The 57671-nt window shown below is 43.3% G+C and carries 58 protein-coding genes (2 of these 58 cut by a window edge); 27 read left to right on the top strand and 31 right to left on the bottom strand.

What is annotated here, in order from left to right; translation table 11 throughout:
* Both GS399_RS03260 and GS399_RS03255 read left to right on the top strand, forming a co-directional pair.
* Nucleotides 1–144, top strand: the 3' portion of a protein-coding gene (locus GS399_RS03260) for a sulfite exporter TauE/SafE family protein (protein WP_160843135.1). The gene continues 690 nt to the left of window position 1, outside the view; 144 of the gene's 834 nt are visible here — the last part of the coding sequence; its start codon lies off the left edge, out of view; it ends in the stop codon at nt 142–144.
* On the top strand, nt 141–530 hold the full coding sequence (locus GS399_RS03255; protein ID WP_160843134.1) for a DUF1634 domain-containing protein: 390 nt from the start codon (nt 141–143) through the stop codon (nt 528–530). Before GS399_RS03260 ends, GS399_RS03255 begins: the two co-directional genes overlap by 4 nt.
* Nucleotides 531–592: 62 nt before the next feature.
* Here the strand turns inward: GS399_RS03255 and GS399_RS03250 are convergent, their stop codons facing one another.
* Together GS399_RS03250 and GS399_RS03245 are read right to left on the bottom strand one after the other, a co-directional pair.
* Nucleotides 593–1894 carry an amidohydrolase family protein gene (locus tag GS399_RS03250; RefSeq protein WP_160843133.1) on the bottom strand — a complete coding sequence of 434 codons (1302 nt, stop codon included), beginning with the start codon at nt 1892–1894 and terminating at the stop codon, nt 593–595.
* 11 nt (nt 1895–1905) lie between these two features.
* Complete coding sequence (locus tag GS399_RS03245) at nt 1906–4929, bottom strand: amidohydrolase family protein (protein WP_160843132.1); 3024 nt, start codon at nt 4927–4929, stop codon at nt 1906–1908.
* Nucleotides 4930–5714: 785 nt separating this feature from the next.
* Here GS399_RS03245 and GS399_RS03240 point away from each other — a divergent pair.
* The 4 genes from GS399_RS03240 (at nt 5715) to GS399_RS03225 (ending at nt 9120) form a co-directional block, all read left to right on the top strand.
* Nucleotides 5715–6278, top strand: a complete 564-nt coding sequence (locus GS399_RS03240) for an RNA polymerase sigma factor (protein WP_160843131.1) — start codon at nt 5715–5717, stop codon at nt 6276–6278.
* A gap of 15 nt (nt 6279–6293) precedes the next feature.
* Nucleotides 6294–6848, top strand: a complete 555-nt coding sequence (locus GS399_RS03235) for an ATP-binding cassette domain-containing protein (protein WP_160843130.1) — start codon at nt 6294–6296, stop codon at nt 6846–6848.
* Nucleotides 6829–8241 (top strand): hypothetical protein, encoded by a 1413-nt coding sequence (locus tag GS399_RS03230; RefSeq protein WP_160843129.1) that lies wholly within the window; start codon nt 6829–6831, stop codon nt 8239–8241. The genes GS399_RS03235 and GS399_RS03230 overlap by 20 nt, the downstream gene beginning before the upstream one ends.
* Nucleotides 8242–8337: 96 nt before the next feature.
* Nucleotides 8338–9120: a TerC family protein gene (locus GS399_RS03225; protein WP_160843128.1), complete on the top strand. Its 783-nt coding sequence runs from the start codon at nt 8338–8340 to the stop codon at nt 9118–9120.
* Between the two features lie 170 nt (nt 9121–9290).
* Here the strand turns inward: GS399_RS03225 and GS399_RS03220 are convergent, their stop codons facing one another.
* Nucleotides 9291–11162, bottom strand: coding sequence for a M1 family metallopeptidase (locus GS399_RS03220; protein WP_237487845.1), 1872 nt, complete (start codon nt 11160–11162; stop codon nt 9291–9293).
* Between the two features lie 368 nt (nt 11163–11530).
* Between GS399_RS03220 and GS399_RS03215 the strand changes: the two genes are divergently transcribed.
* Both GS399_RS03215 and prfA read left to right on the top strand, forming a co-directional pair.
* Complete coding sequence (locus GS399_RS03215) at nt 11531–12325, top strand: UDP-2,3-diacylglucosamine diphosphatase (protein WP_160843257.1); 795 nt, start codon at nt 11531–11533, stop codon at nt 12323–12325.
* 107 nt (nt 12326–12432) lie between these two features.
* On the top strand, nt 12433–13506 hold the full coding sequence (gene prfA, locus GS399_RS03210; protein ID WP_160843256.1) for a peptide chain release factor 1: 1074 nt from the start codon (nt 12433–12435) through the stop codon (nt 13504–13506).
* Between the two features lie 77 nt (nt 13507–13583).
* Here prfA and GS399_RS03205 read toward each other — a convergent pair whose 3' ends face one another.
* A complete protein-coding gene (locus tag GS399_RS03205) occupies nt 13584–13757 on the bottom strand; it encodes a hypothetical protein (RefSeq protein WP_160843127.1) in 174 nt (57 codons plus the stop codon).
* 52 nt (nt 13758–13809) lie between these two features.
* Nucleotides 13810–14448, bottom strand: a complete 639-nt coding sequence (locus GS399_RS03200) for a DUF6266 family protein (protein ID WP_160843126.1) — start codon at nt 14446–14448, stop codon at nt 13810–13812.
* Between the two features lie 715 nt (nt 14449–15163).
* Here GS399_RS03200 and GS399_RS20925 point away from each other — a divergent pair.
* Nucleotides 15164–15295, top strand: a complete 132-nt coding sequence (locus GS399_RS20925) for a hypothetical protein (RefSeq protein ID WP_255491532.1) — start codon at nt 15164–15166, stop codon at nt 15293–15295.
* Between the two features lie 392 nt (nt 15296–15687).
* On the opposite strand, the gene GS399_RS03195 is transcribed toward GS399_RS20925, so the two are convergent.
* The 5 genes from GS399_RS03195 to GS399_RS03175 form a co-directional block, all read right to left on the bottom strand.
* Nucleotides 15688–16584 carry a DNA adenine methylase gene (locus GS399_RS03195; protein WP_160843125.1) on the bottom strand — a complete coding sequence of 299 codons (897 nt, stop codon included), beginning with the start codon at nt 16582–16584 and terminating at the stop codon, nt 15688–15690.
* Nucleotides 16585–16596: 12 nt separating this feature from the next.
* A complete protein-coding gene (locus tag GS399_RS03190; protein WP_160843124.1) occupies nt 16597–18087 on the bottom strand; it encodes a hypothetical protein in 1491 nt (496 codons plus the stop codon).
* A 258-nt stretch (nt 18088–18345) separates the two neighbouring features.
* Entirely contained in the window at nt 18346–18732 is a 387-nt protein-coding gene (locus tag GS399_RS03185; protein ID WP_160843123.1) for a helix-turn-helix domain-containing protein, read from the bottom strand.
* Nucleotides 18733–18866: 134 nt separating this feature from the next.
* Nucleotides 18867–19067 (bottom strand): hypothetical protein, encoded by a 201-nt coding sequence (locus GS399_RS03180; RefSeq protein WP_160843122.1) that lies wholly within the window; start codon nt 19065–19067, stop codon nt 18867–18869.
* A 249-nt stretch (nt 19068–19316) separates the two neighbouring features.
* Complete coding sequence (locus GS399_RS03175; protein ID WP_160843121.1) at nt 19317–19604, bottom strand: helix-turn-helix domain-containing protein; 288 nt, start codon at nt 19602–19604, stop codon at nt 19317–19319.
* Between the two features lie 171 nt (nt 19605–19775).
* On the opposite strand from GS399_RS03175, the gene GS399_RS03170 reads away from it, so the two are divergent.
* From GS399_RS03170 to GS399_RS03160, 3 genes are all read left to right on the top strand, one after another.
* The gene (locus GS399_RS03170) at nt 19776–19970 is read left to right on the top strand and encodes a helix-turn-helix domain-containing protein (RefSeq protein WP_160843120.1); all 195 of its coding nucleotides are present in this window, start codon (nt 19776–19778) and stop codon (nt 19968–19970) included.
* A gap of 279 nt (nt 19971–20249) precedes the next feature.
* Nucleotides 20250–21443, top strand: coding sequence for a hypothetical protein (locus GS399_RS03165; protein WP_160843119.1), 1194 nt, complete (start codon nt 20250–20252; stop codon nt 21441–21443).
* A gap of 14 nt (nt 21444–21457) precedes the next feature.
* Entirely contained in the window at nt 21458–21991 is a 534-nt protein-coding gene (locus tag GS399_RS03160; RefSeq protein ID WP_160843118.1) for a hypothetical protein, read from the top strand.
* A gap of 103 nt (nt 21992–22094) precedes the next feature.
* Here GS399_RS03160 and GS399_RS03155 read toward each other — a convergent pair whose 3' ends face one another.
* Complete coding sequence (locus GS399_RS03155) at nt 22095–22544, bottom strand: hypothetical protein (protein ID WP_160843117.1); 450 nt, start codon at nt 22542–22544, stop codon at nt 22095–22097.
* Between the two features lie 149 nt (nt 22545–22693).
* On the opposite strand from GS399_RS03155, the gene GS399_RS03150 reads away from it, so the two are divergent.
* On the top strand, nt 22694–23176 hold the full coding sequence (locus GS399_RS03150) for an Lrp/AsnC family transcriptional regulator (protein ID WP_160843116.1): 483 nt from the start codon (nt 22694–22696) through the stop codon (nt 23174–23176).
* 56 nt (nt 23177–23232) lie between these two features.
* Here the strand turns inward: GS399_RS03150 and pckA are convergent, their stop codons facing one another.
* Both pckA and GS399_RS03140 read right to left on the bottom strand, forming a co-directional pair.
* A complete protein-coding gene (gene pckA / locus GS399_RS03145) occupies nt 23233–24783 on the bottom strand; it encodes a phosphoenolpyruvate carboxykinase (ATP) (protein ID WP_160843115.1) in 1551 nt (516 codons plus the stop codon).
* Complete coding sequence (locus tag GS399_RS03140) at nt 24780–25820, bottom strand: class 1 fructose-bisphosphatase (protein ID WP_160843114.1); 1041 nt, start codon at nt 25818–25820, stop codon at nt 24780–24782. The genes pckA and GS399_RS03140 overlap by 4 nt, the downstream gene beginning before the upstream one ends.
* A 290-nt stretch (nt 25821–26110) precedes the next feature.
* Between GS399_RS03140 and GS399_RS03135 the strand changes: the two genes are divergently transcribed.
* On the top strand, nt 26111–26968 hold the full coding sequence (locus tag GS399_RS03135) for a sigma-70 family RNA polymerase sigma factor (protein ID WP_160843113.1): 858 nt from the start codon (nt 26111–26113) through the stop codon (nt 26966–26968).
* A gap of 280 nt (nt 26969–27248) precedes the next feature.
* A complete protein-coding gene (locus GS399_RS03130) occupies nt 27249–28154 on the top strand; it encodes a YEATS-associated helix-containing protein (protein ID WP_160843112.1) in 906 nt (301 codons plus the stop codon).
* 128 nt (nt 28155–28282) lie between these two features.
* Here the strand turns inward: GS399_RS03130 and GS399_RS03125 are convergent, their stop codons facing one another.
* From GS399_RS03125 to GS399_RS03105, 5 genes are all read right to left on the bottom strand, one after another.
* Nucleotides 28283–28879 carry a hypothetical protein gene (locus tag GS399_RS03125; RefSeq protein ID WP_160843111.1) on the bottom strand — a complete coding sequence of 199 codons (597 nt, stop codon included), beginning with the start codon at nt 28877–28879 and terminating at the stop codon, nt 28283–28285.
* Nucleotides 28880–29060: 181 nt separating this feature from the next.
* Nucleotides 29061–29624, bottom strand: a complete 564-nt coding sequence (locus GS399_RS03120; RefSeq protein ID WP_160843110.1) for a hypothetical protein — start codon at nt 29622–29624, stop codon at nt 29061–29063.
* Between the two features lie 25 nt (nt 29625–29649).
* A complete protein-coding gene (locus GS399_RS03115) occupies nt 29650–30681 on the bottom strand; it encodes a hypothetical protein (RefSeq protein ID WP_160843109.1) in 1032 nt (343 codons plus the stop codon).
* A gap of 10 nt (nt 30682–30691) precedes the next feature.
* Nucleotides 30692–32218 carry a hypothetical protein gene (locus tag GS399_RS03110; protein ID WP_160843108.1) on the bottom strand — a complete coding sequence of 509 codons (1527 nt, stop codon included), beginning with the start codon at nt 32216–32218 and terminating at the stop codon, nt 30692–30694.
* A 337-nt stretch (nt 32219–32555) separates the two neighbouring features.
* Nucleotides 32556–33005: a YybH family protein gene (locus tag GS399_RS03105; protein ID WP_202409362.1), complete on the bottom strand. Its 450-nt coding sequence runs from the start codon at nt 33003–33005 to the stop codon at nt 32556–32558.
* A 420-nt stretch (nt 33006–33425) separates the two neighbouring features.
* On the opposite strand from GS399_RS03105, the gene GS399_RS03100 reads away from it, so the two are divergent.
* Nucleotides 33426–34496, top strand: coding sequence for a type I restriction endonuclease (locus GS399_RS03100; protein WP_160843107.1), 1071 nt, complete (start codon nt 33426–33428; stop codon nt 34494–34496).
* Between the two features lie 132 nt (nt 34497–34628).
* On the opposite strand, the gene GS399_RS03095 is transcribed toward GS399_RS03100, so the two are convergent.
* Entirely contained in the window at nt 34629–35024 is a 396-nt protein-coding gene (locus tag GS399_RS03095) for a helix-turn-helix domain-containing protein (RefSeq protein ID WP_160843106.1), read from the bottom strand.
* Nucleotides 35025–35415: 391 nt separating this feature from the next.
* Between GS399_RS03095 and GS399_RS03090 the strand changes: the two genes are divergently transcribed.
* The 4 genes from GS399_RS03090 to GS399_RS03075 all read left to right on the top strand — a co-directional run bounded on the left by GS399_RS03090 (nt 35416) and on the right by GS399_RS03075 (nt 41892).
* Nucleotides 35416–35661 (top strand): hypothetical protein, encoded by a 246-nt coding sequence (locus GS399_RS03090; protein ID WP_160843105.1) that lies wholly within the window; start codon nt 35416–35418, stop codon nt 35659–35661.
* Between the two features lie 136 nt (nt 35662–35797).
* Nucleotides 35798–39133: a SusC/RagA family TonB-linked outer membrane protein gene (locus tag GS399_RS03085; RefSeq protein ID WP_160843104.1), complete on the top strand. Its 3336-nt coding sequence runs from the start codon at nt 35798–35800 to the stop codon at nt 39131–39133.
* Nucleotides 39134–39140: 7 nt separating this feature from the next.
* Complete coding sequence (locus GS399_RS03080) at nt 39141–40538, top strand: RagB/SusD family nutrient uptake outer membrane protein (RefSeq protein ID WP_160843103.1); 1398 nt, start codon at nt 39141–39143, stop codon at nt 40536–40538.
* 34 nt (nt 40539–40572) lie between these two features.
* Complete coding sequence (locus tag GS399_RS03075; RefSeq protein WP_160843102.1) at nt 40573–41892, top strand: TlpA family protein disulfide reductase; 1320 nt, start codon at nt 40573–40575, stop codon at nt 41890–41892.
* A gap of 16 nt (nt 41893–41908) precedes the next feature.
* Here GS399_RS03075 and GS399_RS03070 read toward each other — a convergent pair whose 3' ends face one another.
* From GS399_RS03070 to GS399_RS03055, 4 genes are all read right to left on the bottom strand, one after another.
* A complete protein-coding gene (locus tag GS399_RS03070; RefSeq protein ID WP_160843101.1) occupies nt 41909–42178 on the bottom strand; it encodes a hypothetical protein in 270 nt (89 codons plus the stop codon).
* A gap of 107 nt (nt 42179–42285) precedes the next feature.
* On the bottom strand, nt 42286–42717 hold the full coding sequence (locus tag GS399_RS03065; protein WP_160843100.1) for a MauE/DoxX family redox-associated membrane protein: 432 nt from the start codon (nt 42715–42717) through the stop codon (nt 42286–42288).
* Nucleotides 42718–42836: 119 nt separating this feature from the next.
* Nucleotides 42837–43124 (bottom strand): helix-turn-helix domain-containing protein, encoded by a 288-nt coding sequence (locus GS399_RS03060; protein ID WP_160843099.1) that lies wholly within the window; start codon nt 43122–43124, stop codon nt 42837–42839.
* 55 nt (nt 43125–43179) lie between these two features.
* Nucleotides 43180–44058 carry a rhomboid family intramembrane serine protease gene (locus GS399_RS03055; protein ID WP_160843098.1) on the bottom strand — a complete coding sequence of 293 codons (879 nt, stop codon included), beginning with the start codon at nt 44056–44058 and terminating at the stop codon, nt 43180–43182.
* A gap of 108 nt (nt 44059–44166) precedes the next feature.
* Between GS399_RS03055 and GS399_RS03050 the strand changes: the two genes are divergently transcribed.
* Both GS399_RS03050 and GS399_RS03045 read left to right on the top strand, forming a co-directional pair.
* Nucleotides 44167–44796, top strand: coding sequence for a hypothetical protein (locus GS399_RS03050; RefSeq protein ID WP_160843097.1), 630 nt, complete (start codon nt 44167–44169; stop codon nt 44794–44796).
* A gap of 11 nt (nt 44797–44807) precedes the next feature.
* Nucleotides 44808–46169, top strand: coding sequence for a cysteine peptidase family C39 domain-containing protein (locus GS399_RS03045; RefSeq protein WP_160843096.1), 1362 nt, complete (start codon nt 44808–44810; stop codon nt 46167–46169).
* Between the two features lie 63 nt (nt 46170–46232).
* Here the strand turns inward: GS399_RS03045 and GS399_RS03040 are convergent, their stop codons facing one another.
* Nucleotides 46233–46391 carry a hypothetical protein gene (locus tag GS399_RS03040; protein ID WP_160843095.1) on the bottom strand — a complete coding sequence of 53 codons (159 nt, stop codon included), beginning with the start codon at nt 46389–46391 and terminating at the stop codon, nt 46233–46235.
* A gap of 171 nt (nt 46392–46562) precedes the next feature.
* Between GS399_RS03040 and GS399_RS03035 the strand changes: the two genes are divergently transcribed.
* From GS399_RS03035 to GS399_RS03025, 3 genes are read left to right on the top strand one after another with little or no spacing between them, the layout of a single operon-like run.
* On the top strand, nt 46563–48527 hold the full coding sequence (locus GS399_RS03035) for a M1 family metallopeptidase (protein WP_160843094.1): 1965 nt from the start codon (nt 46563–46565) through the stop codon (nt 48525–48527).
* A gap of 28 nt (nt 48528–48555) precedes the next feature.
* On the top strand, nt 48556–49083 hold the full coding sequence (locus GS399_RS03030; RefSeq protein WP_160843093.1) for an RBBP9/YdeN family alpha/beta hydrolase: 528 nt from the start codon (nt 48556–48558) through the stop codon (nt 49081–49083).
* A 4-nt stretch (nt 49084–49087) separates the two neighbouring features.
* The gene (locus GS399_RS03025; RefSeq protein WP_160843092.1) at nt 49088–49651 is read left to right on the top strand and encodes a sugar O-acetyltransferase; all 564 of its coding nucleotides are present in this window, start codon (nt 49088–49090) and stop codon (nt 49649–49651) included.
* A gap of 56 nt (nt 49652–49707) precedes the next feature.
* Here GS399_RS03025 and pafA read toward each other — a convergent pair whose 3' ends face one another.
* The 6 genes from pafA to hflX all read right to left on the bottom strand — a co-directional run bounded on the left by pafA (nt 49708) and on the right by hflX (nt 55323).
* The gene (gene pafA / locus GS399_RS03020) at nt 49708–51357 is read right to left on the bottom strand and encodes an alkaline phosphatase PafA (RefSeq protein ID WP_160843091.1); all 1650 of its coding nucleotides are present in this window, start codon (nt 51355–51357) and stop codon (nt 49708–49710) included.
* 89 nt (nt 51358–51446) lie between these two features.
* Nucleotides 51447–51833 carry a hypothetical protein gene (locus tag GS399_RS03015; RefSeq protein ID WP_160843090.1) on the bottom strand — a complete coding sequence of 129 codons (387 nt, stop codon included), beginning with the start codon at nt 51831–51833 and terminating at the stop codon, nt 51447–51449.
* Between the two features lie 4 nt (nt 51834–51837).
* Complete coding sequence (locus GS399_RS03010; RefSeq protein ID WP_160843089.1) at nt 51838–52494, bottom strand: TonB family protein; 657 nt, start codon at nt 52492–52494, stop codon at nt 51838–51840.
* Nucleotides 52495–52519: 25 nt separating this feature from the next.
* Complete coding sequence (locus GS399_RS03005; RefSeq protein ID WP_160843088.1) at nt 52520–53215, bottom strand: peptidoglycan DD-metalloendopeptidase family protein; 696 nt, start codon at nt 53213–53215, stop codon at nt 52520–52522.
* Nucleotides 53215–53595, bottom strand: coding sequence for a 30S ribosome-binding factor RbfA (rbfA, locus tag GS399_RS03000; RefSeq protein WP_160843087.1), 381 nt, complete (start codon nt 53593–53595; stop codon nt 53215–53217). Before rbfA ends, GS399_RS03005 begins: the two co-directional genes overlap by 1 nt.
* A 543-nt stretch (nt 53596–54138) precedes the next feature.
* Entirely contained in the window at nt 54139–55323 is a 1185-nt protein-coding gene (gene hflX, locus GS399_RS02995; protein ID WP_160843086.1) for a GTPase HflX, read from the bottom strand.
* Between the two features lie 151 nt (nt 55324–55474).
* Here hflX and GS399_RS02990 point away from each other — a divergent pair, with 151 nt between their 5' ends.
* On the top strand, nt 55475–55705 hold the full coding sequence (locus tag GS399_RS02990) for a hypothetical protein (RefSeq protein WP_160843085.1): 231 nt from the start codon (nt 55475–55477) through the stop codon (nt 55703–55705).
* Between the two features lie 168 nt (nt 55706–55873).
* Nucleotides 55874–57619, top strand: a complete 1746-nt coding sequence (locus GS399_RS02985) for a glycoside hydrolase family 3 protein (RefSeq protein ID WP_160843084.1) — start codon at nt 55874–55876, stop codon at nt 57617–57619.
* A 17-nt stretch (nt 57620–57636) separates the two neighbouring features.
* On the opposite strand, the gene GS399_RS02980 is transcribed toward GS399_RS02985, so the two are convergent.
* Nucleotides 57637–57671: the 3' portion of a C40 family peptidase gene (locus GS399_RS02980; RefSeq protein ID WP_160843083.1), read on the bottom strand. The gene runs 679 nt beyond the window's last position; 35 of the gene's 714 nt are visible here — the last part of the coding sequence; its start codon lies beyond the right edge, outside the window; it ends in the stop codon at nt 57637–57639.

Here is a 57671-nt window from a genome sequence, read left to right as displayed (position 1 = left end):
ATGCTGGGCGTTTTGGCCGGTGCATTTGCCGGATCTAAAATTTTGGTGAAAGCGCAGACGAAATCGCTTCGTGTTGTATTTGCCATCGTGATTACTTTTTTGGCAATTCAGATGATATACAACGGGTTAAACGGGAAAATATGAAGCAAGGTCAGCATGTTAAAGATTCCGACCTGGAAACGATAATGGGTTCACTCCTTCGGATCGGGGTTTTGATAGCTGCAACTGTCGTGCTCATTGGCGGCATTTTATATCTATTTCAACATGGCAGGGCCGAACCTCATTATCATACTTTCTCCGGAGAGCCAAAAGACCTCAAAAATATTAAGTCGATTTTTACGGAGGTTTTTAAATTACAAAGCACGGCAATTATTCAGCTGGGAGTGCTGGTGCTGATTGCAACTCCAATCGCAAGAATTATTTTTTCTATCGTCGGCTTTGTTCTTGAAAAGGATTACCTATATGTTGTTATAACATTTATCGTCCTTGGTATTATTGCATTTAGTATGTTAAGCGGGCTTGCCGGATAAGACACTAAGCAAAAACGGCATGATAAATAACCATGCCGTTTTCCTTTTATCGAAATTTAAGTTTATTCTGCTTTAACTCCGTACTTGTCAGCGTATCGTTTATAAAGCTGTTTGTGAAGATTGTCAAGATTGATCTTTCTACCCTGAATAAAAGCCTCTTCAACGTTTAATGTAAGCATATCCAGCGCATCGCCTTTAGAAATAAAAAGAGTTGCATCTTTTCCAACTTCCAGGCTTCCCGTAGTTTTATCGATACCCAGGATTTTCGCGTTATTTAAGGTGATCATCGAAAGAGCTTGCTCTTTTGTCAACCCATAAGGAACGGCGTTGCCGGCTTCGAAAGGAAGATTACGTTGCCGCCAGAAACCAATTCCGGTTAAACCATAAGTAACACCCGCTTTTTGTAATAAGCCAGGAAGTTTGTATGGAAGGTAGACGTCGTCATCCTCTTTATCCGGCAACGTTTGCGTCTCACGTAAAATAACGGGAATGTTATTATCTTTTAGTGCATCGGCAACCAGGTATGACTCGGCGCCGCCTGTGATCACAGCTTTAACATTGTATTTTTTTGAAAAATTTATTGCCTGTAGAATGTCTTTCGCCTTGTTTGCTTCAATAAACAGTTTTTTATTTCCATCAAACAGGCCTTTCATAGCCTCAAAACGGGTGTTAATAACTGCCGGTTTGGCCAGCTCGCTGTAACCTTTTGCCTGGGAAAACAACTCGTTCAATACATCGATCGATTTTTGAATGCGATCTTTTTGCAATTCTAAAAACTGGGGACCTGAAGTCTGCCCGAATCTTTGCTGTGCTATCACCGGCCAGTTTACATGCATGGCAATGTCTGTTTTGTAAGCTGCGTCCTGCCAGTTCCAGGCATCCAAGACTACAACAGATGATTGCCCCGAAATCAGACCGCCTTCAGGTGTGATTTGCGCCATCAAAACGCCGTTTGATCGTACGGTTGGAATAACTTTCGAATCTGTATTGTAGGCTACGATCGAACGGACATGTGTATTTAAATCTCCTGTTTCTTCATTGTCGACACTGGCTTTTACAGCTTCAAATTCCACCAGGCCAAGGTCAGTCAGGGGGCAAATAAAACCCGGATAAACGTGTTTTCCCTGTGCGTTGATTATTTCAGCGCCGGTTGTAACAGGAGCACTGCCCTCACCCATAGCTGTTATTTTCCCTTGAGCAAGAATTAAATATCCGTTATTGATTACCTGGTTATTACCGGTATGTATAGTCGCTCCGTTGATAATGACAGGAGCCGTTTGTGACTTTGCGGGTACGATATTCGCCTGTCCGAACGCTAATGCCGGAAGTAAGGCAGACAAAAAGTTAACTATAATTTTTTTCATGTTGGTTCGGGTTACTTAGTGAAATCCTTAAAAGCATCTTCTTCCAATGTTTCACATTCATATAATCTCGGTCGTTGAAATGCCGGACGCTGAGCCGCGGATCCGTTGCCTTTGGCTTCGAGCATGCGCTGAATGATCCGGCCTTCTTCGGCCTTCATATCCTTTTCTCTTATTGCATTTTCATCAATGTCCCAGTATGCGATTCCATCTACGAAAGTTTTTTCGGCTTTTGCATAGATGGATAGAGGATTGTCTGACCAGAGAACAAGGTCGGCGTCTTTTCCTGCTTTGATACTTCCAATCCGGTTGTCTACGTGCAGCATTTTTGCCGGGTTCAATGTTACCAGCTTCAGCGCGTCTTCCTGTGAAAGGTTTCCGTAAGTAACTGCTTTTGCGGCTTCCTGGTTAAGACGCCGCGCCATCTCGGCATCATCTGAATTAAATCCGGTTAATACGCCAACTTCATGCATTAGCTTTCCATTATAAGGAATTGCTTCGGCGACCTCCATTTTGTAAGCCCACCAATCGGAAAATGTTGATCCCGCTATATGGTGTTCTTTCATCTTATCGGCCAGCTTATAGCCTTCCAAAATGTGAGTAAATGTGTTGATTTTGAAACCCATCGAATCGGCAACATGCATCAGCATATTGATTTCAGACTGTACGTAAGAATGGCAGGTTATGAATCGTTTTTTGTCCAGAATCTCGGCGATTGCATCAAGTTCCAGGTCTCTTCTTACCGTATTTCCTTTTACAGAACGCGCGGCTTTATACTCTTTGGCCCGGGTAAATTCATCGATGTAAACTTGCTCCACGCCCATACGTGTTTGCGGGAAACGCATTGGTCCGGTAATGAAAGCACCGGAATTGCTTTGCTTCACATTTTCGCCCAAAGCGAATTTGATAAAACCATCGCTTCCTTCAAATTTTAACTGTTCAGGTGTTTTGCCCCATCTAAGTTTGATCAGTTGCGTTTGGCCTCCAATAGGGTTAGCGGAGCCATGCAGAATGTGTGAAGTAGTAACTCCTCCTGCAAGTTGCCGGTAAATATTAATGTCATCCGAATTCAGAACATCTGCTATCCGAACTTCAGCTGAGACGGCCTGGGTTCCTTCGTTGATGCCTCCGGTTGCCGCAATGTGCGAGTGTTCATCCACGATCCCCGGTGATAAGTGCTTGCCGGTTGCGTCGATCACCTTCGCGTTTCCGGCAGAAAGGTTCTTGCCTACGGCTTTGATTTTTCCGCCTTCGATCAATACGTCGGCATTTTGCAGAATTCCATCCTTTTCATTAGTCCACACCGTGGCATTTTTGAAAAGGATGGCCTCTTGCTTAGGAGCAGCGCTGTAACCGTTAGCGGTAAACGGATAAATAACAGGTCCGTGAGTAACGCTGGCCTTGGCAAGCTCCGGTTTTGCGGACTCGCTGATAGCCTGCTTAAATATTGCCGCCCATTTGCCGGAACTGCCATCAGCGAAAACAGCATCGCCTTTAATCGTAACCGGATTTAATGATGTAATGGCTCCGCTTAAACGAACTGAAACAGGCGGGGTCTTTTTCAGATCGAAGTTCATGCTCACCATATCGCCGCTGCGTGAGAAGTTTGCTTTGGCCTTCGCGCTATCGGCAGCCCGTTCAACCGTAACTTCATAACTTGACGCTGATCCTGCAATTTTTAACGTTAGGTTAGATGTGCCGTCAATATTGAGCGCATAGTTGCCACGTAAGTCGCGGACATCCATTTTGTTCGCGACATACTGCTTACCATCGATCCAGTTCTCATAAATAATCGTTTCTTTTTTAAACAGATTGCCTGAGGTTATAATGAAATCGGCATTTTTTCCTTTTGCCAGGCTACCGGTTTTAGATGATATTCCGAGGAGTTCGGCCGGCGTTTCTGTGAGTGATTTCAGCGCTTGTTTCTCGCTCAGCCCGTTTTCGATCGCCGTACGTATGTTCGTCCAAAAATCTGCGGGTTTGTCCAATCCATAGGAAGTGATAGCGAATTTTACGCCTGCCTTTTCCAATACCGCCGGGTTGGTCGGGGCCAGATCCCAATCTTTTAACTGGCTATAACTAATATCCCGTGCATCATAAGGATCTTCGACGTCGTAAGGCTTTGGAAAGCTTACAGGGATGATAAAACTACCGCCCGTTGCCTTAACAGCGTCAATGCGCTGATATTCTTTTCCATCCGTTTTGAAAACATATTGTTTGGCAAACTCATCGCCAATTTTATCTGCGCGTAAAACATTCAGTACGTCCCCGGTTTCGAAAAACTGCGGCAGATTTTGGAGACGATTAAATTCTGCAAGCGAGATATTGTATTCCTTGTTCTGCGATTTATACCATTGAGCATCATAATAGGTTTGGCGTAACAAAGCGATCGACCCCATAAGTGATGAGGGATAATTTGTCGCCGCGGTGCCTTTGCTGAATGAGTACTGAGCTCCGGCCTCATCTTTTAAAACTACTTTCTGTGCTGCATCATCAACAAGTGAAACTACCATCGAACTGCCGCGTGCAATCCCGTCCCTGATCAACGTTTGCACTATACCAAAACCGTTCTTCTTGAAATCTTCAGCAGACTTTTGGTTCACGCTGAAAACGGCTTTAGCGTTCATTTCCGGCCTGATGGCTTCATTCCATGCGTAAGCGCCGGGTTTTGTAGTTGTGAAAACCTGCTGACGCACGGTGCGGCCGCCTCCGGCGTTGAAAGCTTGCCGTGGCGCTTCGGGCATGCCGTAGGTGCTGAACGCGTCAATCAACGAGGGGTAAATATATTTACCTTTTAAGTCGACCGAAACATAACCTTTCGGTACAGTAACCTGCGTTCCTACCGATTCAATAACGCCGTCTTTAATTAATAAAGTGCCGTTTTGAATAGTTTGATCGGCGTTAATTACGATCGTTGCATTAGTAAATGCAAATAATCCGGGACGGATATCGTATGATCCGTTAACGGGAAATGTTTCCTGGGCATGGTTTTCCAGAAAACACCCTGACAAAAACAAGATGAGTAACAGTTTTTTCATTCGCTAATTATAAAAGATTAAATATAGAGCGATTTTTCGTTGGGAAAATCCGGTAACGAGAATTTTATAAACTTTTGCAGTGAAAATGCGGGGTGAAAAAACGAAAAGCCTGCATTTTTTATAGTTACTTAAATAGACCTGGAATCATATACTCCTGCAAGATATGATTATCAGCATGAATCATCTATGAACCGTTAACCAACGAACGTCAACCTTTTGAAAACGAACAGATGCTGTTGCTATTTGCCGCCGGTCCGGCTATCAACTTATACGCCTCCGGGCATTGCGCACCAGGCCGGTATCCCAATGTCATTAAGTAAAGAGAATACCCAATAAAAATGTCACATTGAGGCACTCGAAATGCGACATTTTTTAAAACGAAGCAAGCAAATTACAGGACTTCGAGCACCTAAGCCCGACCGTAATTTGCTTTACTTAATGACATTGGCCGGTAGCCGTTTTTATCGGTTTTCGATGAACGGACGTCTCACGGAAACCGCCGCCAATTGGTTCGGCCCGCGTTAGGGATTGCAGTGAAAATCCTTTTTCGTCCCGGAGGGCGGAAAAGATTGCAACGAAAAGCCCGGGCCGCAGGCAACGCCCAAAACAACCTGGAAAATTTATTAAGTTAAGACAGGTACATTGTAGCTAATAGCCTGAAATATGCAAACGAAACTATCAACTCTACGCAGTTCCACTGCTTACCGTATCCGTTATTTCAAGTATTTTTATGGCGGTGCAACGTTGTGAAAAACGCTGCGTCTGATGAATGAAAGCTTAAAAATTTGGAAGCCGTTTTTGTAGATCAGCATTACAACCTGGTGGTTGAATGCAAGCATGGAAGCCGTAAGGCACAATACGAACTGTACAAGCTGTATTCAAAGGCTATGTACAACGTTGCTATGCGAATTGTAAATGATACGGCTGAAGCTGCAGATGTATTGCAGGATGCTTTCGTAGACGCTTTCGGCCGGATTTTGGATTTCCGGCAGGAAACGACATTCGGATTGTGGATGAAGCAGATTGTAATTAATAAATCAATCAGCCAGCTGCGAAAGAGGAAAATGGAATTGGTTGCCCTGGATGAAACGAACGTAGAAGATGTTGCAGATGAAGAACAGTCGGACGATACGGAAATACAGTACCAGGTTCAGCAAGTGAAAAAGGCAATACAAATGCTGCCGGATGGTTACAGGGTCGTGCTTTCGTTGTATTTACTGGAGGGATATGATCATGAAGAAATCGCTCATATTTTAAAGATCAGCGAGAACACATCACGAACCCAGTTTATGCGGGCCAAACGTAAATTAATAGAAATGCTCAAGCATTATGGTATCAGTTATAATTAATAAAGGAAAAGGATTATGAGCGACAGATTAGAAAGTTTTATTAAGAAAAATCGACGGGAACTCGACGAATTTGAGCCGCCTGCTGATTTGTGGAACAAAATTGAAAAGAAGCTTGACGAACAAAAAGCCTCTGCAAAAAAAAATAAAGTAGTCCGCTTAAGTTTTGTTTTGAGCATTGCCGCTTCCCTGCTTATTGCGATAACCGCGGGAATCCTGTTTTTCAATTATCAGAAAAAAGAAGCTGCAGATATCAGCAATATTAGTCCCGGCCTGGCAAAGCAACAGGTTCATTACGCATCGATGATTGAAACCAAGCGAAATGAGCTAAAGCAGATCGAAAAAGAAAATCCGCAGCTGTACAGCGAATTCTCGTCGGAGATTAAAAAGATGGAATTGAATTATCAACGCCTTAAAAGTGATTTACCAACCAGTCCCAACCAGGAAGAAACAGTGAAAGCAATGATCCGGAACTTGCAATCACAAATTCAGGTGTTAAATCAGCAGTTATCCATTATACAACAAATAAATCAGATTAAACAAGAACAAAAAAATGATACGCACAGTATATAAAACGCTCGCCTTTTTACTGGCTTTTAACGCTGCAAATGCGCAGGTTAAAGTACAGCCTGCACCTCCGGCTCCACCGGTAGCGCCTGATGCTACGGTTATAGCGCCCGAGCCTCCGGAAAAATTCATTGACGACAAGGAACTGCAAAAAGTGCTGAATGATGCAAATCTAAAAGCGCAGGATGCACTGAAAATATCAAAAGAGCAGCTGAAAATCTCGCAAAAACAACTCGAGTATATTAACAGCAAAGAGTTCAAACTGAAGATAAAAGATGTCAGCGACAAAGCCGCGCTTGCTTCGAAAAAGGCACTGTCGCAGCTTAATGTTTCTCAAAAGAGTCTTGATCTTGTAAATTCAAAGCTGGCTGCTATTGATTGGAATAAAATCAATAATAATATCAACGTAGATCTTCAGGATTTAAAGGTTGAAAATTTTGGTAAAAGCTTTGAAGGGTTAGATCCCGATTACAAAGGAATCGAAAAATCAAAAACGATCAGCAAGTCATACTCGGTAGATAAAAACGATAAATTATCAATCGATAACCAGTACGGAAAAGTTGTCATTAACACCTGGGCGAAAAACGAAGTCCGTGTTGATGTAGACATCAAGGCCTACGACAGTTCTGACAGCCGCGCCCAAGAAATGCTCGACGGCGTAGTTATTAACGAATCTAAAACCAGCAACCTTATTAGTTTTAAAACAGCTATTACCAAAAGTAACAATGGCTGGTGGGGCGTTCGCCGGAGTAACGGAAACGAAGAGCGACGTGGCGTCTGGATCAATTATACCGTTTACATGCCTGCAAAAAATCCACTGGACGTGACAAACAGATACGGCAGTACAGAAGTTCCAGATTTTGAAGGTCCTCTTAACATAGTTTCAGGTTATGGAAGTTTTAGCGGCAAGACGTTGAGCAATGCAGCCAATAATATTAAAGTTTCTTATGGATCTGCGAATATTGAAAGCCTACGTTCTGGCAGCTTGAGTGTGAAATATGGCAGTTTAAACCTTGGCGCAGCTGAAAAACTGAATGCCGATGTGAGCTATTCTTCAGCTAAGATCGGGAAGTTAAGCGGAGATGGCGATATCACATTGCGTTATACCGGTGGGTTTAAAGTTGGTGAGATCGACAGGAATGTTAAAAACCTGAATGTTGATGCTTCATACTCTTCAGTATCACTGGGCTTTGACACTTCATCAAGCTTTAATTTTGACGTAACCGTTAATTACGCAGGGTTTAAATATGACGACGGTAAAGTGAACATTGTTAGCAAAACGCCTGATGACAGCGCCAAAGGTTTTAGCCCAAGTAAAAATTACAAGGGTACTTACGGAAAAGGATCAGATTCCAGGGTTATTATCCGCTCGAACTACGGCTCAGTTAACTTCTTATAGATCAACTATTATTAACCATACACAAAAACCTTCTCCGGAAGGTTTTTTTATTCGAATGCTTCCCCTATTTTCGGGAACTATACGTAACCGGAAATTATGGAATGGCTTAGTCAACCCGAAGCGTGGATATCGCTTATCACTTTAACGGTGCTCGAAATTGTTTTGGGTATCGACAACATCATTTTTATTTCGATCCTTTCGGGAAAACTTCCTCAAAACCAACAGAAGAAATCGCGCCAGCTTGGCCTGGGTTTGGCGATGATCACACGCGTATTGCTATTATTATCGCTAAGCTGGATCATGACACTTACTACGCCGTTATTTAACATGGGCGAATGGGTGGGAGTTACAAACCCTGAAATCCTGGAAAAGGCAGCTATCTCGGGGCGTGATCTAATTTTACTTATCGGGGGGTTATTCCTGATTTATAAAAGTACTGCCGAGATTCATGATAAATTAGAAGGGGAAGATCACGAAAATACTGCCAAGGCGCCGATGTCTTTCTGGGGAACGATAACCCAAATTTTGCTACTCGACATTGTTTTCTCGCTCGACTCGGTAATTACAGCCGTGGGTATGGCGCAGCATATTGAGGTGATGATCGCAGCTGTTATTATCGCGGTAATTATTATGATGTTCTCGGCCGGAGGCATAAGCAACTTCGTTAACAATCATCCGACTGTGAAGATGCTGGCGCTGTCGTTCCTGTTGCTGATCGGTGTTTCCTTACTTGCCGAAGCATTTGAGCAGCATATCCCGAAGGGATACATTTACTTCGCTATGGCGTTCTCGGTACTGGTCGAAATGCTCAACCTTAAAATGAAATCGAAAAGCGAAAAGCCGGTGCATTTGCATAATGAGCCGTTGGAAGAGAAATAAGATATTCTTTATTGCGTCACTGCGAGGTACGAAGCAGTCTTAAAACGTTTTTTAAACCGAGTGTTTGAAAGCGGTCATTGTTACATACGTCGAAGAAAAAGGACGCGTCCTTTTTCTTAATTGGCCGCGTCCTCTTTAGTAAAACGACGTGTCGTTTTTTATGAGCCCTGTTAATTTGCCTTCCAGCTGTTATCCGCCGGCTTCGCATCCATAAATATTTCACCATCCAAAACCACTGAAGCGATCTTTTTCGACGACTTTAAAGTGACCGTTGCTGCTTTTTCATTAGCCTTCCAAACTGCCGGAGTTTGATGGAATGTTTCCTTGCTGCCGTCGGCGTACTCCACATTTACGTTAAAAGGAACAGCAAAACCTCCAATGTTTTTTACAACGACGGTGTTTCCGTTTACCTTTTCAACTGCAAGATCGATATAGTTGTTACTGAAGAACCAATTTTGGAAAAACCAATTAAGATTTTGCCCAGATCCGCTGTTCATGGAGTTGAAATAATCCCATGGAATCGGGTGTTTGCCGTTCCAGTTATCCATGTATGTGTGAAGCGCTTTTTTGAACAAGTCATCGCCAAGCATATCTTTCAACGCAAGGTATGATAACGACGCTTTAACATAGGCGTTATTCCCATATCCGGCACCCGATAATTGCGTAGACATAGCGATAACAGGCTGATCTTCTTCCGTTGAAGGGTCATTAATCCAGCGATTTACGCGGAATGCTTTGTAAGCTTTAACAGCAGCATCTTTGCCGATCTGGTCGATACCAATCAGGTATTCCAGTGTTGTCGCCCAGCCTTCGTCCATGTACGCGTAGCGGGTTTCATTGATACCCATGTAAAACGGAAAATAGGTGTGGGCGATCTCGTGGTTCTGCACAAATTGCGAGAATTTTGGATCCGGGGTCGACGAGTCATTTACCATCATTGGGTATTCCATATCTGCAAATCCCTGGAAAGCGGTCATCTTTGAAAACGGGTACGCTACTCCGGGCCAGTTTGTTGAAAACCATGCCAGGGCTTTATTGCTCCAGTCAACGGAACCAGGAAAATCGGCCGCTTTCTCATCATAAGCAGCTTGTGTACTTGTACGACGGTTGGCTTTACTGTCGACTATCACACTTGAAGCGTCCCAAACGTAGTGATTGCTTAGCCCGAAACATACATCAGAAATGTTATTTACCGAGAACTTCCAGGTATTCCATTCATTTTGTTTGGTAACCTTTCCGCTGCGCATTTCTTCAGCGTTCGCTACGTGGATAATTTCGCCTGATTTGTATGATTTTTTTAAACGATCCGCGAAAGTCGGCTGCAAAACTTCATCAGGATTCAGGAAATCGCCCGTTCCGTAAACAACGTAATTCTTTGGCGCCTTAACCGAATAGACATAATCATTAAAATCATTATAAAACTCCTGCCTGTCGGTGTGCGGAAGACGATCCCAACCGTTATAGTCGTCGTACACCGAAACACGCGGGTATGAATAAGCTACATAAAACGTTGTGCTGTCAATCTGCCCTTCACGGCCGCTTTCTTTTGATAAAGGGTAGTTCCAGTCGATTTTAACAGTAGCTGATGTTTTTGGAAGCAGCGCTTTTTTTAAACGGACATCGCCTGTTGTTCCCCAGTTTTTGGCATCAACGTTATACGTTTCACCGTTTACCGAGAATGAAGTTATTTCAAGGCCCCTTGTTAAAAAATCCTGGCTGGCCTGGCCGCCGCGTGGCGATTCAGGTTTATGTAAATTATTTACAAAGCGGATAACCAAACCCTTCAACGTATCCTGGCTGTTATTGGTGTATTGAATTGTTTCCGATCCGCTAACCATCTTCGTTTTCGCGTCGACGGTAATCGCCATATCGTACTTGCCGTGGTTCTGCCAGTAATTTTTCCCTGGCTTTCCATCAGCCGAGCGGGTGTTCTTTTGATAGGCCGCTTTAATATTTCGCGGCATATAGAGTTCCTGCGCTTTTAAAAGAGGCGACGCCGCGCAGAGCATCAGCAAGCTTAAAGTAACATGTTTTCTCATCATCAGTTTGATCTTAATCAGCGAATATAAACGAAAATTATACGGCTGTCTAAACAAGACGAAAAACCAGTCAGAATGTTACTGGATTCTTGTATAAGTAAGCGGATCAAACCAGGCTATTTACGAAGTATAAGTAACCCGACCTTCATTTTATAAGATTTTGAAAAGCAGGTTTCTGTACCAATCGGCCGCGATAGTCCCGTCAATGCTGCAAGCTTAATTGATCGGTGGCAACGATCGAGCGGCGGTACAGCTTTAAGGCTTTACGCGAATGCCGGGTTTACTACCGGAAGGATATTGCTGCCATTAACGTAAACCCTGCTCAAACTCCACCGTCAAAACTCATCCAAACTTTCCTTACTTTTGCAGGCATGCCTGGAAAGCAAAACATTTACTTCGCTTCTGATTTTCATTTGGGTGCGCCTTCCTATGCGTCAAGCCGCGAACGCGAAGACAGGATCGTACGCTGGCTGGATATGATAAGCCGCGACGCCGCCGAGATTTACCTGCTTGGCGATATCTTCGATTTCTGGTTTGAATATAAGCACGCCATCCCGAAAGGTTATATACGTTTCCTAGGCAAGCTTGCCGAGCTTGCCGACTCCGGCATTAAAATCGTTTTATTCCGTGGAAATCACGACATGTGGATGTTCGATTACTTTACGAAAGAACTGGGTGTAGAGATCTGTTCCGATGAACTGGTGATCGAGCTTAACGGCCGAAAATTTTTCCTGCACCATGGCGATGGCCTTGGCCCGGGAGACGCCAAGTATAAATTCCTGAAAAAGTTTTTCCGGAGCCGCGTATGTCAATGGCTCTTCGCCCGTGTTCATCCGAACCTGGGAATCGGTATAGCCAACTATTGGTCGCTCAACAGCCGCATCGCAGGAAAAAAGCGGCCCCATGAATTTAAAAGTGATGAACAGGAGTGGCTGGTGATATACTGCAGGGAAATATTGCAAAAGACATTTTACGACTATATGATTTTCGGGCATCGCCATATCCCGCTTGATATCCCCATCGGCAACAGCCGTTACCTAAACCTGGGCGAGTGGGTGAACTATACTTCCTATGCCGTTTTTAACGGGAAGGATCTTGAGTTAAAATACTTCGAAGAGGATTCGGCGATGGAAATGTCAAAACCAGCTCTCAGCGCTGAAAATTAGGCTGAAATACTGTATTTTTGTGCGTTTTTAGCAATGCTCCAACTATGGGTTGCGATGTAAAGCAGGACTGTTATGATAGTACTGCCATTGCTTTTAAAAATGATATCATGTTAGAAAAATTAGAAGCAATAAAGGAACGCTGGGAAGAGGTAGAACGTGAACTGAGCAATCCCGAAACGATGAGCGATATGAAGCGGTTCGCCAAGCTCAATAAGGAGTATAAGGACCTTGGTAAGATCGTCGACGAATATAAGATCTACGCCAACGTGGTAAGCAATATCGACGCGAACCGTGAAATCCTGGCCGAAGAAAGTGATGCCGAGCTGCGCGAAATGGCAAAGGCAGACCTTGACGAACTTTTAGAGAAAAAGGACAAGATGGAAGCCGACATCCGCCTGATGCTGATTCCGAAGGATCCGGAGGATGCCAAAAACGCCATGTTCGAGATTCGTGGCGGTACCGGCGGTGATGAGGCTGCGCTTTTTGCCGGCGACCTGTACCGCATGTATACCCGCTACTTCGAAACCCGTGGCTGGAAAGTCGAAGTGATCGATGTGACCGAAGGCACAGCCGGCGGCTATAAGGAGGTGATCCTGAAAGTAAGCGGCGAAGATGTTTACGGCACCTTAAAATATGAATCGGGTGTTCACCGTGTACAGCGTGTACCCGACACCGAAACCCAGGGTCGTGTGCACACTTCTGCAGCCTCGGTAGCGGTATTGCCCGAAGCGGAGGAGGTAGACGTGTACCTGAATCCTGCCGATATCGACCTGCAGACATCCCGCTCAGGCGGCGCCGGCGGTCAGAACGTGAACAAGGTGGAAACAAAAGTGCAGCTTACCCACCGCCCATCAGGTATCGTAGTGGTATGCCAGATCGAACGCTCCCAGCTGGGTAACCGCGAACGTGCTATGGAAATGCTGCGTAACAAATTGTACGACCTGGAACTGCAGAAGCATAACGGCGATATCGCCGCCAAGCGTAAAACCATGGTTTCTACCGGCGACCGTTCAGCAAAGATCCGTACCTATAACTACCCCCAGGGCCGTGTTACCGAACATCGCATCGGCTTAACGCTGTATAACCTGCCGGCGATCATGGATGGCGACATACAGGAAATCATCGATGCCCTGCAATTTGCGGAAAACGCGGAGAAGATGAAAGAAGGATCGATAGCGTAGATAAAATTTTATAGTGCATATTATAAAGAAAGCCGTTCCAGTGGAGCGGCTTTTATGTTTTATAAATGGCAGTGCAGTCACTTTTCGAATTTTCGGGTAAGCTGTCGCATGATAAGCGTTACAAAAAAACTTACCAACGCGCCGATACCGGCAAATATGGCTGTTTTGATAGCATCTGCCACACTAAAGTTAACCAGTGTGCTTACCAAGGTGCCGCAGGCTACACTCGCAATAAAATCTTTGTTTCTCATTACTGAAATTTAAAAAGCAGCAGGCGTGCCCACCTGCCGCTTTGGTTTAAAATTAATTAATGGTTACTGTTCCGGCGTAAACGCTTGTTGAAAGTGTTTTGCCGTCCTGTGAGATGAAGGCCAGCCAGACATGAGCAACAGCGCCCATGAAAGCCGGTACATCCAGCACTTGCCCGCCACTACCGCGTGTACCCCCATTGGTTTCTGTCTGGTATTTGCGCTGCTCCGGATTAAAGATCATGACCAGCGCTTTATCGGTCCCGGCTGCAATACCTGCGGCAGAGTTATCGGCCCAGGTAAGCTGCAGCTTTCCGCTTTCCGGAGAACTTAACTGCACACCGGCTGGAATGCTCAGCGGACCGCGACTGATCAGAACGTTGCCATAATCGACTTCCAGGTCCGGGTAAACACCGGTAATGGAATTTTTCAGAAAAAGCGAGGTCGCTACGTTGTAGGGTGTCTGCTTGCTGGCATCGTTCTTAAAGCCGATGGTCAGCAATGCGCTTACAGGTTTTAAAAATGTTGAGGCTAAGGCGAACTTCGCCCGCTGAATGATCTGATCATTCGATGCCGTGCGTGAGCCCGGCTTGGCGAGGCTACGCATGTAATCGATACCTTTCCAGCTCGCGCCGATAACGGTACCTACTTTTCCGCTAAAGGATCCCAGGATCCCTTTGTTGTATTTTCCCATTTTCTGAGATTTTTAAATGTTAATGAATCTGTTAATTATGGCGGCTCGTTTGTACCGGTACGATGCTGCTGCCGGAACGAATGTAAAGCGGGTTTTGTGATAATTTTCATTTTTGGGAGGCCGTGACAGCGTTTGACCGGGTTTGACGTTGTTTGACGGCGTTTGACGTTTCCCTCTTTTTGACGACAGGAGAAATCTGCATTGATACAACCGTCAGCCTGAGCGGAGTCGAAGGCTTCATCCTGGCATAAAGTACATCGCCGGTTTTCTATTCGGCTTAAGCTAACGATTCAGTATGCGCCGGTCTTAAATAAGCCTTTCCAATAGTGAGTCGAAAGTACAAGCGGCATCTGCCAACAGCACTGCATTATAAAATCACCGGTGGTTTGAATTTTTGCACTATTCGGTTCCTCCTTTGAGGGAGGTTAGGTGGGTGATTGGGAATTACCCGTCTGACGGCTCAGGCAGCTTGCAGATTTGCCGTCTGACGGGTTGTGCCGTCTGGAAAAGTTTACACATTTTTTAATAATCCTGTTATAAATTTACAGGTTCAATTACCGGCATCAGCACCAGTCGATACGCACTGCCTTACTATTCATTGTCAATCTGACGCGTGAAGGCTATGCGCGAAAAAGAAGAATCTTTGCGTTTATAAGTTTGCTCGAAAAATTTTTAAATTTATAGTAATCAAAAGATAACGTAAAAAGGAGAAATTATGGGAATTAAACCAGGTCCAAAAAGAATTGCTAAATCAACGGGAAAACCAGACAAACGTCAACACGATAACAAAGAAAGTCCCGGAAATACACCGTCACTAAAGCCTCATAAGCACAAGAAAGGAGATTAATTTAAATAAGCCCTGAAGGAAAGAATTTCGCTGTGACCGGTGTTTCACTGTCGTTAGTAAGGAAGTTCCATGTGCCAGCTAAATCTCCTTCCGTCCTAGCGTCTTGCGAGGATGTCAGATTTTTGCTTTTTTACGTAACTCCATTGCGCACTGCCTTACTACCCTATTGTCACTCTGACGTGCAGAAGGCTATGTGAGAGAAGAGGAAGAATCTCCGCGTTTGTTGGCAGTTGTGAAGTTTTAGCAGAGCCAGCTTCTGATTAATCTGTGATGAAAAAATACGAGCTGCAAGCTCGCATTAACGATGGAGAAAATTTTGTTTTTGATAAGAATGCCGTTGAAATTAATCGCGAAGCCATTTCATGGTTAATCATTGGTAAATAATTTTATTTCTAAACTGGCATTTCAATTTCAATATTCCGTAATCCTCTGTCAATATATGATAAACACGATGATGCTGGTAACCGCAAATCATCGCAGAATATAAATACTTCTTTACCCTTATAAACAGTTGAAGCATTGTATTGCAAATCATAAAGGAAAAGTCTTCGTTGATTATAAAGTGATATAATTTCTTCCGCTCCATCATAAGACAACACCCATTTTTGATTTACTCGTTGCTGGATGACGTCCGATAACCTTGAATGATCCTGTTTCTTATAAAAATCCAAATAAAGTCCACTTGCTTTTTCATAGTAGGGAGGGTCGAAATATATAAGTGTATTAGCAGGCATTTGATTTCCGTAATCTCTCAAATAAACTTCAGTATCGAGGTTACTTAATGAAATGGACGTAGCGTTAATAGCGATTGCCTCAACTCGTTTAATCAAATCATTTCTTGAAAACCGCGCATCCATTTTCCATTTACCACTTTGGTCATTTCCACCAATAAGCCCCGCTGTTAAAACCCCGGATCTATTACATCGATTAAGATAAAAAGTACTAAAACCAACCTCAAATTCATCAAATTCATTGTGGTTTTTGATTATATATTTGTGCTTTTGCCATTCTTCTACAGTTAAAGATGCAGACCTTATCTGCCTACAAAATTCTTCTGTTCTATTAAGAATTGAACGCCAAAAAGCATAAACGGCAAAACTTGAGTCATTTAAATGAACACTATCAACTTTTCCGCTCAACAGTAAATCCATAGCTGCTCCTGCTCCGCCAGCGTATGGCTCAACATAATGGCCGCCAACCAGATCATTTTCTTTTAAAAGCTCGAAAATAAACGGTGATAACTTTTGTTTTCCGCCGGGATATCTTAAGGGAGTTCTACTTTGCCCCATTTATTATTCAGATTAATTTAAAGCTTTTAATAATGGAAATACCTGTACGAATAAAGTACAAATATCCGATTCGGTTACTGAAAATGTGGAGTTATGAACCAATTGATTCATCGAGGTTACAGATAAAATCCCCTCTGACTTGTTTAATTCCGTTATTGCGCCATGCAGTTCCTTAATCAGAGTACTGTTTTGTCCGTTGTTGGTTAAATGGGTTTTAGCCTCGTTTAGCATTTCTTTTAGCGTTTTATCCTTGCCATTTGTCTTTGTGGTCGGAAAGCTTTGATCTGTAAAATAAGCTTTTACAGATATTTCAAACATAGACCGTAATAAAAAACAGAAAGCTATTGGGTTTTTATCAAGCTTGAGGTTAAGCGCTTCGTTTTTTAATGTAACCACTTTTTGTCTGTTAAGACCGGAAGGACTAAAGCCTTTCAATAATTTGGTAACGCCTTTGGGGTCATTTATTGCGTAAGCTTTTCCGGCTGAATTATTGGTGGTCGAATTTGTGTTAGATGTAGTGATTCCCGTTTGTCCACCATTTGTTTGATTTGAAGATGATTGACTGTTGGAATTTGTATTAGAACTTCTTGTACCTGTTGCTGTGTTTTGATTAGTATTAGCAGTATTACTGTTATTTATAGTGTTATTGGAAGACGATGTCCCAGAAGAAGTGCCAGCTGTATTAGTAGCTGCCGTTGGTGGTAATGACGGCAATCCATACTTCTCACAAAAGTCTTCAACTGTATTTCTTACATCTTTAAAGCCAATATTGCCTACACCAATATTGGAAAGTATCTTCTCTACTGCGTCCCTGTATTTGACAGCAGGATATTTTTTAGCAACATCAACCGCATTTGCTTCCTCAACACGAGGCGCTATTTTTTTCAATGCTTCATCCAGAACAGTTATTGGGTAATCACCTGACCATGTATCTTTCTGATCAGAGGTTATATTTTTACCGCTTAAAAAATATTTTTCGAGTAAGTCAAGACCAGGTTCTGAAGCCTTGTTCATATTACGATTATGACGGGCTGTTGCAACCGAAGTCCATTTATCGCGACTCGCTTTATCACCTTTACCGTGTGTTAGATTGATAATTTTATCGACCTTTCCACTATCCGTTTCTTCATAAACTGTACATGGAACTTGAGAATTTTCATTTTTCCATTCTTGAGAAATTGTAGAAATTTTAGTTGCAATATTAGTTGGCAAATTAAATGAACCCGCATTAAGATACCCATGAATTAGTTTTAAACCGGCTATGCGCCTGTTTCCTTCTTTGACAGTAATCTCCTTCTGTTCAGTGGCAGATTTGATTGCAATTATATTTTCGGTCGGTATATACCCATCTTCAATTAAACTCAACATCAGTGCCCAAAAACGATCGGGGCTTATCATAATCATTGCATTAACTGCATCAGTTTCATCCTTTTGCGGGATGGTTCTAAAATTTTTTAAATCAAGTTTTAAATCCTTGACATCTATTTGAGTGGTTTTCGACATAGGATATTGGTAAGGTTTTAATCGGTAATGAAATATGGACTATTATTACCGGAATAGCTTAGAAAATACTTAATATAATTTATATGATTCGCTTTCGTCTAAATGCTGAACGATTTCAGGATTGGTTGCTTTATTGTACTATATACTCTATTGCTTGTGTGTTATTGAAAAATTTGTATTCACTCCTAGCGATATAAATAAGGGAATTCCCACCTGATGTATAAAAACTCCATTGATTAATTTATTTTCGCAAACGATTTATTTTCTATCTTCTAGCAACTTCTCCAAATACCCCACTTTATCCTTTTCCGCCTGCACCAGCCGCTCATAAAGCTCAACAACTTTACTAATTGGATTAAACTCACATTGATAGTTGTATTGATAGGCAGTCGACTGATCGTGCATATTTTGGATATGAAAAATCAAAACTTCTTCACTGAAATTATGGATAGCTTCAGCGGAAACCCCCAACACATCTGCAATCTTCTTCAGCATATCCTCCTCAACCGTCTCACTTGCCTCAATCCTCGACACCGTCTGCTGACTTACGCCAAGCTCCGTTGCCAGGTAATCCTGTTTCATCCCGCGCAGTTCACGGATGCGACTGATCTTTCTTCCGATATGAGGTTTAGCTGTTGTTTCCATAGTTCAAATATATGCGATTTAGCGGCGAGTAAAACAGTGATGAAGATAAGTAAAATACTTATGCTTTGAGTAGGATACCGGCGTTTGCCCGGCCAATTTTGAATGAACGAATTCAAAGTCCGGCTTATGAATGCTCACCCGCTTACACTCAGCATCCTGCAGTACAAAGGCTTATAGTCGCTGGTCGCTTCACTAGTTATGCGCTGGCATTCGGAGGCGATCTTTTGTTTTGGTTTTAAAAGCCGGGAAGTTCGGTCGGCCGCGGCTTTGTCAATGCGGCAGAGCATCGCGGACTGCATATAACCATCAAACCTGATAGGAATAACTTTCTTCAATTCAACTGATTACAAGATCACTAAAATGCGGAAGGCTTTTTAATAAAGCAAGAAATAAATTCCGACTAAACATATAGTTTTTCAGGACGAGACAGTACACATTTTCTTCGGCGGTTCTTTGGTTCTTCTTTGGTTCTCCTTCGCTTCTGCTTCGGCTCGAACAGTGTTTCCGCCAAACAAACGCCCAGTAAGGGGCGAGCAAGACCCCTTTCAGACCCCTTTCAGGCCCAATAAAAGTGAGATGATAAATTATACAATCGAAGCTCCTTTGTCCAGCAATTCGTCTAAGTCTGCAGGGCGATAATAGATCTTACCCTTTATGCGAAAATAAGGCAGCTTGCCTTGCCTGCGTAGCCGAAGCAACGTGCTTTCGCTGATGTGCAGCTTTTGCATGACATCCTGTTTGTCGTACCACACGTCCCCGACCGGCAAGTGTGATAATTGCTGTTGCTGGTATACAATCAGCAAATTGTGGATCTGGCAGAGTGTCGTGTCAATTCTGACTACGGCGATGATCAGTTTTTTTAACAGATACATGTGAATTCAGGTTGATAGTTCAGGATTTCATCAAGTCATTTGGCTATCATGACCGGGCTAAAATTCGGGATAGTATAGGGACGTTTACCAAAACCTGTGGTTGTAAATTACCAACACAGGTTTTAGTGTGATTAGACGATGCAACGTAATTTAGCCGCCTTATCTAACTCCATGAGTTACCAAACCGGAAGAAAACTGGATTACCTGCTCGATCTTGTACGCAAAGGACGGGCGCAATCGCCGTCGCAATTGGCGGAGGTGTTTGGTTGCAGCCCGGGGACGGCAAAAAGGATGATTGGAAAGCTTAGAACAGTCGGACATCGCATTCACTTTTCTAAGCTGCTTAACAGGTATATTTTGAAATAGAACATAACAAATTGTTGCAATTTTCCGCCTCTGTTTGAATTTTGTATAATTCTATAGGATTTTTCAAAGAAAACGTTCAAAAATTGAGATGAATTAATTGAAATTACAATTCAATTTTGGGCAAAAAAAAGTAATAACTAAGATCTTTTTACAATTATGTGGCGAAATATGTCTGTTTGCATTTGAATTTCATTTCGAGAAAGTTTTATTCCGAAAATTAGAAATAAAAACAACCCACTCATTTAGTTAAAGTGACAATTTTAAATTCTTAAAACAGATATGAAAAGAAATTATTTAGCTTTTTTTATACTAAGTGTTATTTTAACATCTCAGTTTTATTGCAAAAAGGAAAAGAGCTTCAATAAATACGTTGCAAGTAAGCAGATAAATCAAAAAGATATAAGTTTTATCGATTCTAGCATATCGAAGTCAGACATTTCATTGCACATCGACAAGAGCCAGTCTAGACAAATAGATATAGATAAATTTTCATATCTGGTCGTCATAAACGTATCAGGTTCTTTGCGGTCACCCTTTATCGGTGTTGAGCACAAACGTATCGTATTATTAAATCGTTCTGGCATTAGAACTATTTATATTAACAATTTTATAAGTAAAGATATAACTGAATCAAAAAAAGTTGACCTAGCAATTGCCAATGCTTACATTCATTCGTTAGGTAATAAGGTGGTAGATAGTATATCTGGAGTAGACGGCTATCTGGCTTATTATAATTTAGCAGGAAAAAATGTTCTGAATGAATGCATTAGAAATGGTTTGTTTACAGCACCCGTGGCAACATCCGTTGGATGGTCAACTTCCAATATAAATACAGTTAGCGTTTGTAGAGATTGGTATTGGGTTACCTACTATCCGTCAGGCCTTGTAACAGAAGATCTGCTTTTTTCAGATTGTGATCCTCCGGCCGGCGGTGATTTGCCTGGCGGTGGATCGAGCTCTGGAGGCGGCAGTAGCGGAAATCCAAGGTCGAACATTAGCTCAAACTTGTCATCCAACGTCCTGTTGTGCGCTTCGTCTTTTAATTTGAAAGCGACCGCTTCCAATTGGCAGGCGGCTTATGTGACAAATTATCGGTATATATTCGTAGGAGTACTGGGCGGTGGAACTCAAAAAGGCACAATTGTCGATTATGAAGTGAACTTCTCTTTCGAGGTTGGTCTTCCCTTTAAGATTAAAAATGGCACTCAGGATGTTTATAACCCAAGGAGGCTGATCACAAATGCCTGGAATTATGCAGAGCAAGTTGTCGCAGAAAAGATTACTGCAGGCGGCTATTCTAGTATGACCAGAATAGCCGCCCAAGTTCAAATTAAAAAAGACCTAATGAGCTTTGCACAAACAAACATAAATAGAAATTTGGGCGTAAATGCCGCAACCGTTGGCTCTTTGAATACATTAACTGTAGCTGATGGTGTAAATGCTGTCTATATAGGGCCCAACGATTGTCCATAACAATTCACGAATAAATGACTCAACAAATAATTGATCAAATAATTGATGTAATTCGTGAATACTACCCTGATATTCAGGAATATGATTTCGAAATATATCCGGGGAATAAATCACTAAAAAAATTAACGGAAGTTTGTCAATATCATGAATCTAACCAAGAATCATGGCTACGGTTTAAAGGACAGTTGTTGATCAAATTCTTTGGAATTTCTTTAATAGAAAATACACTTTTGATAGGTAATGAACCATCGTACAGGGTGTCCATAGTATTCGAGAAAAAAAAATTTGCTTATTTTTTATTACAGCTGAGCGTGATTGTTAATTGTTACAATCTGGTTCTCGTAGATCCCGGAAGCTTGACGCATCAAGAAATCGCAGATATCAAAAACGACATCGAAATGTTAGTAGCCGAATATTCTCCAGGATTTATGCATATAGAAAATCCATATTCCTATAAATTGAATGATATAGTCGTCCCCAATAATCACGATAGCTTATATGTTCCGTCTATCGGCGACTTCATATTTAGTCTTCGAACCTTGCTTTAACGAATTTAGCTCTATTTCTTTTCAATTTTGTTATAAATGACATCCATCTAATTCGTCGCGTCAGCTATGTAAGGTTAAGTTAAGGTGTGTCAGGTTTTAAAATTTATCGCAATACCACACTTGTCTCCATTTCGATAATCTCATCCTCCGAACGGTAATCAGCTAATCCGAGCTCATGAACATATTTACAATTGCCGGGGTGTTCGGGCGCAAGAAATACCGGCATGTCAAAGCCAAGGTTGGTATAGTATTGCGTAATGAAAACTGTGACCGGCAGCTCATTGGCGGTTTTCATGATCTCAGGGGTTAATTTAGACAAGGGCTTAAGCAAAAGCTTCAGCTCATAGTAAGGAAGTTCATCCAGGTGCATCCAGGTAAGCTGCTTGCCTATTGCGACTTGCACGGCATTACTCTTGACGCCCATCAGGATGCCGAACTGGTGCTCCGGCTCCCTGTTGTGCAGATGACCCTGTAAACTTCTTACCCAGATTTTCTGGCCGATGAATTTCGATATTATCCTGAGTTTTTCTGCCGGCGTAAGAAGATTCGTCATAAAGCAAATATAAAAATGCTAAATTAATTAGCAAACATTCAGGGCGAGATTCGATCATAATTTTTCGGAGAACCTTTCATATGCATTCACAATTCCAGAGAAAATAGCTAACTTAAACCCCTAATAACCAGTTATATTTCTGAACCCCTATGATATCATTAGATTCTCTTGATCTGAAGATACTTACTTTACTTCAGCAGGATGCCCGTCAAACCAGCAAGGAAATTGGCGCTAAAGTTCATAAGTCGATCACGGCCATTTACGAGCGTATCAAGCGGATGGAGCAGCATGGCGTCATTAAACGATATGTGGCTATCCTCGACAATAAACAGCTGAACCGCCAGCTTATCGCCTTTACCAATGTGCAGCTGAAAGATCATTCCAAAGAGGGTATGCAGTGCTTTGAGTCGACCATTACAACCTACGAGGAAGTGATGGAATGCTACCATATATCGGGCACCTATGATTTTATCTTAAAGGTAGCGGCATGCGATCTTGCTGCTTATCACCAGTTCCTGATGGATAAAATATTCAGCTCGGGAGCCATTGCTCATGTTGAGAGCAGTTTCGTGATGAAAGAATCGAAGATGGAAACGGCGATTCCCCTGCATCGGGAAAGCGCCGCGGTTTAATTGAACTATTTATGAATGCTGGTTCTCTGAAAAAATGGTATATGGCAAACTTTCCCTCAGGCGATTGTTGCCAGTAACTCATCCATTTGCCTCGTAAACATCTCCGCCAGTTTGAACGCCGCCGGGTAGTAGGCATCTTTATCAGCCCAGGTATCGGCCGGGTTCAGCAGGCTTGCCGGTATTCCCGGACAGCTTTTCGGTATCATCAGGTTGAAAACGGGCAGCTGCTCATATCTTGCTTTTTTCAGTTCGCCGGTAAATATTGCCTGCAATATCGCGCGGGTGTATTCCAGCTTGATCCGGCTACCGGTGCCATACGCCCCGCCGCACCAGCCGGTATTTATCAGCCAGATGCTGGGTTTATATTTTTCGATCTTATCATTCAATAACCTTGCATAAACCGAGGGATGCAGCGGCATGAATGCTTTGCCGAAGCATGCTGAGAATGTTGCCTGGGGCTCGTTTATTCCAAACTCCGTTCCGGCAACCTTAGCGGTATAACCCAGGGTAAAGTAATAGATCGCCTGCTGCTGCGTAAGCCTGGCAACGGGTGGAAGTACGCCGAATGCGTCCGCAGTAAGAAAAAAGATGTTTTCCGGAGGAGGCCCAACGGGAGGTGTCAGCGCGTTTTCAATGTAATCAAGCGGGTAGGAAACACGTGTGTTTTCGGTTTTGCAGGTGTTACGGTAATTCACTTTGTCCGATCCCGGGAAAAAAGCCGTATTTTCCAGTAAGGAACCTTGCCGTATTGCCCGGTAGATCTGTGGCTCATTTTCTTTGCAAAGGTTTACCGTTTTTGCATAGCATCCTCCTTCGAAATTAAACACTGAAGAATCGTCCCAGCCGTGTTCGTCGTCGCCGATAAGCATACGCGCCGGGTCGGCGGATAGGGTTGTTTTCCCCGTACCGGATAGTCCGAAGAAGATCGCGGCATCTCCATTCTTGCCGCGGTTGGCCGCACAATGCATCGGCAGGATTCCCTTTTGCGGAAGAAGAAAATTCAGCACGGAAAAAACGGCTTTCTTTATCTCGCCGGTATAGGCGGTGCCGCCGATCAGGATCGTCTTCCGGCTGAAGCTGATGATCGAAAAGTTAGGCTGCCGCGTTTGCTCGACGGCAGGATCGGCCCGGAAACCCGGAGCGGCAATGACCGTCCATTCCGGCTCAACATGTTGCGACTGTTCCGGCCTTATGAACAGGTTATAGGCAAAGAGATCCTGGCTGGCCTGCTCGGTAATGATGCGAAGCGAAATCCGGCTGTCTTCGTTGTAGCCGGCAAAAGCATTTCGTACAAAAAATGCTTTCCCTGATAAATAGGCGGTCATTTTCCGGTGCAGCCGGTCAAATGCATTCTCCTCGAACGGAATATTAATCTCACCCCAGTTTACCGGGCCGGAGCTTAGTTCGTCATGAACGATGTAACGGTCTTTCGGCGAGCGCCCGGTAAATATTCCCGTGTTGATTACGAGTGCGCCGGAGCTGCTGGTAGTTCCTTCGTTTTTTAGTAAAGCCAATTTCACAAGATCTGCAGGCGGCAGCTGGAAATAACATTTTTGCGGTTCGTTAAAGCCAGGCAGAACACCCGGGCTTATTGTTGTCGTCTTCATAGTTTATAATTGCTTAGCGATTGTTTTGAATGCGGATGTGCACCAGCTATGAGGCTTTCTGCCAGCGATACGAGTATCGGCGAGCCGATAAAAACAGGAGTACGCTGGTGAAGACGGCATGCTTCAATATCCATTAGCCGCCGGTAACCGTCGGACGCTTTTCCACCTGCCTGCTCGATGATGAAAGCCATAGGCCGGCACTCATAAAGTAAACGAAGCTTGCCTTCCGGGAAGGCTGGCAAAAGAGCGGGATATATAAAGATGCCGCCATGAAATAAAATACGGTGTATATCGGCCACCATGGTCCCGGTATAGCGACTGCTGTATCGGGCGGAGCAGGCGGCCTTACCCGGCCGGCAGTGGCGAATAAAATCTTTTACCCCGGAAGGAAATAAGCTGTAATTGCCCTCGTTAACCGAGTACGAGTAACCACTGGCAGGTATATGTATGCCAGGATGAGACAAGAGAAAATTGCCGCTTGCCGGGTCAAGTGTAAAGCCGTTCAGTCCATCGCCGGTGGTATAAACCAGAACGGTCGCCGGGCCGTATAAAATGTAGCCCGCGGCAAGCTGCCCTGTGCTATCGGAAAGACTGCCCGGCACCGGTGTTTCGCCGATATTATTCCGGTAGATCGAGAAAATACTCCCAAGTGACATGTTGACGCCGGTATTGGAAGATCCATCGAGCGGGTCGATTGCCGCAAGGTACTGGCCTCCGGGATTTAACACGAGTATATCGTCGCACTCTTCCGATACCAGGGCGGCACATTCGCCGCAGTTTGTTAGTGAGGCGATAAATTGTTCGTTGGCGTATATATCCAAAGCATGCTGAATTTCTCCCGAACTGTTACACGTATTGCGACCTGCACCGGTAAAATCTCCCCGCCTCAGCGTATCGCTGATGTTTTTTGCCGCCGTGCAAATGGCCTGCACGATTACAGGAATTTCCTTTTCTTCCGGGCCATGTTCTGCCTGTTCATTCTTTAAATACGGGCCGGCAACCGAAAGGCTTAGTGTAGAACTGACAATATGTGTCATAATGCGCTGGGTTTATTCAGCTAAACTATATTATGTATTAGCTTATGCTAAATGGCTTTTATGAAAAATATTTTGAATCCGTATAGAAAATTCCAGGCGCTTAGTGTAAATATTAATTAAGGTACTGGAGGGAGATAAGAATTTTTATCGGCTCACAGCCACTCTCCCGGTATAAAAAAGAAAAATTGTCGGCCACCGTCTTTTAAAAAGAAAAATTGTCTGATTGTATGCAACTTGTAGCATGAGGACAGGCATATCCTCACTTTTGGAGACTAACCAATTCTTTTTTTATGAGAAACCTGCAGGTCTCCCAGCGCATTACCAACCGGGAAACGCATGTTACAGACCGTTACCTGAATGAAATTTCCAGGATCCCTCTTTTGTCGCAGGAGGACGAGATTGAGCTGGCCCGCAAAATCAGAAAGGGCGACAAAGTCGCTGCAGATAATATGATCAGGGGAAACCTGCGCTTCGTGGTCTCTATCGCTAAGAAATACCAGAACCTCGGTATGCCGCTGAGCGACCTTATCAATGAGGGGAACATCGGACTGATCCGCGCGGCCTATAAATTTGATGATACCCGCGGCTTTAAATTTATTTCTGTTGCCGTATGGTGGATCCGGCAGGCGATACTGGCTGCACTTGCCGACCAGAAAAGAGTGATCCGCCTCCCGGTGAATAAGCAAAGCCTCTTGTTCAAGACCAGGCAAGCTTCTGACCAGCTGGAGATGCGGCTAGAACGTCAGCCTTCGCAAAACGAACTGGCGGAATTTATGGAAGTCGATGAATCCTGGCTGTTCGAGGGCCTGTATGATACGGGACAGACTTTCAGCTATGATGCTCCTCTCGCAAATTCCGATGGCGACTTCACTTTGCTCGACAAGCTTGGCGACAAGGAACGCGGCGTATCTGAGCGGCTGTCAGACGAGTCCGACCGTTACCTGATCAATCGCCTGCTGGCGAAACTTACCACGCGCGAGCACACCATCATCGAACTGAACTTCGGACTTTCGGGCAAAGAACCGCTCGCTCCGAAAGATATCGGTGAATGCCTGGGAATTTCCACTGAACGGGTCAGGCAGCTGAGAAAAAGCGCGTTAAGCAGGATGGCGGGGATGACCTCGGATAAGGAGGGACTGTTTTATTAGATCGCAGGTTGGCATGAGCAGGAGGCCCGGAGAATTTTGACTTATACCGGATCTGGTTTGATGAACTAAAATGGCTACAAATCGTCATTTCCGGAATTAGAAGAAACGATTAACTTCCATTATGTAATTGCACGCCGCACAACGCTTTGAATGGTTAGTTTCAGGCACTCATGCCATGGAAATGATTCAGCAAACGCATAAGGAGATGCATTCAGCCCGCAGAATATGACAATTCCTGTTTAAAGGGAAACTATGAGGATTACAAAAGATACGTAAAGGTATGGATACTCATGTAGTTATATTGATCAGCATTATGATTGTCGCCGGCGGATTCGGTGGGTTTTTAAATTACCTCCACGGCTTTGACACAATCTCTGTGGATAAAAAAGGGATGCCCGCTGGCCTGCGCTATACTCTTTTGGGGATCGGTTCAGCATTTCTCGTACCTGCTTTCCTGAAAATGATCGCGAGTGACCTGGTAAACAGGCATTCTTCCGACGTTGACTATCTGATATTTGCTGGTTTTTGCCTGATCGCCGCAATATTTTCAAGGCGCTTTATCGGCACAATTGGCGAAAAAGTCCTGGAAGCAGCAAACAGTGCCAAAAAAGCGGCAGAGGAAGCAAAAAAAGGTCTTGAAGCAACACAAAATCAAGTTTCGTCAAATGCGGAAAGAATTGAGACCGTTAAACTCGCCGTGGATCTGAATACAATCCAGAAAGATTCCTTTCAGGCAAATTCCTCCCGGGAAGATGCCTTACAGGAATTAGTCGACACTTTTATTTCGAGAACAAGTATCCCCGACTATGCTAAAAGGCTGAAAGTAAAAGCCGAGCTTGGAAGAAAGATGGGTGAGATCATCGTCAGGAACAATTTGCCGGCAACTGACCTTCTCGCCAGGAATCAATCGGAAGGAATGTTGCTGGCGCTGGCTTATGCAGTGCAGTTAAGGCCCGATGAAAACAGTTTATCCATTCTGAAGAATATTTCAGGACTGGCTACGCAGCTTTATACCAGGTATTCCATTCTTGTCTCTTTCGATACGCTTGCGAGAAACAATTTTATCACTAAAAGCGAGGCACAGGAGATTGAGAATATTATCAAAGGTTTCCATAAAGGGGCTGACGACTCGCTGCTCAGAAAAATTGAGGATTCCCTGAATATTTTACGATTTATTCTGGCTTAAGGCTTGTATCGGAACGGGACCAATTATTTCACTGGTCGTAACGTGCCGCCACGTCACTTCCTGGACCTTGCTTCAGGTTATTTAAATCGTAGCGTGATGCTACGACCTGGTGGAAATTGCAGTTTTAATTAGCTGCGCCATTCTTCCAGCACCAGCCATTTTTCCCATTTCCCTTTATTAAAAAGATAAACTGCTACACTGCCATGTCCACAGAGATTGCCGCAGTGGTAGCCGGCATAGAAGAAACAAATTGTCTCATTCCTGATAAATACCGGTTTTGATAAGGTATAGAATCCAGTTTTATACTTTTTATAGTAATTGTCATTCCAGCCAAGTCCTTGAGGGCCGATAATCCCTTTTAGACTATCCAGGCTTAGTTTTGATGAATGCTGAATTATCCCATCAGGCCATCTTTGTTCGGAAATTTTAGCCAATTCTGTTTGAATGTCTTCTTTTTCAGATTTTGTAAGAATCAAATATTTATTTTTCTTGGCAAAATCAAAAAGGGTGTCTTTTTTCACTGCTACCGCAAAAGCAGTTACTTCTCCATTATACAAGGCATCCGCATAAAGAATCTCTTTTTTTTCATTTACAGTGTTTTCAGACACATTTAAGTATTGACTTATAAATTGTTGCTCTTTACCTGCCTTTAATTTGTTTTGAGCCCACACCTGGGAGGAAAGGCAACTAACTAACCCACATAAAAATATCAGTAAAAATTTCATTGCAGGCTGGAGTTTATTGGCTTTTGTTATGAACTTGAACCGTTCCCTAATAGCCTCTTTGATTAAAGATTCCGGGAATAAGGGACGCTTGGTCAACTTGGCTTAAATTTAGCACGGGTAAACGACTGCGTATGTAAGCTTCTCCGAAAATGTCTGTAATTTGTATCTCTTAAAATCTTGTTCACTGAACAGAATGGTAGGTGATTATTTCGATTTCCGGGCGAAAAAAACATTTTTCGCTAATTGCTTTTCCGGAAAACTTATTAAAATTTTCAAAAGCCGTCAACTCCTTGTTGAAACAAGCATATTGATCAACTGCTGGCTTTATTATAACCGGAAATATAAAGGTTACACTGTTATTTCCGGCAATGCCCTTAAGTTCTGCATAGTCTAACTTGCTTTTTATCCGATTCAACTCTTTCTTTAAAAGTGAATCAGCACTGTCAGAAAATACGATACCAGGAATTTTTGATTGTTTGGTAAATAATACTTTTAGTAACGTTATTAGAGAAATGCAACTATCGGATGTTTCAGCAGGCACCCATAATCGCCTGACAAAACTTTTTTCAAACGCTTTAGTGTCGGTTTGTTGCTGGGCAATGATTGCACCTGATAATAACATTAATAAAAATGTTGTCAGTATTGCTAATGTAACGGACTTATTTGCACATAGCATCATTCTATGTTTATGGTTATTATTTGTTATTGCAATCCTGTCAATTTGTTGTCTTAATAGAATAATCACTGCCGAAGAAAAAACTGATCTTTATTTATTCACCTCCCCGGATCGATTTTGACAAGGTTGCATTATAAAGATTTTTAAAAGAAGAAAGCTCAATATTATTAACAGACTTTATTTTAAAATGAATTGAATCCTGGCAGCATTCCCCGAAGTTCTTTTTCCAATTTTCATTTAAATAAAAGTCTAACGTACAATTGACGACGCCTATCTTTTCTAAAAAAAGAAAACTGCCTAAGCCTGGATGTGAACTGCTAATCGTTCTGTTTTTAATCGAAAATTGCCAAGGGCCCGCCCCGGGGTATTCCCAGTAATGGTAGACAGGTGCCGAAGATATATCCTTAAGAATATCAATCTTTTCAAGATATATGCGGCCCTTTAATTCATTTGCAATATAACCAGCGTAAGTTTGGTTGATAATTTTTTTCAAATCACTAAATGAATAAGCTTTTAAATAGTTAGCCTCGGCTATATTTAATACCCCATCCTTAAATTGATTTGGGAAATACCATGGCTCAGAGCAGGTCACAAAAAAAGTTGTTAATGGGATTTGTTCAATCAAGTGATAAGCATTCCCATCCTTAATAATGAGATTGAATTCTAAGGTTTTCAGCGATGGTCTGGAATAGTTCCTGTCATCTATTGACTTAGTTAACCTGGCTATCGCCATTGTTAAAAGTTCTTCAGGCTTTATAGCTTTTAGCTTTTGAAGCTCTTTATACGTCAAGTTTTTAATTCGAAGCGTTTCGCCTGGTTTTATTAAAGGAACAATTGATACCAGCACATCATTTTGCAGATAATCGATACCGGATTTGCTTTTTGTAAGTCCTTCCTTATCAAACCCTGTTTTTTTAAAATTATTAGTAGTGAAATAAAAATTAAATATCGACAATGTAGTATCTGCTGCTTGCAGTTCAATTACATTTTCTGATACACTTACCCGTTCGCTGATCTTTTTAAGGTTTATCCCTTTGTTGACCTCAAAAATCATGTAAGATTGTCCCGATGCTTCAAATGAAATAATAGCAAAGAATAGAATATTTAAAGTTGTCTTAAGGTTCATAGTTAAATAGTTAAGGACAATTTGTAGGTAATCGCTTATCTGTCGTTGCATGCAAATTAGTATTGTAAAAGGAATTCATTTCTGAAGCACTTAAGTTATATCTGTTCATTAGTTGTGAATATAAATTATTTAACAAATTTACTTGGGAACTTGTAGCATTAGATCCTGGATTATTTAACCCGAACATCATTGCCATCCGATATTCGTCAGTCGAATGTTGATTATTATCCCATGCCGATAAAGTTTGCACCATTGAGTCAAAGGAATTTGCGATAAATGAGAAATGATCAATGTAATTTGGATTAGCATTATGAAGCGAGTCTAATAAATGAAAAGTAAACATTGATTCCACCCATCCGTAATCTTCGAGATATTGGGCATTATACCCATTTATCTTAATTGCATAATTAGAATAAGCATGTGAAGTTTCATGAATTGCAGTTGCGGCAAGCAGTAAAAGCGACGAGTTATTTAGTGCAGAATTATTAAATTTAATCGTAGAACTTAATCCCAAACCAGAAGGATCGCTTTCTGTATTTCCAAGTGAATAAATATTATTATTGCCATAATCCTGAACGCTGTGATTCCATATAATATTGGGCCTATTCACTGTATTAAAAGGGCTAATCAAATTTTGGTATTGTGCTATAGTTTCAAGTTTTTTGATTATTAATTTAACAGCGCAAGGATAGTCTTTTTTTAGACTATCATATTTCAAATCATATTCCGATCCTCCTCCAGCGGGACTACATGGCAATGTAGAGACATGGACACTACCTGTCATAGGCGGCCCGCAAGGATCATATCCCGGCGGAGGATAATCTCCCGGATCCCCTCCACCGCCGCCACCTCCACTGCCTGACCCATCATCTTCGCAAATTGTCTCACTGTAAAGTGTACTGCAATACCAGACATTTCCTCCATCGGACGACGAACAAGAATACCAGGTAACCAATACACATTGCAACATCGAGGTATGAACATCGGTTCCTGTATAAGTATCCGCAGAAACGTTTTTAACCTCACCATTGCCTAAATACTTATAACCTTTGATAAATTTACCCTGCCAGTCGTCGATTAGAATAACTCCTTTAAAAGCCAGTTTTTTCTTATTCTTTTTATCCCAAAAGTCGTTATCGGGAATCCATGTAACCACTTCTGTCCGCATCTTATGATCCTTACCCTCATAGATCATTAAGTAACTTAAATTATCTAAAGATAAAGACGATTGGGCTTCGCCGCGCCTGGTATATATTGTTTTATCATAATGCAAGGGAACAACTACGGCTTTACCAAGTGAAATATCTTTTACATATGCCTCATTCCATAAAGCATTTTTAAAAATGGATTGCCGTTTTAGTCTGGAGCCGGAAGAAGCTGAGCCGTCGGTCTGAAAACGCTGGATGTCCTTTTCAAAGTATTGACGTGCACTGGTTATTCGGTCAGTATCCGATAATGCAGCTGGCTCATTTTTTTTACAACTGCTGATAAAAATAATAAGGCTAAACAAAAAACAGATATAGTAAATATTTCTCATGCAACTTTTATTTTGTTTTACGAAACTAACTTTACGAAAGTTTCGACATGGTAAATAAGTTTAATTTTTAATGTGTTGTTTTCTTTGGCCAGGGTATACCGAACAGGACATGCTCTAACTGCTTACACTATTTCAATTTCTTAATCCCTATGCTGTAATTTATTAATGGTTTAATCATCTAAAGGACGGTTATTACGATCAGGCGCATTTCATAAAAGAGTTTAAAAAGTTTACCGCGATCACACCATCAGAAGCAAGGCTTTCACTCGTAAAGAACGGGCAGGATTTTCAGCAAGCCGTTAACATTGGCTTTTGATAGTCAGAAACGCCTGATACCTCAGCTTTTTGCTTTCATGTTACTGCTAAACATGTCGCGGTACATTTTCCAGCCGGCGCCGGTTTTTTTCCAGATCACGATTACTTTTCCCTCGTCAATTTTATTACCGCTCATATCTGCCATCTCATAAAAACTTTCTTCTGTTACAAAACTTTTCGGATCACCATACAAATGCTGGATCGTAAATTTGACATGCACTTTCGGTCCGCTTTTAAAAAAGGCAAGCATATTTTTGCCTCCGCAAACAGGCGCCGAATTGGGTGGATATAAGCAGGCATCATCTGTATATCGTGTTAAAATGGAACCGTCGTTTTTATTAGCCAGTTCAGCATAAATAGCATTACTGGCTTCAATTGTTTTTCTTACTTCCGCAAACTGACTGTTGTTTGATTGTGCTTGTGCTATACAAACTATTGTTAGCAGCACAGTTGTGATGATTATTCTTTTCATGGTTATTTTTTTTCAAAAAGAATAATTTGCCAGCCGGTAAAATTGTAAAATTCCGCACACTTTAAAAATGAGTGTTTAGCAGGTATTGTTATATCCGAATAGCTTAAGGTCGTTTATCGTAAAATCGTACATTATTATTTTGCAATTATAATCAGATTTGATTTTAAAAGCACGTTTCAGAGTGAGAACAATGGATGCGAACAAAATCAAGAACATTTACTGAAAACGAACGTGATATACCTTAATAAAAAGCCTTTTTACTAGCATTACGCCCTTTCAGATAAAACACCCGGCTAGTTTTGCGGGTTTCACGGGTATAAAATTGGGTGTTTTGCATTGGTATATTTTGACATCGTATTTCCATATTTGTGAACCTTCTTATCAAAAACATGCCTTTTGGCTGGCTTAAAAACTAACCAAATGGATTTCAAAGATCAGATTTCACAACTTGCCTCACGGGTAGAAAAACTTTTACCCCAGATACAGACAGAGGAAGCAACCAAGAATGCACTCGTACTGCCGTTTATCCAGATACTCGGATATGATGTGTTTAATCCCTTCGAGGTGAACCCGGAATTCGTGGCGGATATTGGCATAAAAAAGGGAGAGAAGGTTGATTATGCAATTATGAAGGACGGTGAGGCAATTCTTATTATAGAGTGTAAACATCATAAAGAGCAGCTCGATCCGCATAATTCCCAGTTATTCCGCTACTTTCATGTTTCGAAGGCTCGCTTCAGTTTGCTAACCAACGGGCTAAACTATCGCTTTTATACCGATTTGAAGGATCCGAATAAGATGGACGACAAGCCATTCTTTGAATTCAATATCACTGAGATGAAAGACGCGCAGATCGAAGAATTGAAAAAATTTCATAAATCATATTTCGATGTTGAAAATATATCGAATACAGCTCTTGATCTGAAATACACCAGTGAGTTAAAAACGATTATTACTTCTGAGCTTACCAATCCTTCACCGGTATTTGTCAAGCATTTTGCCGGGCAGGTATATACAGGCGGAAAACTGACGGAAAAGATATTGAACCAGTTTTCGGAACTCGTAAAGCGCTCGTCTAACCAGGTGCTGAACGATGCAATAACAAGCAGGCTAAAGACAGCTTTAACCAAAGAAGAAGCGAACAGTGTGGCAACGGATAGTAAAGTTACTGCGGATCCGGTAATGGGTACCGAGAACGGCGTCACGACAACAGAAGAAGAATTGGAGGGATATCATATTGTAAAATCAATCATTCGTAAAAAAGTTGAAGCCAAGCGTATAGTTGCCCGCGACGTTCAATCTTACTTCGGTATTCTACTGGATGATAATAATCGGAAGCCGATATGCCGCTTATATTTTAATACCCTTAGCCGGAAATGCATTGGAATTTTTGGGGAAGATCGTAAAGAAACGAAATACGATTTAACGAGTTTGGATGATATTTATAATTATAGCAGGCAGCTGGAAGAGGCGGTGGAAAATTACAAGTAAGAAGATAGTTGCTATTTAGCTTACATTATCAGAATGAGTATGTAGTTAAACTGAGATTGTCGTATTTGATACTCAAGTTTCGTTTATCTTTGTAAATTTAAGATTGCGTTGTTTAATATTTTGTACTAGGCATCACTCATCCTCATTAATCCCCAGCTTCTCTTCCAGTATTTTCTGATAACGCTCAACTACAGCATTATACTTGTCTGAAAGGGTAATGTATTTTTCTTTCCACTTGTCCCGGTCGGCCATTAGCGCATCGTAACCCATTTTTTCAGAATATTTCGACCCGGGTTCGCTCAGAATGATGTCGGCCATTTCCGGAAACTCATTGGAAAAATCATGATTAAGGGCTTTGCCATAACGAGCCAGGGTTTCGAATGGCAGATCGTCCCGCTTGATGTGTATATAAAACGTGGGATATTTATAGCCGGCTTTATCTGCGAGGTCCTTGATGCTCAGATTGCTTTGTTTGGCAATTTTGTGTAATACTTTTCCCCGGCTTAACTTCTTCTTGTCTTTATTCAATGCTATAAATTATAGCTTTAAATATAGTATGAACAATATTCTAAAAAAGTTGCTAAAAATATTTGCAATAATGTATAATATATTATATTATTGTATAGTAAATTATATTTTAAAATCTAAAATCAGGAAACAGGATAATTTGAGAGTAATTTTGTTAATTACGATGTATTAGTATTTTTGTGAATACTTCACTAAGAAGCATTCGCACTTAGGTTCTCGTCTTAGAAACGTAGGAAATTTCAACAGGAAACGAGAGATAAGTCCAAGTGCTCACGCCGCAGGCGTGGGCCTTGCTTATTCGTTTCCGGGCCTCCTACGGCCTCTAAGACGTTTAGTAGGGTTACCACGCCTGCGGTGTTTTTTTTCGCAGGCATCCCCTTTACAATGTCTTATGGATGCTAAAAATTATAACAACCTACAGTCTGACGGCAAGATCAACGATTTTTTTGATCTTCACACGCTTGCAGAAAGCAAGAAACTCTTATGGCAATTGCTTAACGCAGCTGCCTGCGGCAACTTTGCGGAGCTCAGCTCTATCGAGAAAGACAACCTGTTCACATTTTATTCTCAGCTAAATGAGCTGCTTGATGCTGTTCACCACTTAAACGATTGCGCAGAAGGAGGAGCCGGTGAATAGACCCTGGACCTTATTAATTTGCCCGCCTGAATAAACCGGTGAAAGCCGGCGGCCGCTTGTTCATACGCTAATACAAGGCCGCCGCTTTCCACGCAAACAATCAACCTTCTTTAACCAAACCTAAAAGCAAAAAAACATGAGAAATTGCTTAACGGGCATGCTATGGCCTGTTTATAAGATCTTTTATATCCCTTATTACGCTTTACTAAACACTCATGGAACTGCAGCCCGCGGTTCCTTTTTTAAAAATGCAGGTGCTTTCTTTTTATACCTGGCCTTGTCTGCAACCATCCCATCAGTGTATGCACAGGAAAAATCACCGCCGGGAACGGTTCGGGGTATCGTTACAGATGAAAAGAATGAGCCGCTTGCAGGTGCTACGTTACAGTTAGAGAACAATACCATCCGGACACGCAGCAATGGCAAAGGGGAATTCAGCTTACAGGGTGTTTCCGATGGGGCAGTGCTTGACATATCCTTTATCGGTTATAAAACTCAGCAGACAGTACTAAATGTAGGTGCCGATCTCCGGATCACGTTGCAACCTGATGTCGCACAACTGAGAGAGGTAACCGTAAATACAGGCTACCAGGAGCTGCCGAAGGAGCGGGCCACCGGTTCTTTTTCCAAAGTGGATAATGAATTGTTTAACCGCAGGGTGAGTACGGATGTGATCAGCAGGCTGCAGGATAATGTTCCTGGGCTGATTGTAAACACAGGCAAGGGAGCTGCCGCCGGGCTGGTGATCCGCGGGCAGAGCACCATATTTTCCAATGCGAGTCCACTGATTGTCGTCGACAATTTTCCTTACGAGGGTGATGTCAATAACATCAACCCCAATGATGTAGAAAGCGTAACGGTACTGAAGGATGCGGCCGCCGCTTCGATCTGGGGTGCAAGGGCAGGTAATGGCGTGATTGTGATAACCACGAAGCGAGGCCGTTATGATAAGCCTGTACAATTATCGTTTAATACGAATTTTACGCTTGGCGCGAAGCCCGACATCTACTATCAGCCAAAGATTTCGAGCGCCGATTTTATCGGGAAGGAACAGGATCTTTTTAACCAGGGCTATTATACAGGTTTTGAAGAAGCTTATAATCATCCGCCTTTCACGCCGGCTGTTGAATTAATGATCGATGCCCGCGATGGTAAAATTTCGGAATCGCAGCTGGAGGAACAACTCGGTATTTTGAAACAGCAGGATGTACGGAAGGACTATGACCGATACTTGTACAGGAACAGTTTCAACCAGCAGTACGCCTTCAATTTGCAGGGAGGCGGAACGAAACAGAGCTATTTCTTGTCAGCCGGTTACGATCATAACAAGGATAATGCAGTAGGCAACGCCTTCGGGCGCATGAGTTTCACGGCCGGCAACCGTTATAAGTTCCTGGGCGAAAAGCTCGAACTTTCTGCGGCGGTGTATTATACGCATCAGAAAAGCCAGTTAAACAGCCTAGGTATACCAACCTACAGCAGTCCGGACGGCTATAATCCGTCAGTTGAATTATATCCCTATGCGCAGCTGGCAGATTGGCGGGGTAATTACCTGGATGTAATTAAAAACTATCGGCTGTCATTCACGCAGGCAGCCGCACAGCAAGGATTGTTAAACTGGAACTATAATCCGCTGGCTGAACTCCAGATGGCGGATAACACTGGCACCGGGGACGACTACCGGATTAACACGGGCCTCAGCTATAAGATCATTCAGGGCTTACAGGCGCAGATATTATATCAGTATGGAAAGAGCACACAGAACAATGGAAACCTGTACCACGAAAACTCCTATTATGCGCGTGACCTTGTTAACCAGTATACACAGGTTGATGCCGTTTCAGGCCTCCTTACGCGGCCGGTTCCGACAGGCGGCATACGCGATGAGGCACTTATGGCGACATCTTATTATAATGTACGGGGCCAACTGAATTACGTCAGGAACTGGCAGGACAAGCATGACGTTTCTGTGCTGGGCGGCATGGAGGTGCGGAACCTGAATACCCTTGGAAGCTATTCCCGTTTATATGGTTACGATGCAGTTCACGCATCGGCAAAGGCTGTTGATTACGTAAACCCATACCCTCTCTACCTGTATGGCTACGGTAGTAATATTCCTTATGCCGACCGGACAACAGAATTGAGCGATCGTTATCTTTCTTATTTTACAAACGGCGCTTATACCTATGATCGCCGCTATACATTATCTGCCAGTCTGCGTTTTGATCAGAGTAATTTGTTTGGAGTAAAGACAAATCAGAAAGGCGTTCCGCTATATTCAATCGGTGCGGCCTGGGCGGTTTCAAACGAATCATTTTACAATGCTGAATGGCTGCCCTATCTCAGGCTTAGAGCTACTTACGGGTATAGCGGCAATGTCAATAAAAGTCTTTCTGCTTATACTACCGCTTACTATAATCCGAACGATGACATCACCCGGTTGCCTTATGCAAACATCGTAAACCCTCCAAACCCCGATCTGAGGTGGGAGAAATACAAGATATCGAACGCAGGTCTGGATTTCGCTTCGCATAATAACAGGATCAGCGGTACCTTGGAGTTTTACCTGAAAAAAGGTTACGACATTATCGGGAATACCGCGTATCCGGGATCATCGGGAGTTAGGACCTTTACCGGCAATTATGCGAATACGAGTGGCAACGGTTATGATATAAGTCTCAACAGCCTCAACCTTACGGGCGCTTTCGGGTGGACGAGCAACCTGATACTGAGCCATGCGGTCGACAAGGTAACACATTATACGGTGACAGATTATGTAACCAGTTACCTGAATTCGGCCGATGGTACAATGACCGTGCCGCTGGAAGGCAAGCCCTTGTATTCGGTTTACAGCCTGCCCTGGGCTGGCCTTGATCCGCAAACCGGCGATCCGCAAGGGTATTTTAATGGGGAGCTAAGTAAGGATTACAGCGCGATAATAGGAGCTGCAACGCCCGTCAATATCGTGTACAATGGGCCTGCCCGCCCCACTTACTTTGGATCGTTCCGGAACTCTTTTTCTTACAAAAGTTTTTCCTTATCGGCTACGATCAATTACCGCTTTGGCTATTATTTCCGGAATAACTCAATATCCTATGTTTCCCTGTTGCAGGGAACCGGCGGACACGGCGACTACAGCTTTCGCTGGCGTCAGCCCGGCGATGAGAAGGTCACCAATGTGCCTTCTACTCCGGCCTTTGTGGATTATGACAGGGATTTTTTTTATGCCAGTTCATCGGTGCTGGTTGAAAAAGGCGATCACATACGCCTGCAGGATATCACATTTAGCTACGACTTGCTGAAAGCGAAGATGCCTGGCCTGCCTTTTAACAGCGCACAGGTATATCTATACGCCAATAACCTGGGTATCATCTGGAAATCGGCAGGCGGCGGCATTGACCCTGACTACGCTGTCAGCAACTTTCCGCCTGTGCGTACCATTGCGGCAGGCGTACGAATAAATTTTAACTGAACGACAAATGAATAACAGATTGACACAATTAAAACCCGGCCGCCTGATAGCCTGGCGCGGCTACCTTTCCATATTACTTCTTAGCTGTATAAGTTATTCCTGCCAGAAGGACTTCTTAGACACGGTACCGGATAAGGGATTGCTGGTGCCTGAGAAACTGGACGATTTCCAGGCATTGCTGGATAACAGCAGCGAGGTGATGAATGTCGTGCCTTTTTACAATACTATTTCCGACGGCGACTTTGTAATGAGTGATGAGGGCCTGGACGGACAACTACCGCAATACCGGAATTTATATACCTGGGCAAGCGATATTTATGACGTAACAACGGTTGTCGACGACTGGTACCGGCCCTACAAGCAGGTGTTTTATGCCAACGTAGTGTTAGACGGATTAAAGGAGTTGAATACTGACGGCGCAGATGTACAACGGTATCAGGCCATTAAAGGGAGTGCCTTGTATTACCGGGCATTAGCTTTTTATAACCTGGCGCAGGAATTCGCACAACCTTATGATGCTGCGACAGCCGATAAAACGCCGGGGATCCCGGTGCGGCTTGAGTCAGACGTGAACATCAAATCAGTCAGGGGGACGCTTGCTAATACTTATACACGTATAGTGGACGATTTGCAAGAGGCAGAGACCTTGCTGCCCGATAAAGGAGTTGCGCTCACTCGGCCCGGTAAATCGGCCGCCCGTGCACTGCTGGCAAGGGTTTATCAAGCCATGGAGAATTATGAGCAGGCGGCGAAGTTTGCCACTTCGGCACTGGAGCTTGCACATGAATTGGTCGATTATAACGACCTCGATACGGCGGCGGCAAGACCATTTCCTATTCCTTTGACAGACGGCAACCCTGAAATGATCTATTATAGTCGTGTGAACACGGCCTTTTTGAACCAGCTGACCGTCACTGCCGAACCTGCCTTATACAACTCTTATGATGACAATGACCTGCGCAAGCGTCTCTATTTTACTGAAGGCGGAAATTACAAAGGAACCTACCTGGCCTCCGCGTATCCATTTGGCGGCCTGGCGGTAGACGAACTTTACCTGATCCGCGCGGAATGTTCGGCAAGAAAAAATGATGCGGACAACGCTTTGGCCGACATTAATACTGTATTAATTAAGAGGTGGAAGACCGGAACCTATGTTCCTTATACCGTAACAGATCCCGCAGCGGTGCTACAGATCGTTTTGAATGAGCAGCGCAAAGAATTGGTGGCCCGGGGGTTACGTTGGACATATCTGCGCCGCTTGAATAAAGACAGCCGCTTCGCAGTAGCTCTTACCCGCAGCTATAAAGGCTCCAAGTTTACACTCCCTGCTAATGATTTAAAATACACGTTCGCTGTTCCCGACGACGAGATCAGCGGAAGCGGCATTGAACAAAATAAAAGATAAGCGCATGATTACTTGTAAAATATTCAAAAAGCTAATGACCGTTTCATTACTGACATTGCTGTTTAGCAATAATATAACGGCTCAGAAACCACCGGTACTTTCAAACCTGAAGGTCGGCGATACGGTGCCTGATGTTGAAATTTTAAATATCCACAATTATAAAAGTAACAGTGCCAAACTTTCAGATTTTAGAGGGAAGTTACTGATCATTGATTTTTGGGGTACCTGGTGCGCCAGTTGTGTGAGCATGATACCGGAGATGGAAAAGCTGCAAAAGCAGTTCAATGGTAAGGTTCAGTTTCTGCCGGTTACGGGGCAAAAAGCTGAAGTGGTTTTACCGTTCCTTGAGAAGTTGGGCCGCCAGAACGGAAGTAATTTCAAATTCCCGGAAGTGGTACAGGATACGATTCTTTTTAACATGTTTCCTCACAACCTATATCCGCATTATGTGTGGATCAGTCCGGCAGGTAAAGTATTAGCTATTACGGGGTACGATGAGATTAACTCGAAATCAATCTCCCGGGTACTGGATAATAATGTTAAAGAATTAGAGCAGAAGAGCGACTATCGCCAATTTGATTATGATCTTGCCAACCCGCTGGTAGAGCTTTTATATGGGGCTCCAAAAAACATAACGCTTTCTCAAAAACGCTACAGTTTTTTTTCAAATTATGTGCCGGGGTTGCCCGCCGGATACCATTTGGAAAATAATGATTCACTCAGGTTGAATGATTGGCGGATAACCTGTACAAACATGTCTCCTTTCTGGTTATTCAGGCTGGCATATGGAGGAAGCCATTACATACCCAATGCCTGCATTGATATTAAAGTCCGGGATACTGTAAAAGTAAGAGATACCAAAGCAATATTTGGTAAGCGATGGCTTGAGCATTACACTTATTGTTATGAATTATCTCTGCCCTCAGAGCTAAAACAGGAAGCCTGGGAGATCATGCAAAAGGATCTGGAATATAATTTACCCGATTTAAACGCCAGCATTGGTAAACAGCAAAGATTATGCTACGTGTTGGTCCGGACTTCTCAAAAAGATAAAATAGTGTCCAAAGGCGGTACTCCGATTGCTGATATGAATGAGTTTGGATACAAGTTGGGAAATGTAAAACTCAAACGACTTTTAAGTGACTTGAATTTCTGGTATTATGATATAAGCCCGTATTGTTTGATCGACGAAACTGGTTACTCTTTGCCGGCAGATCTTGTTCTTAATGGAAATATCTCAGATATGGATCATTTAAATAAGGAGCTCAATAAATACGATTTGAAATTTATAAAAAAAGAGGCAGAAGTAATGGTATTGACAATAAGTGAAAAAAATAAAAGCATGGCAAATTGACCATGCTTTTATGATATTAATTCCTGTTACCCAGAACTACGTCAGTTGGTATTTCACTTGGATTAGAAGGGTTGTTTTTATGGCCCTTGCATTGTCTTTGCGTAGCAGCGTCACACGCGCCGGTACCCGCACCTCCGGAAATAGGCGCCCAATTGGGTGCGCTGAAGTCGGAATTGGCTTTTGTATTGTAAACGTTGAGCGTTTGAAATTTGCCGGCACCTGCAAAAGCAGCGCCTCCGCCCAACAATACAGCAATAACCGCCAAATTAATTTTTAACTTTTTCATAACAAGCAGGCTTTTATAAATCAAAAAGCAGGAAAAACTTTAGGTGATTTAAATTTTAATTGATCGTATCAGGCTCCCCGGGCTGCCCGGAGATGCGCGTTGCTTGGTTACCTTTTTTCCGTTGCCTCCTTTCTGTGCTGGTTCGTAAATAATGAAAGTGCCGTGAGAAGGAGGAAGATGATGTTGAAGGCCAGGTGCTGTTGCCAGTTCAGTTTAGCGATGACGCCTCCGCAGCTGCAGGGAATGCGGCCGAAAGTATTGAGTTTGATTAGGGTGATATAGGCCGTAAATGCGAGCAGGAGCGAGAGAGAAGCAAGCAAACCGTAATAGCGAGTGCTGGTAAACAATAGCAATGCCGCTGTAAATAGCTCGGAGACAGGCACCATCCAGGTGAGGAGCTTCGCCATGTTCGCCGAAAAAACCTGGTTCATCATTTGCTGCCGGCTGTATTCATAGTTCAGCAGTTTACTGCCAGCAGCATAAACCCATAATAAGATTAGCAATGCAACGGTCGCATCCTGCCATACTATCCTTTTCATTATCTGTGTTGGTTGACAGCCCAAAATTGGATAAGCACGGGATCGCTTTTAACAACCGCCGAAACTAAATTACTCCTAGATGTTTTATAAACTGTGACCGACAGACTCTAAGCTGGCAATTATCCGAATAAGACAGCCAATCGCTTCCAGCCTGTAACGATAGTTTTTCGTAAGCCTGCCGTATTGATCATTCTGCCATGTTTAGGTTTAGGAAGGAATGTAAAAGGCGAAACTTCCAGTATTTCGGCAATTTCATAAAGGCGCTCAACGGAAAGCTCCGTTTCGCCGCGTTCAATCTTCGAATAAGCAGCCTGGGAGATATCCATACAGTTGGCCACATATTCCTGGCTATACTGTTTGATGACCCGTTGAATACGGATTTTTTCGCCAATATCTTTCTTATTCATAATAAAGCATTTAAGAGTTGGTACAACCTACAGTTATAAATTACAATGATGGGTTTTAGCATCGGCCAGGGCACTTTTGAAGATTTACATTAATTCCCAATAGAGGGAAGGAACCAAAATTTTTCACAATGAATGTAATTACTGATGAAGAGTTAAAAGAGCTTGAAGGCGGCTCAACACCTTGCGCTGTATCGATTGCCGTATCAACTTCTGTTGGAAGTTTGTTCGGCGGAGTCGGCGCAGTTATCGGCGGAATATCCGCCGCAACCGGACCTAATTGCCTTGAATGGTGGTAACAGGCGGCCGGGTTTATCCCGGCCTTTTCGTTATCTTTTCCATTTATCTGATAACTGAGCAGCATCGTTATCAGCAAGCCTGCCAAGGCTCCGGAAAGATGCATCAGGTCATCCACCCGGGAAGTTTTATATTTCTTCAATAACCTCAGCATCAACAATGACCAAAGCGGAATTGTTATAAAATTCGGAAGGACAACAAACATGATAGTGAGCGCCTTCTCAAAAGGATGCAGGTAGAGATAGGCATACATACAGCCCATGATTGCACCGCTCGCCCCACAGCTGCTGTAATAAAAATCCTTCCGGTTATATAAATAACATAGCAAATTCGCGGCAACACAGCTGCCTAGATAAATCAACAGCCATTCCAGGGTTCCCGGTATTCCGTTAGGTAGGCTTTTCCGCAAAAATGGCCCGGTAAAAATCAGGGTCAACGAATTTATCAACAATTGCGCATAATCGTTATGTACAAAACCTGCAGTGATCAAGCGATGAAATTCCTTTTTCTTTTCGATACTGTATGGGTGCAGAAGTAAGCGGTAGATGCTATTATTTCGCAGTGCATAAATACTTGCCATGCAAAGAATCATTACAAACAGCAGCGTTTCCGGAGATAAAAAGCTTTTTACGAAATTCATATTTAAGAAAGCAATAACTATAGGTTATAATTTAAAATTCTGAGTAATAGCAATTAAGGTTTTGGTTCGCCAATTTTACGGCATTGTTAAATAACCGTTAACTAATATATGAAACTTAGCCTTAAATTTCTTTTAATTTTAAATTGTATCATTCAGTTATCATTAATGCTGATTTCTGATAAATGGATTTTGACAAACAGCTTCTATGCAAGCGCGATAGCTGAATGGAATGCAGGCAGTATAGAAAATATTTTTCCGGATGAGCAGTTGAAATGGCTCATTTATTCCGTTGCCATTCTGTTAAATCTTGCAAAATGCCTGTTGCTGGCAGCGCTCTTCTATTCTGGATTTAAGCTAGCCGGCTGCCGCATCAGTTTCCGGCAGGGTACAGAGGCGGTGCTGCTGGCCGACATGATTTTCCTGGTGCCGGCCGCACTCAAAGTCGCCTGGTTCCTGATCCATCCGCCGTCCGGCTTTAATGAATGGCAAAATTCTTACCCGCTATCGTTGCTGTCCCTGGTTGACCCGGCTCGGCTGGACATGATGTGGTTGTACCCTTTAAGGATTCTTAACGCATTCGAATTATTATACCTCCTTGTGCTCGCATTTTTGTTCAAACGCGATACTATGAGCGATTACAATACTTCGCTGCGTATTATTTTGAAAACATACCTGCCTCTATTAATACTGTGGACGGGCATGACTATGATTTATACGGTAAAAGTAAGCACGCTTTGAATTCTGCTGTCATGTCACTTAATTATTGGAAGATTTACAAAAGCTTCGCTAAACAGCAAAGCTTGAATGACTGTGGCCCTGCCTGCTTGCAATCACTGGTGTCTTACTATGGAGTTGCTGTTCACCCGCTGGAAATAGCCGACCTTTGTCAGATAAGGCGTGACTCGGGATGTACACTTTTCGATATTAAGCAAGCTGCCATTTTACTGAACTTCAATACAAGCGCCTGCCGGCTTGAAACTTATGACTTGAGGGAGCATGAGCCGGTGCTTTTACATACGCAAGGGTCTGCCGGAAATCATTTTGCTGTTTGTTATGGCTATAGCGTTTTTCTGAAAAAATTCCTTATCGGAGATCCGGCTAAAGGCTTACTGTTGTTAAACGATACTCAATTGCAGGATATATGGGTTAGTAGGGCCGCGTTAATAATCAATCCTTGCAAGGTCAGTATATACCACGCAACCGCTGTTGGCAAATGGCGTTGGTTATTGCGTCTTCTCGGAGGTGGCACTGCATTATGGTTATTAAGCGTGATTCTTGGTTTGGCGCTGACCTTTACCAGCTTGGGTATTATGATCAATTTTCAAACTCTTGCCGACAAGATCCACAGGGCTGCCCGCTTTGAAACTTACCTGTTATACATGTTTCTGATGGCAGTGATGATCGCCGGCAGATACTGGTTGTCGGTCACCCGGCAAAGTATACTTGCAGAACTGCTGAACGATGCAAATGCAAGGCTGCTGGACTCGTTTGCCGGGGCCTTTAAAAAGTTTACAGCTGCCTCAAGTCATTTTTTCAGCCGGCAAGATATTGTTACACGGTTTCATGATATATCAAAACTTTTGTCAGGTTTGCAGAGCGTTTTCCCGCAATTGCTGAATGATGCCTTATTGATAATTATATTTTTTGCCGGCCTTTGCTATTACTCCTTTATTACCGCGCTTGTGCTGTGCACTGGTATGCTAGTGGCAATTAGCTTAGCCGTAAAGGCTGAATGGATTTTGAGTGAAAAACGATTGAACGTTTCCTTTTTATATAAGCAGGTGGAGAATGTAATTCAATTTGAGGCTTTTCAAGGGCATCTTAATTTAACTGAACTTAATCATGCAATATTAAATTATCACCAGCTAAGTAGAAAGTTCGCATTGCGGCTTGAGATGTTATGCGGCGGTTTTCTGTTTATCGCGGCGGCGAATTTAAGCTACGAGTGTATGAATAATACGATTACTTTAGCAACACTGATGCCTGCCTTTATGCTGACATTGGCGGTTAGCGCAACGACGCAGAAAATTTACCAGCACATCCTGCAATTGCGCGATCATACAGATGCCCTTAACCGGTTGTATGGCCTGATGGGCAAAGAACATGGCTGATGTGTATTGCTTTTGGGGAAAGTAGAACACCTTGAGCAGGAAAAGGCCTACCCTCAACCACCCTTACGAAAACGATTCCGTAATTTTCAGCACCAGGTGAATCAGGTATATTTCACCGATGATAGAAATCAGGCAGATGCTATAGGGAAACAAATCGATGTATTCAAACTCCTTGATAAAGCGAAACCTGCTTTTGTGGCCATGTGGTATTGGAATGTCCATACTGTTAGTTGATTTGCCGGTTATAACAAATCTACAAATTTTACAGGATATTTCCGCGGCGATCAGAATTGTGAGTCCTTGAAAATGTGAGCCTTAGCTGCCCGGAAAAGAAGCCTGGTTTTTAGCGGGACTTTCGTGACAAATCTTATTTTTACGGCAAATCTTATTTGCATGCTGAAAAATATTGTTGCTCTATTAGTTTCTGGAAGCTGTACAGTGTTTGCTGTCGCCCAGGAAAAACCCTTAAAATCAGTATATGATCCGCAGGCACTGTTTGCGCCTTTATTTTATACGCAAAACGGAGGCACTGTACGTTCGGCTAATGGTTTACCGGGCGTTTATTACTGGCAGAACCGTGCAGATTACAAGCTGAGCGCAAGTATCGATACCGCCAGTAACCAATTAAGCGGCAATGAAATAATTTCGTACACGAATAACAGTCCCGATCCGCTGAACTCCCTTTGGCTGCAGCTGGATCAGAATACCTACCAGAAAGGTGCCCGGTCCAACTATTTTACCGGCCGGCAACCGGCGGATTTCACTTCCGGTTACCAGGTCGAGTCGGTGGAAGCAGGGTATAACGGAAATGTATCAAAAGCTGATTTTATAATTACAGATACCCGTATGCAGGTTCGGCTGCCGAAAGCTTTGTCGGCGAAAGGCGGCAGGATCACGCTGGCAATAAAATATCATTATACCATTCCTGGCGATTTCGGCGGGCGAACGGATTTCGCAAAAACGAAGAATGGCAAGATCTTCGAGATCGCGCAGTGGTACCCGCGCATGTGTGTTTATGATGATATGAGTGGCTGGGATACCCTGCCCTTTCTTGGCAGCGGTGAGTTTTACCTGGAGTACGGGGATTTCGACTATAGCGTAACGGTACCATGGGATATGATCGTGGCGGGGCCGGGCACGCTGCAGAATCCGCAGGAAGTACTTACCCCGAAACAGCTCGAACGTCTTACGCGTGCCAGGAACAGCGACAAAACTATTATGATCCGCACGCCGGAAGAAGTGACGCAGGCCTCATCAAGGCCTGTTCAAAAAGGCAATTTAACCTGGCATTACAAAATGTACAATACCCGCGACGTGGCCTTCGGCGCCTCGAAAGCTTATATGTGGGATGCTGCACGGGTAAACCTTCCGGAAGGAAAGCAGTCGCTGGCTATGTCGGTTTACCCGGTTGAAAGCGCAGGAAATGAGGCCTGGGGACGGGCTACCGAGTATCTGAAAGAATCGATCGAAATATTTTCTAAGAAATGGTTCGTATATCCTTATCCGACGGCAATCAATGAAGCCGGTGTCGCCGGCGGCATGGAGTACCCTGGTATCGTATTCGACGGTATTAATGACAAGGGAAAGGAACTTTTCTGGGTAACTGCGCATGAGATTGGCCACAACTGGTTTCCGATGATCGTCGGCTCGAACGAGCGGCGTTTTGCCTGGATGGATGAGGGCTTCAATACCTTTATCGATATTTTCGCGTCTGATGAATTTAACAAAGGCGAATACTCACCTAAACGCGACAGCGAGTATGCACCCGGCGGCGGTAATCCCGCGGATGAGATCGTTGCAGCAATGGCCGATCCAAATACGCCGGTGATCATGACCAACCCCGACCAGGTTGCTGAAAAATACCGGCATACTATCACTTACTTTAAACCGGCCTTCGCTATGGTGCTGCTGCGCGAGCAGATTCTTGGTTCCGAGCGCTTTGACTACGCCTTTAAGCAGTATACCGAGCAATGGGCTTATAAGCATCCGTATCCAATGGATTTCTTTCATGCTATGGAAAACGGCGCAGGTGAAGACCTGGCCTGGTTCTGGCGCGGCTTCTATTTCAACAACTGGAAATTCGATGTGGCTGTACAGGACGCCAGGTATGACGCGGCGAAGAAAAATCTGCAGTACACGCTGGTGAATCTTGATAAAATGGCTTTCCCGGTAATGGTGCAAGTGGAATTTAAAGATGGAAGCAGCCAGCGGGTAAAACTCCCGGTTGAAACCTGGATGCAAAACGCGTCGGTTACATTGAGTCTCGCGGTAGATAAGGAAGTGAGCGCTGTGTCGGTTGATCCGGATGCAGGCTTGCCTGATACGAATCGTGCAAATAATGTGTTTAAGGTTAGATAGTTTCCGGTTATACGATCAGTTAAGCAATATGAGTTCTTATTTTATTATTCCCGGACTAGGCAACTCCGGGCCTCTTCATTGGCAAACCTATTTTGAAGAATCAGCGGCCAACTTCACCCGTATTGACCAGAAAGAATGGGATGCGCCGGTGTGCTCCGACTGGCTGTTGTCGGTTGATGAAGCGCTGAAAGACGCAGATCTAAGCGAAGTGATCCTGATCGGACACAGCCTGGGGTGCGCAACCATCGCTCACTGGGCGAAGCATTCGGGTAAACGGATTAAAGGCGCGATGCTTGTTGCGCCAAGCGATGTAGAGGCGCTTAATTACACATTTCCCGCTATCGGCTTCGCACCAATGCCGTTGGACCGGTTCGATTTCAAAACGCTGGTGGTGGCAAGTGTGAACGATGAGTGGGTAAGCATTGAACGCGCCAAATACTTTGCAGATTGCTGGGGCAGCAGATTCGTTGATATTGGTGAAGCCGGGCACATCAACGCCGCCTCGGGATTTTATAAATGGAACGAGGGCCTGGAATTTCTTAAAAAACTGGATTGAGGTCATGAAAACGGAAAAGGAAAAAATGCTTGCCGGCGAGTTATACAATGCGCTGGACGAACAGCTGAGCAATGACCGGCTACGGACGAGATTGCTGCTGAAAGAGCTGAATGAAAGCCGGGAAGATGAAACCCTTAAGAAGTCGGAAATATTCGACGAGCTTATCCCGGATAAGGGGAGCGAATTATGGATACAAACGCCTTTTTATTGCGATTACGGCTATAATATAAAAACAGGCGATAAAGTATATTTCAACTTTAATTGCGTGGTACTGGACGTATGCCAGGTAAGTATCGGCAGCCGGACAATGTTTGGCCCGGCGGTACAGATCTATACTGCCACACATCCGCTGGATCACCAGGAGCGTGCTTCCGGCTTGGAATACGCTAAGCCGATTACAATCGGCGAAGATGTGTGGGTTGGAGGGGGTGCTATTATTTGTCCGGGTGTAACGATCGGCAACCGGACTGTGATCGGAGCCGGCAGTGTGGTGACAAAAGATATTCCGGACGACGTTTTTGCCGCTGGAAATCCCTGTAAGGTTATAAGAAAGCTTAAGAGAGACTAGTTCTGGCTAATCATATTTTGATAAAAAGGAGCGCCCTTTTATTGGAATCGCCGCATCTATTTAAGCACCTCGGTGATCGGCTTGCCGATACAACCACTAGGTGCCTGTATTCTAAGCAATCCAGCGAGCGTAGCCGAAATATCCGTCATGTGTGTTATTTCATTGGTTTTGCCATGCTTAATGCCCCAACCCATAAAGACCAGTGGAATATGAGCATCATAAGGATTCCAGGTGCCGTGCGTAGTGCCAGTTTTGCTCGAACCGCTGTACCATCCCGGTTTGAGAATAATTTGCACAACGCCGCTTCGGTCTTTATTATAACCGTTTACAATTTGATTCGACAAGCCGGCTGGAACCGTAGCGGAAGCTGCATCTTTCATGTCGACTACATACTGCACCCCATCCTGGTTTTTAAGATAATCCACACAATCTTTCCGAATGGCGTCTTCATTCAGCTTTTTTGAAGCGATAAGCTGGTTGTTCAGGTTCACCTGGTAGTTTCCCAGGTTCAAAACGATTTTATCCTGGCCATATTTTTCTTTTAGAAAAGCATTCAGGCCGGCGGAAACTTGTCCGATTGGCCATAGGCCGGCCGGAATTCCGTGGTCAATTAAAAATTGTGGATTATGCGCTGCTCCGTGATCAGCAGACAGAAATACTGTATAATTTCCCTTACCCACCTTAGAATCCAGGTAACTAAAAAAAGAAGCGAGATCTTTATCGAGACGGAGATAAGTATCTTCAGCCTCGATCGAATTAGGGCCAAACTGATGACCAACATAATCGGTTGACGAAAGGCTTACAGCCAGAAAATCGGTAAATCCCGAGCCTCCCATGTTTTCACTTTGCACCGCCGCTTTAGCAAAATCAAGTGTAAACGTGTTTCCAAAGGGCGTTGAACGCAAAATTCCGGAATCCATAGTTTTTAGAGAAGAAATGTCATGAGGGAAGGCTGTGGTTTTCTCGCCGCGGAACGGGCCTTCATACGGGCTGTTGTCTGCTGTGCTTTGCTGATAGCTGGCTACAGGATACAACGTTGTCCAGGGCTGTGACATATATTTCTTCCCTATTGCCTGGCCGTTGAATGCATCAACCCAGGCCGGCAGATTTTTCATGTAATACGTGCTGCTGATCCAGTTCCCGGTTTGATCATCATACCAGTAAGCCGCATTTGGCGTATGACCCGCAGGCAGAATACCTCCCCGGTCTTTTAATGCTATGCCAATAACTTTCGACCGGAAATTTGTAGCAAGCTTTAACTCATCAGTAATGGTGCTGGCGAGCAAGTTCTTTGGTGACATCTCACCTGCCTTTGATGTACTTCCTACGGTTTGAACAGTCGTGTCTTCCGTGCAATACATCATTTTTCCGGTCGCTTGTATAGTCCAATCGTTACCAGCAATGCCGTGAATGGCCGGCACAGAACCTGTATAAATGCAGCTATGGCCAATTGCCGTAACCGTTGGAACGTAATCTATGAATGTATTCTCACAACTAAACCCGTCATTCAGCAAACGTTTGAATCCTCCGGCAGAGTAACGATCATAATAGCGGTACAGGTAATCCCAACGCATTTGATCCACAACAATACCGACCACCAGTTTCGGACGCGGTAAACTTTGTATGTTGGCTGTATTTGTTTTTTGTGCCAGAGCCGATGCGGAAAATAAGGTAAAGGCTAATAAAATTTTGTTCCTCAATTTCATTACTGAATTGTTTTGAAGCCGTAAATATCGGAATGACTAATTAAGAAATTGTAAACTTAACAATGTAAATGCGTTTGGTAAGAAACTTGTTACCAGAGTTCCCGGTGAATTTTAATCGTAAAATATAACCTGAGAAACTCCAGTAACACCACCAGGCGAAACAGCCAGTCGAAAACAGTTTCAGATGAGCTGTACTGAGCAAGCAACGTTAAAAATCCAAATGAAAATATCCATACTATAAATCGCAGGGGAAACTGTACATAATAGATTATCGCACCGGCTCTTTTTGCGAAGAACAGGAAATACGCTGATCCAAACAGGGAAATGAACACCAGTAAAACAATCAATATTTTTAATTGCGATAAGGTTTCGTGGGGAATCTGGCTCCAATTGGTAAAAATACCAACTACCTGCCGGCTCAGTAAAGCAATGCTTAATATATCCAGGAAGGCAAAAAGTTTGAGGGAATTTCTCATCGAATTAGTTGCAGTATTGGCTGCGGAGTTTATCGGCTTTATCGCTGCCGATGTAATGGATAAAATTAAAATCTTCACAGGCACTTTCTTTATCGCCTTGTTTCAGCTTTGTTTGTGCTTCGCGAAGTTTCTGGTCAATGTAACGGTCGTCATAGCCTAACTGTGCCTTTAGGTCAAGAATCGTCATTTCATCTGCTGCGTTATCCGTTCCTTTTTCCTTGTTGCGGTAAAAATTCACAACAGCTTTCGAGAGATCCTGCCTTGAACGGTAATTTTCAATCGCTTTATTAATATCGTCTTTTGAACGTGTATTGCATTGATAGTCTTGCAGGGCAAAGTTAATAGGCAATATCACCGAATAAGTGGTATCGTAACTGGCCGGTACGATCCATTTTCCGGAAGTCAGGCGGACAACCCGAAGCGCTTCGGCATCCAGATCCAGGCCAAAACCTTTGTTAATTTTAGAACTTACGATTTTACCCTGGTGATCAAGCAAAAAACTTACCTGCACCGTTCCCTGGATACAGTTTTGCTTGGAAAATTCGGGATAGACAATCGAATTACCAATAAAGGTATTAAGCCTGTCGTTACCGCCTTTAAACTCAGGATTCCCAGGCTGGTTAAAAATTATCGAAATGATTGAAAATATCCAGTAGAGCATTTTATAAAAATAACATTATGCTTTTTTAGTTAAACGTATATTTCAAAATCATTTGCGGATCGGGTGAATTTTTCAACCACATCTCCTTTTCCGAAAACCTGCAGACACCAGGATAGTCTCCATGATAATTTCCGATATCGGAGATGAGCTGAAAATGAAGATGCGGGGGCCAGCCGCCATTCTCCGCAGGCGGGCCAAGTGTTGCCAATTTATCACGCGCAGCAAAAACCTGCCCCTCAGTTAGACCGTCAAGGCTTTTTAAAGAAAGATGGCCATACAGCGTGTAAAAAGTGCAGTTTGCCAAATCATGCTTTAAAATGATAGTCGCGCCGTAATCGCCCCGGTTGTCGTTGAAAGCGAAACTATGTACGGTTGATGCCAGGGGAGCATAAATAACAGTACCAGCGCCGGACCAGATATCAACACCCAGATGCAGCCTTCGTGGTTCCTCTCCGGCATCAAAATGAGGGCTTACACTATAAATTGTGCGATGCTCGGTGTAGCCTCCGATTCCATAACGGCAATGCCGACTTTCTATCGACTGTTTAACCCAGGTGGAAAAGGCGTTTACGTCGTTTAAAATTTCCTTTGTAAGATCCTTATTGGCGGCAGTGAAATCCAGTACAAGTAGCCGATCTGCGTCCTTATTAAAGTCAACTATCGGACAAACTTTTGTTTCTGATAAATAAATTTCCAGGCTTTGAGAACTGCAGACGGACATTAATTCTCTTCTTCGGTATCAGGCTGACGCGGTTCCTTACTGATTTTTTCGAACAATTTATCCATCCGCTCAACGTATTCATTTGTATCATCCACAAAAAATTCGAGTTGCGGCACTACACGCACCTGGTCCTTGATCCGGGCACCAAGTTTATAACGGATTTCGCCGGCATGTGCCTTAACCGTATTTAATGCCAGCGTTGTATTGGTGTTATTGAAAAAACTTAAAAAGACACGCGCGAGAGCCAAATCCGGCGTGACGCGCACTTTTGTAATAGTAACTAGTGTGTTGGGCAAAAAGCTCATCCCTTCACGCTGGAATATTTGTGCCAGATCCTTCTGTATTACTCCCGCAAATTTCTGTTGACGTTTTGATTCCATTGTACTTAATTGAGATGTCTTACAAATAAACGTAAAAGTGGGCGTAAATCATATTCGATACATTTTAGGGTGGCGTAATATTGATACACTATTGCTGTTGGGGTAGGCAACCTATTGCTTTAAAATGGAATAAATTAAAATTTTGGAAAGCACTGTTCTGTACATTTCGCCTCCGATAGTCCTGCTAATGCTGCAAGCTTAAAGTGAAGCGAATTGGGTATAGAAAACGGTTGCAACTTTAAGCTTTCCGCGTATATCAGGTTTATAACCGTTCATGCATTGCTGCTATTTCAAGATCCCGACGCAGGCTTTAATCCGATGGAAAACAGGATTTTGTGCAATAAACCTGATCGTCGTGAAAAGCTTTTTTGTTTCACTTCCACTCATAATTACAAACCGTTCACAAAAAAACTTGCAACAAAGAGCAGGGCTGAAGTTGCGAAGAAACGCTACCGTTCGTTTTCAAAAATCAACTTTACGATTAAAGCTGATAATTTTAGCCCAGACCTTAAACTGATAATTTTGAACACACCTTCTTACTTGCTAATACAGCAACTGATCGTACGGATAACGCTCCGTGTGAATGGCCTTCACCCGCTCATACAACATCGAGCGAAACTCTTCAATGTTATCTTTCTTTAAAGCCGAAATAAAAATCGCCGGACTATTATGTTTCGCCATCCAGCTGTTTTTAAAATCAGCAAGGGTGACAGGCTGCTCGTCTTCACCAGGATGTGTTTCCGGTTTGTAGGCATCAATTTTATTGAAAACGGTAATCATCGGCTTATCAATTGCGCCAAGATCTTTCAATGTTTCATTTACCGTGTTGATCTGATCCTCAAAATTAGGATGCGATACATCGACAACATGAATAAGGATATCCGCTTCACGAACCTCGTCCAAAGTTGATTTAAAGCACTCTACCAGGTGGTGAGGCAGTTTCCGGATAAACCCTACGGTATCGGAAAGCAGGAACGGCAGATTCTCAATAACGACCTTTCTTACCGTAGTATCAAGTGTTGCGAACAGCTTGTTTTCGGCAAATACCTCCGATTTTGAAATCATATTCATAATCGTTGATTTACCCACGTTGGTGTATCCAACTAAGGCAACCCGCACCAATTCGACACGATTTTTTCGCTGCGTTTCATTCTGTCTGTCGATATGTTTTAAACGCTCTTTAAGCAATGAGATCTTGTTTAAAATCAAACGCCTGTCGGTTTCAATCTGTGATTCACCTGGCCCGCGCATACCGATACCGCCCTTTTGACGCTCAAGGTGGGTCCATAAACGTGTCAATCGCGGAAGCAGGTATTGCAGTTGCGCTAACTCGACCTGTGTTTTCGCCTGCGACGTTTGCGCGCGTTTTGCAAAAATGTCGAGGATAAGGTTACTCCGATCCAAAATCTTGATCTGCAGTTCATTTTCTATATTCCGCAATTGCGACGGACTAAGTTCATCGTCAAAAACGGCGATATCGATCTCTTCTGAATCGATAAATGCTTTGATTTCTTCGAGCTTGCCCGTACCCACAAAAGTTGCCCTATCAGGCTTCTGCATGCGCTGGGTAAAGGACTTTACGGTTTCACCACCAGCCGTATCGACCAGGAACTTAAGTTCTTCAAGGTATTCTTCCGTTTGTTGCTCGGTTTGTCCGGGCGTAACAATCCCAATTAAAACAGCTTTTTCAGGCTGTACCGCGGTATCATAAAATTTTTGTCTTGGCATTCAATTATCTCCAATGTGCAAAGATAACCCTTTCAAGTTACAGATGTTTTTGATTGCTAAAATCTGTGTTCACGGCTTCAGATGTTACTGTTAAAACTAAATGGTTAAACAAACGTTAATAGTTGTAAATAAGCAATTTAAACATCAAACTATGAAAAAAGTACTTTTTATCCTGCTGGCTGCAAGCTTGAGTTATGCAGGATGTTCAACCAGTAAACAGGGGCAAAATAGCTCTGATTCAACAGCTACGTCAGACAGTGTTGCGACCAACGGCTCGATGACTGATACAACAAAAACCGGCACTTCCGGAACTACCACTGATACTACCAAAACCGGCACATCAACATCAGATACAACTGCTAAACCACCACAGCGCCCATAATACCGGCCCTGTCAGCACAAGACAAATAACTCCTTACACCGGGCGAGACCTGGGCATATCGCCTCAGTTAACTTGTTTGGCGTAAGGAGTTTCATTGTAACAGCTTTGTTTTCGTAAAACAATTTTGCCATTGTTTAGTACTTTTGCAGCGGCTCAGCCTGATAAATTATGCGAAAAATATCTGTTACAGCTTTCCTGTTTTCCTTTGTTTCTTCCGTTTGCTACTCCCAAAATAAAACATCGTTTATTGAATCTCTTCAGCAGAACAATGCATGGGTAGATTCAACGTTTAAGCACATGAAACGCCGTGAGCGCATCGCCCAGTTGTTTTTTGTAAGAGCGCATACCGATAAAGGAAAAGCTTATGAGGATTCAGTCGCTGATTTGATTGAAGATACCCGCGTTGGCGGACTCGTATTTTTCCAGGGAGGGCCAGTACGGCAGGCGGCCTTGATTAACCGCTATCAAAAGCTGGTTGATGTTCCTATGCTGATTTCCCAGGATGCTGAATGGGGTTTAGGGATGCGCCTCGACAGTACAATTTCATTTCCATACCAAATGACGCTAGGTGCCATCCAGGACAATAATCTTATCTATCGGATGGGCCAGGAAGTTGGCCGCGAATTTATCCGGATGGGTATGCAGGTTAATTTCGCGCCAGACGCTGATATCAATAACAATCCAAAAAACCCGGTGATCGGCTACCGTTCATTCGGTGATAATAAAGCTAACGTCGCTGCAAAAGCCGGCGCGTATATGAAGGGCATGCAGGACGCCGGAATCCTCGTAAGCCTGAAACACTTCCCGGGCCATGGGGATACTGACGTAGATTCTCATTTTGATCTCCCGCAGCTGAACTTCACGAAAGAAAGGCTTGATTCATTGGAGATGTATCCATTCAGGGAATTGGTTAAACAGGGCGCTTCCGGCGTAATGGTAGCGCATATGAACATTCCGGCCCTTGACAATACACCGCACCTGCCATCAACACTTTCTGAACCTATCGTAACCGGTATCCTTAAAAAAGAGATTGGCTTTAAGGGCTTAATATTTTCGGATGCAATGGAAATGAAAGGAGTGGTAAAATATTTTCCTAACGGCGAAGCGGATGTTCGTGCTGTAATTGCCGGAAACGATGTGATCGAGCTTTCCGAGAATACTGATCGTGCTATTCATCTTATCAGGAAAGCCATACGCAATCATCGTCTTACCTGGGACCGCGTGAATGAAAGCGTTAAAAAAATCCTCACGGCAAAATACTGGACCGGATTAAACAACTACCAGGCAACCAATCTGCAAAACCTAACCGCCGATGTGAACCGGCCCGAAGCATTAACACTAAAACAGCAATTAAGCGATGCTGCTGTAACCGTTTTGAACAGCGACAGCCTGCTGCAAAATGTAAATTACAATGCAAAAACTGCTATAATCAGCATTGGAGTAACTGACATCACACCTTTCCAGGCAGATTTGAAAGCCAAGTTCAGCAACTCCATGAACTTCGTCATGTCAAAAACTGCTACGGCTGCCGATATGAACGCAATGCTGAAGCAGCTGAAGACCTATGATCAGATTGTATTATCCGTTCATGATACACGCAAACGGCCACAAAGCACACTTGACTATTCGGCCGGACTGAAAGTTTTTATTGCCGAGCTTTCCAGGCTGAATACCATTACATGCGTGTTTGCAAATCCTTACACAATAGCTGGATTACCGGGAATTGAAAAAAGCAAAACGTTGGTAATGAATTATGAGAACAACGAGATGGGGCAGCGGAGCAATGTAAAACTCATCAGCCACATGATGACGGCGAATGGCAAACTGCCTGTTAGCATCAACTCATTCTACAAAAACGGAGATGGCCTGCAGGTTACTTTGCAGCCGGCCCAAATGACAGGTAACGCTCAATAATTAAGAGGACGAGTTAATCAAAATACCCGCACAATTGCCAGGAACCTGCTTT

The organism is Hufsiella arboris (genome assembly GCF_009834875.1).
Classification (GTDB): Bacteria; Bacteroidota; Bacteroidia; order Sphingobacteriales; family Sphingobacteriaceae; genus Hufsiella_A; species Hufsiella_A arboris.
The sequence above is the reverse complement of the archived record's forward strand: the minus strand, read 5'-3'. Positions and strand labels throughout refer to the sequence as shown.

Excerpts from the sequence above, each read along its gene's own strand:
- GS399_RS03255 (WP_160843134.1), top strand. The coding sequence starts at position 141 with ATGAAGCAAGGTCAGCATGTTAAAGATTCCGACCTGGAAACGATAATG.
- GS399_RS03250 (WP_160843133.1), bottom strand. The coding sequence starts at position 1,894 with ATGAAAAAAATTATAGTTAACTTTTTGTCTGCCTTACTTCCGGCATTA.
- GS399_RS03245 (WP_160843132.1), bottom strand. The coding sequence starts at position 4,929 with ATGAAAAAACTGTTACTCATCTTGTTTTTGTCAGGGTGTTTTCTGGAA.
- GS399_RS03235 (WP_160843130.1), top strand. The coding sequence starts at position 6,294 with ATGAGCGACAGATTAGAAAGTTTTATTAAGAAAAATCGACGGGAACTC.
- GS399_RS03230 (WP_160843129.1), top strand. The coding sequence starts at position 6,829 with ATGATACGCACAGTATATAAAACGCTCGCCTTTTTACTGGCTTTTAAC.
- GS399_RS03225 (WP_160843128.1), top strand. The coding sequence starts at position 8,338 with ATGGAATGGCTTAGTCAACCCGAAGCGTGGATATCGCTTATCACTTTA.
- GS399_RS03220 (WP_237487845.1), bottom strand. The coding sequence starts at position 11,162 with ATGATGAGAAAACATGTTACTTTAAGCTTGCTGATGCTCTGCGCGGCG.
- GS399_RS03215 (WP_160843257.1), top strand. The coding sequence starts at position 11,531 with ATGCCTGGAAAGCAAAACATTTACTTCGCTTCTGATTTTCATTTGGGT.
- prfA (WP_160843256.1), top strand. The coding sequence starts at position 12,433 with ATGTTAGAAAAATTAGAAGCAATAAAGGAACGCTGGGAAGAGGTAGAA.
- GS399_RS03205 (WP_160843127.1), bottom strand. The coding sequence starts at position 13,757 with ATGAGAAACAAAGATTTTATTGCGAGTGTAGCCTGCGGCACCTTGGTA.
- GS399_RS03200 (WP_160843126.1), bottom strand. The coding sequence starts at position 14,448 with ATGGGAAAATACAACAAAGGGATCCTGGGATCCTTTAGCGGAAAAGTA.
- GS399_RS20925 (WP_255491532.1), top strand. The coding sequence starts at position 15,164 with ATGGGAATTAAACCAGGTCCAAAAAGAATTGCTAAATCAACGGGAAAA.
- GS399_RS03195 (WP_160843125.1), bottom strand. The coding sequence starts at position 16,584 with ATGGGGCAAAGTAGAACTCCCTTAAGATATCCCGGCGGAAAACAAAAG.
- GS399_RS03190 (WP_160843124.1), bottom strand. The coding sequence starts at position 18,087 with ATGTCGAAAACCACTCAAATAGATGTCAAGGATTTAAAACTTGATTTA.
- GS399_RS03185 (WP_160843123.1), bottom strand. The coding sequence starts at position 18,732 with ATGGAAACAACAGCTAAACCTCATATCGGAAGAAAGATCAGTCGCATC.
- GS399_RS03175 (WP_160843121.1), bottom strand. The coding sequence starts at position 19,604 with ATGTATCTGTTAAAAAAACTGATCATCGCCGTAGTCAGAATTGACACG.
- GS399_RS03170 (WP_160843120.1), top strand. The coding sequence starts at position 19,776 with ATGAGTTACCAAACCGGAAGAAAACTGGATTACCTGCTCGATCTTGTA.
- GS399_RS03165 (WP_160843119.1), top strand. The coding sequence starts at position 20,250 with ATGAAAAGAAATTATTTAGCTTTTTTTATACTAAGTGTTATTTTAACA.
- GS399_RS03160 (WP_160843118.1), top strand. The coding sequence starts at position 21,458 with ATGACTCAACAAATAATTGATCAAATAATTGATGTAATTCGTGAATAC.
- GS399_RS03155 (WP_160843117.1), bottom strand. The coding sequence starts at position 22,544 with ATGACGAATCTTCTTACGCCGGCAGAAAAACTCAGGATAATATCGAAA.
- GS399_RS03150 (WP_160843116.1), top strand. The coding sequence starts at position 22,694 with ATGATATCATTAGATTCTCTTGATCTGAAGATACTTACTTTACTTCAG.
- pckA (WP_160843115.1), bottom strand. The coding sequence starts at position 24,783 with ATGAAGACGACAACAATAAGCCCGGGTGTTCTGCCTGGCTTTAACGAA.
- GS399_RS03140 (WP_160843114.1), bottom strand. The coding sequence starts at position 25,820 with ATGACACATATTGTCAGTTCTACACTAAGCCTTTCGGTTGCCGGCCCG.
- GS399_RS03135 (WP_160843113.1), top strand. The coding sequence starts at position 26,111 with ATGAGAAACCTGCAGGTCTCCCAGCGCATTACCAACCGGGAAACGCAT.
- GS399_RS03130 (WP_160843112.1), top strand. The coding sequence starts at position 27,249 with ATGGATACTCATGTAGTTATATTGATCAGCATTATGATTGTCGCCGGC.
- GS399_RS03125 (WP_160843111.1), bottom strand. The coding sequence starts at position 28,879 with ATGAAATTTTTACTGATATTTTTATGTGGGTTAGTTAGTTGCCTTTCC.
- GS399_RS03115 (WP_160843109.1), bottom strand. The coding sequence starts at position 30,681 with ATGAACCTTAAGACAACTTTAAATATTCTATTCTTTGCTATTATTTCA.
- GS399_RS03110 (WP_160843108.1), bottom strand. The coding sequence starts at position 32,218 with ATGAGAAATATTTACTATATCTGTTTTTTGTTTAGCCTTATTATTTTT.
- GS399_RS03105 (WP_202409362.1), bottom strand. The coding sequence starts at position 33,005 with ATGAAAAGAATAATCATCACAACTGTGCTGCTAACAATAGTTTGTATA.
- GS399_RS03100 (WP_160843107.1), top strand. The coding sequence starts at position 33,426 with ATGGATTTCAAAGATCAGATTTCACAACTTGCCTCACGGGTAGAAAAA.
- GS399_RS03090 (WP_160843105.1), top strand. The coding sequence starts at position 35,416 with ATGGATGCTAAAAATTATAACAACCTACAGTCTGACGGCAAGATCAAC.
- GS399_RS03085 (WP_160843104.1), top strand. The coding sequence starts at position 35,798 with ATGAGAAATTGCTTAACGGGCATGCTATGGCCTGTTTATAAGATCTTT.
- GS399_RS03080 (WP_160843103.1), top strand. The coding sequence starts at position 39,141 with ATGAATAACAGATTGACACAATTAAAACCCGGCCGCCTGATAGCCTGG.
- GS399_RS03075 (WP_160843102.1), top strand. The coding sequence starts at position 40,573 with ATGACCGTTTCATTACTGACATTGCTGTTTAGCAATAATATAACGGCT.
- GS399_RS03070 (WP_160843101.1), bottom strand. The coding sequence starts at position 42,178 with ATGAAAAAGTTAAAAATTAATTTGGCGGTTATTGCTGTATTGTTGGGC.
- GS399_RS03065 (WP_160843100.1), bottom strand. The coding sequence starts at position 42,717 with ATGAAAAGGATAGTATGGCAGGATGCGACCGTTGCATTGCTAATCTTA.
- GS399_RS03060 (WP_160843099.1), bottom strand. The coding sequence starts at position 43,124 with ATGAATAAGAAAGATATTGGCGAAAAAATCCGTATTCAACGGGTCATC.
- GS399_RS03055 (WP_160843098.1), bottom strand. The coding sequence starts at position 44,058 with ATGAATTTCGTAAAAAGCTTTTTATCTCCGGAAACGCTGCTGTTTGTA.
- GS399_RS03050 (WP_160843097.1), top strand. The coding sequence starts at position 44,167 with ATGAAACTTAGCCTTAAATTTCTTTTAATTTTAAATTGTATCATTCAG.
- GS399_RS03045 (WP_160843096.1), top strand. The coding sequence starts at position 44,808 with ATGTCACTTAATTATTGGAAGATTTACAAAAGCTTCGCTAAACAGCAA.
- GS399_RS03040 (WP_160843095.1), bottom strand. The coding sequence starts at position 46,391 with ATGGACATTCCAATACCACATGGCCACAAAAGCAGGTTTCGCTTTATC.
- GS399_RS03035 (WP_160843094.1), top strand. The coding sequence starts at position 46,563 with ATGCTGAAAAATATTGTTGCTCTATTAGTTTCTGGAAGCTGTACAGTG.
- GS399_RS03030 (WP_160843093.1), top strand. The coding sequence starts at position 48,556 with ATGAGTTCTTATTTTATTATTCCCGGACTAGGCAACTCCGGGCCTCTT.
- GS399_RS03025 (WP_160843092.1), top strand. The coding sequence starts at position 49,088 with ATGAAAACGGAAAAGGAAAAAATGCTTGCCGGCGAGTTATACAATGCG.
- pafA (WP_160843091.1), bottom strand. The coding sequence starts at position 51,357 with ATGAAATTGAGGAACAAAATTTTATTAGCCTTTACCTTATTTTCCGCA.
- GS399_RS03015 (WP_160843090.1), bottom strand. The coding sequence starts at position 51,833 with ATGAGAAATTCCCTCAAACTTTTTGCCTTCCTGGATATATTAAGCATT.
- GS399_RS03010 (WP_160843089.1), bottom strand. The coding sequence starts at position 52,494 with ATGCTCTACTGGATATTTTCAATCATTTCGATAATTTTTAACCAGCCT.
- GS399_RS03005 (WP_160843088.1), bottom strand. The coding sequence starts at position 53,215 with ATGTCCGTCTGCAGTTCTCAAAGCCTGGAAATTTATTTATCAGAAACA.
- rbfA (WP_160843087.1), bottom strand. The coding sequence starts at position 53,595 with ATGGAATCAAAACGTCAACAGAAATTTGCGGGAGTAATACAGAAGGAT.
- hflX (WP_160843086.1), bottom strand. The coding sequence starts at position 55,323 with ATGCCAAGACAAAAATTTTATGATACCGCGGTACAGCCTGAAAAAGCT.
- GS399_RS02990 (WP_160843085.1), top strand. The coding sequence starts at position 55,475 with ATGAAAAAAGTACTTTTTATCCTGCTGGCTGCAAGCTTGAGTTATGCA.
- GS399_RS02985 (WP_160843084.1), top strand. The coding sequence starts at position 55,874 with ATGCGAAAAATATCTGTTACAGCTTTCCTGTTTTCCTTTGTTTCTTCC.